The following is a 57,671-nucleotide window of genomic DNA, read 5'->3' as shown; positions in this document are numbered from 1 at the left end:
AAAGTAGATAAAATTATTGATGCAAAAGGACGGGTTGTTTTGCCAGCCTGGTGCGACAGCCACACCCACATTGTTTACGCAGGAAATCGGGAACAGGAATTTGTTGACCGGATTAACGGGTTTACTTATGAAGAAATCGCAAATCGGGGCGGCGGAATCCTGAACTCAGCAAAAATTTTAAACGAAACCTCAGAAGAAGAAATCTACGAGCAGTCAAAAGTCCGACTTGAAGAAGTAATGCATTTGGGAACCGGGGCAGTTGAAATAAAATCAGGTTATGGATTAACAATTGAAGGAGAACTGAAAATGCTTCGTGTCATTAAAAAACTTTCTCAGAATTATCCTGTTGCCATAAAAGCTACTTTTTTAGGCGCACACGCTTTCCCTTCATATTATAAAGAAAACAAAGCCGGATATATTGACGAAATCATTAACAAAATGCTTCCTGAAATCGCTGAAAATAAACTGGCTGAATATATTGATATCTTCTGCGAAAGTGGTTATTTCTCAGTGGCAGAAACCGAAAAAATTATGCAGGCAGGAATTGATTTTGGCTTAAAGCCGAAAATTCACGTAAACCAATTTAATTCTATTGGCGGAATTCAGGCTGGAGTTAAATTTAAAGCCCTTTCTGTAGATCATCTGGAAATTATGAATCCGGAAGACATTGAAGCTTTAAAAAACACTGAAACGATGCCGGTTGCATTGCCTTCATGCTCTTATTTTTTAAGCATTCCTTACGCTCCAGCCCGTGAAATAATAAATGCAGGTTTACCAATTACTTTGGCAACCGATTTTAACCCCGGATCAACTCCTTCCGGCAATATGAATTTTGTGGTAGCAACCGCCTGTATCAAAATGAAAATGACGCCCGAAGAAGCCATAAACGCAGCTACCATAAACGGAGCCTACGCCATGGGAGTTTCAGAAACACACGGTAGCATTACAAAAGGCAAAAAAGCTAATTTGATTATTACGAAACCTATTTCATCTTATTATCAGATTCCATACGCTTTTGGAAGTAACCTGATCGAAAGCGTACTTATTGAAGGTAAAACTTTGACATAAAAAAAAAGAGGAGCTTAAAAACTCCTCTTTTATCTTCTTATTCACTATTTGTTATCTTAAAGAAAAACTTGTTTTAGAAACCAGTTCATCATTATCAAATACATTGATAAAATAAGTTCCTTTGGCAAAATCTTTTCCTGGCAAGTCTTCAGAAACATTTACAGTTTTATTTTCGTATTGTACCGTTGTTTTAAAACTATATGTCAATGAATTATCACCAAAACTTTCTGTCTTTTTATCACCAAGCACATTGTTTTTGCTATCTATTACCTGTACATAATATGTTTTATCTCCGGATTTTGCAATTTGATTTTCGGCAATAGTAAAGCTAATTTTTAAAACATCAGCTCTGCTTGCTTTATCTGTTTCGATTTGTTTACCTGAACTTCTTAATTTGTAAGCCGCAGTTTTTGTGTTTAAAACAGATAATTTTGAACCTTTTTCAACTGTTTTAGACAAAGCCTCGTTTTGGCCTACTAAAACTTCATTGAATTTTTTAGACTCTCCCAATACAACAATAGTACTGTCTCTCTGAACTGTCAAAACACCATTTTGTTTTTTTAATTCATCATTTTCAGCAACCAAAGTTTTCATTTTAGTCTGCAATCCCTGAACCTGGGATTTAAATTTAGAAACATCTCCTTTTGATTTATTTAAATCATTCATTAAGGCAACAACTTTATCTCTTTCCTGAATTAATTCATCTGACATAGAAGTGTTTTCAGCAATGGCGGCATCGTAAGTTGCTTTAAGTTCCTGAAGATCTTTCATTACAGATTCTTTTTCTGTCAATGTTGACGTAAGTTCGGTTTTTACAACATCTGAATCAGAAGAAAGTTTAAAAATGTATACTAAACTACCAATTAGTAGGACTGCTAAAACAGCGATTACCGCCTTTAGACTTGAGTTGTTTTTGTTTGGGTTTTCCATATTTAATAATTTTCTTAAAACAAATTTAAATAATTAATATAAGGTAATAACGTAAGTTTCTACAATTATATTATTTTTGGATAATATTTTTTTTTATGGATAAACTAATCCCTTTTACTGTTAATGATTTAGCAAAAGTTACTAATCACCGTAGCGGTGAAATAAAATTTGGAGAAAAAATGATCACTATTCCGAAAGGAGTAGGCATACTTGATTTTCTAAAAGAAAGTGATGCTAAATATGTGCTTTTGGGTATTCCGGAAGACATCGGCGTAAGGGCTAATTATGGCAGGCCAGGAGCTGCTTCTGCATGGGAATGTGCAATAAAAAGTATTGCAAATGTTCAGCATAATCGTTTTTGCAAAGGAAGTCAGATCCTTGTTTTGGGACATATCAATGTATCAGAAGAAATGCGTGATGTTGAGAATCTTGATTTCAACGATATTGATGATCGCTCCAAACTGAGCCAGCTGGTTGAAAAAATCGACAAAGAAGTTTCGCATATTATTTTCAATATAGTCAAAGCAGGCAAAACCCCTATTATAATTGGTGGAGGTCATAACAATGCTTACGGAAATATAAAAGGTACGGCTTTAGCCAAAGGAAAATCAATAAACGCAATCAATTTTGATGCTCATTCTGATTTTAGAATTCTGGAAGGACGCCATAGCGGAAACGGCTTTTCTTATGCCTATGAAGAAGGTTTCCTGAAAAAATATTTTATTTTTGGCCTTCACGAAAATTATACTTCAAAAAGTGTTCTGGATATTATTAAAAAACTGGAAGACAGAGTGCGCTACAATACTTATGACAGTATAAACATACGGGAAGAAAAGGATTTTACCAACGAAATGATTTCCTCTCTTGAATTTATAAAAACAGATTCATTTGGAATAGAAATTGACCTCGATGCCATTCCGAATATAGCGAGCAGTGCCATGACAATAAGTGGTTTTTCGATTGAGCAGCTGAGACAGTTTGTTTCTTATTTCGGACAGCATAAAAATGCTTCTTATCTTCATATTTGCGAAGGTGCACCAGATTTAGACAATTCTCCTAACAATCATTTGATAGGCAAATTAATCGGTTATCTCGTTACCGATTTTATTAAAGCAAATCACGAAAAAATTTAATATCTGTCAATATTAACCATTTGCCATTATCCGTTTTGCCAAATAAACCTAAAATCAATTAAACGATTGCCCGAATAAAACTATCTTTGCACAGAAATTTAGTACTTAAAACTAAATTCTTAATACCTAAGATATGTTATTCGAAGATTTATCACTTTCAAAAAGTATACAAAAGGCCGTATTTGAAGAAGGCTACCTAAATCCCACTCCCATTCAGGAGCAATCTATTCCGATTGTTTTAGCCGGGAGGGATTTGATTGGCTGTGCGCAGACCGGTACAGGAAAAACTGCTGCATTTGCTATCCCGATTATCCATCAGCTACACCGAATTGTGGGCTCATCCAAAAAGGCCAAACAAATTCGTGCCCTTATAGTTACTCCAACCCGTGAATTAGCCGTACAAATTGGACAAAGTTTTGACACTTATGCCAAATACACCAATTTGACACAGTTGACTATTTTTGGCGGGGTTTCCCAAAATCCGCAGGTCGATATTTTAAAAAAGGGGGTTGATATTTTAGTAGCCACACCAGGAAGACTTTTAGACCTGCAAAAGCAAGGTTTTCTGGATTTAAACCATTTACATGTTTTAGTACTTGACGAAGCTGATCAAATGCTGGATATGGGTTTTATCAATGATGTTAAAAAAATCGTCAAACTGACCCCAAAAAACCGTCAGACGCTTTTATTTTCTGCTACAATGCCAATTGCAATTCGGGAATTAGCAGAAATGTTTTTGCAGGATCCTGCAAAAGTAGAAGTTTCTCCCGTTTCATCAACTGCCGAAAATGTAGAACAGCGCGTTTATTTTGTAGACAAAACTGAAAAGAGAAATTTACTCTATCATTTGATAAAAACAGATGGCTTATCAAACGTACTGGTTTTTGCAAGAACCAAACACGGAGCAGATAATGTTGTTAAAGCACTTCGAAAAAAAGACATTCCGGCAGAAGCAATTCATGGAGACAAATCTCAAAATGCAAGACAGCGCGTTTTAGATGCTTTTAAAAATAAAGAAGTAGGTGTATTAGTGGCAACTGATATTGCTGCAAGAGGAATTGATATTGATCAGCTGCCATTTGTAATTAATTTTGATTTACCTAATATCCCGGAAACCTACGTACACCGAATTGGAAGAACAGGACGTGCAGGAAATGGCGGAATCGCAATATCATTTTGCGGCAAGGACGAACATCCATACTGGAAAGACATTCAGAAATTAATAAAAGTGGATGTGAAAACAATTAGCGATCACCCCTACCAATGGCACGCCGGAAGTCCTGATGCAACTGAAAAACCTAAAAATTCAAACAGAAGCGGAGGTGCTCATAAATCAAGAAAATCAAATGCTTCTAAACAAAATAAGAAACGCTGGTATTAATGAACCAGCGTTTTTGTTTTTATTAAATCTTTGAAAAATCCAATTTAGTCATTTTCTGAAACTGATTCTAAATCTTTATTGTCCTCCCATTGCCCAACCACTGAAGTAGCCAAAGCATTTCCTAAAACATTTGTACCGCTTCTAAACATATCACAAAAATGATCAATAGGCAAAATCAATGCTATCCCTTCAACAGGAATATCAAACATTCCGCAGGTTGCTGCCACCACTACCAAACTTGCCCTTGGTACACCAGCAATACCTTTACTGGTTAACATCAGAACCAACAGCATTACCATCTGGGTTCCAATATCAAGATGCACTCCATATGCCTGAGCAATAAACATACTGGCAAATGTCATGTACATCATACTACCGTCAAGGTTAAAAGAATATCCTAAAGGGAGCATAAAGGAAACTATTCTGTCTTTTACCCCAAACTTTTCTAATTCTTCTGTTAATTTGGGAAAAACAGCTTCACTGCTTGTTGTACCAAATGCGATAACGACAGGACCTATAATTCGTTTTAACAATTCATTCATTCTGTTTTTTAAGAAAATGTATCCAACAATTATTAAAATAACCCACAAAGAGCATATTCCAATTAAAAAAGAACCGAAAAATTTAAAATAGGTAATCATTAATTCCTGAAAATCCCTTACGGCAAACACACCTGCAATAGCTCCAAAAACTCCAATTGGAGCAAAATTCATCACGTAATTTACCATTTTTAAAACGATATGAGATGTTTTGTCAAGAGCATTGATAACCGGTTTTACTGTATCACCAAAAGAAGCCGCAGCCAATCCGAAAAAGATAGAAAATATTACAATCTGTAAAATTTCGTTGGTTGCCAATGCTTCGAAAAGGCTTTTCGGTACAATATGCTCGACAAAATTTTCAAAAGAAATTGATTTTGTTTTTGCTGTTACCTCAGAAGCAGTTGCTATATCCATATGACCTAACTTTAAGCCAACTCCCGGTTCTAAAATATTCACGTAGAACAATCCAATCAGCAATGAGATAAACGAAGCTGTAAAAAACCATGCAAGGGCTTTTCCTCCAATTCTCCCCACAGCTTTTATATCACCCAATTTGGCTATTCCTACTACTAAAGTGGTAAAAACCAACGGTGAAATAATCATTTGAACCAGTCTAATAAAAATGGTTGCCAGCATTTTTATTTTATTGCTAAATGATTGTGCTGCCTCAGGCGAAATCGAATTATGCAATATAATTCCTAAAATAGCACCCAAAACCATAGCTATTAAAATCTGACCTGTAAGTCCGGAAAAAAAAGAGTTTTTCTGCTTTTGGATTGTATCCATTAGTATTTGAATTTATAATTAAAAAAGACCCTCACTGCCTGCTTTTAAATTAATACGTCTTGTTGATTAAATAAAAATCAGCCAAAACGATAGCTGCCATAGCTTCAACAATAGGCACAGCTCTTGGTACCACACAAGGATCATGGCGGCCTTTTCCTGTCATTGGTTTAATATTTCCTTTATTATCCAAAGAATCCTGAGTCTGCATGATAGTCGCAACAGGTTTAAAAGCTACCCTGAAATAAATATCCATACCGTTGCTTATTCCTCCCTGGATCCCACCGGAAAGATTTGTTTTGGTAGTTCCGTCCGGATTGTATAAATCGTTATGTTCGCTTCCCTTCATTTCTGAACCTGAAAAACCGCTTCCGTATTCGAATCCTTTTACAGCATTAATAGAAAGCATTGCTTTTCCTAATTCGGCATGCAATTTATCAAAAACCGGTTCTCCTAAACCAACCGGCACATTCTGAATCACACATGAAACGACCCCTCCAACAGTATCTCCCTGTTTACGTATATCACGAATGTATTCTTCCATAATTGCGGCTGATTTCTCGTCGGGACAACGTACCGGATTGCTTTCTGTTTTCGAAAAATCCAATTCCTGATAAGGCGTTTCTAAATGAATTGGCCCTACCGATGAAACGTAGGCATTAATTTTAATTTCAGGCAGCATTTGTTTCGCAATTGCCCCTGCTACTACTCTGCTGGCTGTTTCGCGTGCTGAACTTCTTCCGCCTCCGCGATAATCCCTGAAACCATATTTCTGATCATACACATAATCGGCATGACTTGGTCTGTAATTATCTTTTATATGAGAATAATCATCTGATTTTTGATTGGTATTCGGAATAATAAACCCAATTGGAGTTCCGGTTGTTTTACCTTCGAAAATACCGGATAAAAACTGAACCGCATCCGGTTCTTTTCTTTGTGTAACAATTGCTGATTGTCCTGGTTTTCTTCGAGCCATATCCAGCTCAATTGCTTCAAAATCAAGCTTAATTCCAGATGGACAACCGTCTATAATTCCGCCTAAAGCTTCCCCATGAGATTCACCAAATGTGGTAACTTTATATAGTGTGCCGTAGCTATTTCCTGCCATTATAATTAGTTTTGAGCAAATGTAAGTTTTATGGATTAAATTAAAAAATTTAAAATTAGTATTAACCCTGATTACCTCTTTTAAAAAATCATAATTTATTAAAACTGAGACAAAATTCATAACCTTATGATAAAACAAAACCTCTTTTTGTTTACTTAATTTGCTAAACTTCAAATCAATAAAAATTGAAAAAGAGAAATGTCGAATTAGTCATCATTTCCGATGTGCATCTGGGAACTTACGGCAGCCATGCCAAAGAGTTAAACAACTACTTATCAAGCATTAAACCTAAAACATTAGTTCTAAACGGTGATATTATTGATGCCTGGCAATTTAGAAAATCATATTTTCCTAAATCACATCTAAAAGTTATTCAGCGAATCATCGGAATGGCTTCAAAAGGCACAAAAGTGTATTATATCACAGGAAATCATGATGAAATCCTAAGGAAATTCAGTGATATGAAAATGGGGAATTTTTCTTTGGTCGATAAATTAGTTTTAGAGTTAGACGATAAAAAAGCGTGGATTTTTCATGGAGACGTTTTTGATGCTTCGGTACAGCACTCAAAATGGATAGCAAAACTAGGCGGTCTGGGCTATGATTATTTAATTTTATGCAATCGATTTGCAAATTGGTGCTTAGCAAAATTAGGAAGAGAACCTTATTCATTTTCCAAAAGAATAAAAGCCAGTGTAAAAAAAGCCGTCAAATTTATTTCTGATTTCGAAACCACTGCTACAGATCTGGCAATTGAAAAAAAATATGATTACGTTATCTGCGGACATATCCATGAGCCAAAAATTATTGAAAAAGAAAATAAATACGGCTCCACTTTATATTTGAATTCGGGAGACTGGATTGAAAATTTAACTGCGTTAGAATACCATAAAAAAAACTGGAAATTATTTTCTTATTCTAAGGCAAACTTCACAGAAACCGAAGAAAATCTTTTTGAAATGGAAGAAATTTTAACCTCACAGTTAATTGCTTCAATCATAACCCATAAGTAACTTTTTAAGAATAAACAACTTAACACACACTTAGCTAAAAACTAAATATCTTTTTATAAAAAAATGGAAATTACATAACAATTTCAAACAATTTTATACGTTTGAGATGATACAGTAATTATAATTTTGAGAAAAATTAATAACCATTTTTATGAAAAAAATCATTTTATCTGCCATTGCGCTATTAGGAATAGCGTTTACTGCACAATCACAAGAAATTTCAAAACACGCATTAGGATTACGTCTGGGAGACAATAACGGATTTGGTGGAGAAATATCATACCAATTAGGTTTAAACCAAAAAAACAGACTTGAATTTGACTTAGGATGGAGAGATGACAGACATGTGGATGCTATAAAGGGTGTAGCTCTCTATCAATGGGTTTGGAATATTGACGGAGGTTTCAACTGGTATGCCGGAGTTGGTGGTGGTCTTGCTGCCTGGGATTACGATTATGACGGACCTGGAGATGATTATGATGACAGCGGAACATATGTTTTTGCAGCCGGAGATATCGGTATAGAATACAGATTTAAAGAATTTCCTCTTACACTATCCTTAGATGCCAGACCAGAAATTGGATCAGGATATTATGATGATGATAACTTTGGTTTCGATGTAGGGCTTGGAGCAAGATTCAGATTCTAATTAAAAAACTTACTTTATAAAAAAACCTGTCGCTTTTTAAACGACAGGTTTTTTTTACTTAATAATAATTTCTTTTTTAGAATGTATTTTAACAACCGTATAAGGATAACTGATTACCTGCATCACCATACCGTCTTCAGCAGGAATATTTTCTTTAACAGTAATAATAATGTTCTTATCGGTTTCTTCTACCTTCTCAATCCCTATTGAGTAACCTCCTGTATTTTTTTCGCCCATGTTCAAAATCACATAATTCGAATTAGTAATATCGTCGTGTTTCATTTTATCCTTTAAAAGAGGATCATTCTGAAGCATTAAGATTTCGTTAGGCTCAGTCAGAATTTCAAAAAATCTGATATTTCCGCCTCCGCTGGATTGTTGTGTCAGAATTTCATACAATGGGCTGTTTGAATCAGATCTTTTCTTTGCTCCACAAGATAGTAAGAGAAAAACTGCTAAAACTGAAATTACTTTTTTCATTTAGAATTATTTTTACAGGTTACGTTCTATTCTTTATAGTCGTCTATTGCTTTTTGATATAACGCCTCATATTTAGGCAATATGTTTTTAATGTCGAATTTTTTGGCAACTTCTAAAGCATTATCTTTAAACTCTTTCAAAACTTTGTCATCTTTAAGGATTTTTATAGCATTCAGAGCCATTTCCTCAACATTGCCTACATCACTCAAATATCCTGAAACACCATCAAAGTTTACTTCAGGTAAACCTCCTGAATTACTTGAAATTACTGGCACTCCACACGCCATCGCTTCTAAAGCAGCCAAACCAAAGCTTTCTGTTTCAGATGGAAGTAAAAACAAATCGGTCAACAGTAAAATTTTATCAATCTCATGACTGTTTCCAAAGAAAATTACCTTATCCAGAATTCCTAATTCCTGACACAAAAGTTCTGCATTTTCTTTTTCGGGGCCATCTCCTACCATCATCAGTTTGGCTGGAATTTCTTTTTGAACATGATAGAAAATTTTAATAATGTCGGGTATTCTTTTTACTTTTCTAAAGTTACTGATATGGGTAATAATGCGTTCATTTTCCTTAGCCATAACACTTCTGTGACAAGGCGCCTGAGGATCTTTAACAACTTTATCCAATTCAATGAAATTCGGAATAACCTTAATTTTATTTTTTAACCTGAATAACTTCAGCGTATCATCTTTCAAACTCTGCGAAACCGAAGTCACATAATCTGATTTATTGATACTAAAAGTTACTGCCGGTTTATAAAAAGGATGATTTCCAACAAGCGTAATATCTGTTCCGTGAAGTGTCGTAATCATCGGAAGGTTGATACCTTCGTTCTTAAGCATTTGTTTTGCCATATAACCCGCATAAGCATGAGGAATTGCATAATGCACATGCAGCAGCTCAATTTTGTATAATTTCACCATATCAACCAATTTGCTCGACAAAGCCAATTCATAAGGCTGATAATGAAAAAGAGGATATTCAGGAACGTTTACTTCGTGATAATGAACATTTGGATTTAAAAGCGCCAATCTCACAGGCTGGCTATAAGTAATAAAATGGATTTCGTGTCCGCGTCTGGCTAATTCAAGACCTAACTCAGTGGCTACTACCCCGCTTCCACCAAACGTAGGATAACAAACTATTGCTATTTTCATGTATTAAATTTAATTCTACGAAAATACTCAAAAATGATGTTTAATCGGGCTTTTAAACTGTTAGATTTTTGACAAAATTAGATTAATTGTAGTTGATAAATATTTTTTGAAGCAGTACAATATCTGCATAAAAGACCAGTAATCCCGCTGTCCACTATATCTTTTCACTGCTAAAGAAGCAGCAAAAAGGATAACGCTCCCATCGGGGCTAAATTAGATCTTTTGTTTTCAGAAGAACATTTTATTTAATACTTTAATTTTAAACATCACAAGTAAAAATCAATTCATTAAAGTTTGGAATTTTATTTATGAGGTCATCGTTCCTGCTTGTAAAGACAAAATTTTCAACTTCCTTAAGATTACTCATTATAATATTTGTTTCTTTTATAAAAGCCAAAATACCGGTATAACCTAGAATTGTTGCATTTGTATCAATATATGATGTACAAAAACCGTTTATCCTAATAGTCCAGAAATCGGAACTATGTGAAAGCGCAAATTCAAGTCCATTTCTCAGCCCGGTTTTCAAAGTATTGAAACCTTCATGCCTGACATCCATCAAATCGCTAGAATATTTATAACCCGAATAATCTTCTATGATTTCATTTCTCTTTTCATTCTTTTGAATATGTAAGTTTACAATCGCAAAATGTAATAATCCATTTTTAACCTTCTGCCATCTAAAATTTTGATCAGAGTTTATCATTATTAATACTATTAGCTGTTTGTTTATAACTAGGTTTTATTAATGTGTAAATTGATATTTCTTTATTTCGCGAACTTTGTCAAAGTTTCATATTAGTTTATGATTCCACGGAACGAGAAATCTTCACAACTAATCCCGCAAAGCGAGTCGTCAATCTTTGTCGATTCTCCAGTGCGATTCCTCGTTCCTCGGAATGACAAATTTTGGCGAAACCTTAAACCTGAAATTTAAAACAATTAAAAACCAAAAAGGCACAAAACCTAAATTTCATGCCTCTCAAATATACTATAAATTTCTCTTAGAAAAATCTGCTATGCCAGCTATCAGCCGCAGGAACTTCCCAGGATTCATTAAATTCTTCGATATTGTTTACCAAATTATTGAAAACAATTGTATTCTCAGAAACTGATTTATCTTTTACCATTTTCTTAAAATCAATTAATGGTTTGTGTGCAATATGTTCACCAAGTTTGAAAGTCACATTCATTTTATCTAATAAATCGACATTATACTTTTTCTCTAAACCCTGAATAAATTCTACAGAACTATCAATCGAGCAACCTGTAGCCGCCTGAATTTCCTGATTAACAGCCAATATAATAAAACGGTTATATTTTAGCAAAAATGAAGCTTCAAGGCTTGTTCCGTGAGCTGCCCATCCTTCTACAAATGCTTTTAAATCAGTTTCGATTTCAGAAAATTCTTCCTCAGAAAATTTTCTGTTCGATTGATAAATCCAGACTCTGGATTCACCTGGCAAATTTTCAAAAGGTATATACATCTTTAAATTTTGTTTTTATTTGTTTTTTATTTCAGTTTCAGGTTTAATGTTTCAAGTTAAAAACTTTGAGCCTTTACTACTTAGTTACTTTAAGCCCTGGATTACAAATCCTGCGCATTTGCAATTAACTCTGCAACATCCATTACTTTTACCTGCCCTTCTTTTTCTTTGTTTTTGATGCCGTCAGTCAGCATGGTATTACAGAACGGACAACCAGCTGCAATAATATCCGGTTGGGTTTCAAGCGCATCTTCGGTTCTTTCGATATTCACTTCCTTATTTCCGGGCTCAGCATCTTTAAACATCTGCGCCCCACCCGCTCCACAACACAATCCGTTAGCTTTTGAACGCTTCATTTCAACTAATTCAACATCCAGTTTCTGAATCAAATCTCTAGGTGCTTCGTAAACTTTATTCGCTCTTCCTAAATAACACGGATCATGGAAAGTAATTTTTTTACCTTTAAACTGACCTCCTTCTACAGTAAGTCTTCCATCGTCAATTAATGATTTCAAAAATTCCGTATGGTGAATAACTTCGTAATTCCCTCCTAATTCGGGATACTCGTTTTTTAAAGTATTAAAACAATGCGGACAGGCAGTAACTATCTTTTTAGCTTCGTATGCATTTAAAATCTCGATATTCATCATAGCCTGCATCTGAAACAAAAACTCATTTCCGGCTCTTTTTGCAGGATCTCCGGTACAGCTTTCCTCAGTACCCAATACTGCAAAAGAAACGTTTGTACGATTTAAAATTCGCACAAACGCCTTTGTGATTTTTTTTGCCCTATCATCAAAACTTCCTGCACAACCAACCCAAAACAACACTTCAGGCTGTTTTCCTTCGGCCAGCATCTCTGCCATTGTTGGTACTACTAAACTTTCTGACATCTTATTTTGTTGATTTATTAATCGATATTTTAAATTCGGCTAATCCTAAAAATAACCTACTAACTATAATTCTAGCTCTCGTTTTTCCAGTTCAATCGGTCTTGCTGGCTATATTGCCAGGGTGCACCATTGTTTTCAATATTAGTCATCATTGCATTAAGTGACATTGGTGCAGCACTTTGCTCCATTACCAAATAACGGCGCATATCCATAATAATAGACAGCGGATTTATATTTACCGGACATTCTTCTACGCAGGCATTACAAGACGTGCAAGCCCACAACTCTTCTGGCGTAATATAATCATTCAATAATGTTTTATCATCAGGAACAAAAACCCCTTTGTTGGCATCAATATTCTTACCGACTTCCTGTAAGCGATCTCTGGTATCCATCATAATCTTACGGGGAGACAATTTCTTACCCGTTTGATTTGCCGGACATGCAGAGGTACAACGCCCACATTCTGTACAGGTATAAGCATTTAATAATTGAACCCAGTTTAAATCCTGTACATCGCTTGCACCAAATTTTGCAGGAACAGCATTTTCATCTACAGGAGCAGCAGCAAAAGGATCAGCATTTGGATCCATCATCAATTTCACTTCTTTAGTAACTGATGCCAGATTATCAAATTGCCCTTTTGGTTTCAAATCGGCAAAATAAGCATTTGGAAATGCTAAAATAATATGGAGGTGTTTTGAAAAGTATAAATAATTCATGAAACACAAAATCCCAACAATGTGCAGCCACCAGAAAACTTCAAATAAAACCACAACCCGTTCATTTGACATTCCGTTGAAAATCGGCGCTATAAACTGACTTACGGGAAAACTTCCTGCTTTATGAAAAACTCCTCCCGGAACATTTTGCAAATGCAGATCTGCAGCATTCATCAATAAAAACAAAATCATCAGAATGGTTTCAAAATACAAAATGTAATTTGCATCACTTTTAGGAAACCCGGTTAAATCCGAATGTATAAAACGTTTCAGCCTAATAAGATTTCTTCTAATCCAGAAAACCGTTACAGAAAAGATTACAAGTATCGCTAATATTTCAAAAGAAGCTATTAAAACATCATAAACTCCTCCTAGATAAGGTGCAAAAATTCTATGTGTTCCGAATAATCCATCAATAATAATTTCAAGTAATTCGATATTGATAATTATAAAACCTACATATACAAAAATATGAAGTACACCTGCAATAGGACGTTTAACCATTTTTGATTGCCCCAGAGCAATCAGAGCCATGTTTGCCCAACGAGCTTTAGGATTATCTTTTCTGTCTATGTCAACACCTAAATTGATATTTCGGATGATTTTTTTTACTCCTGAAGCAAAAAAACCAAAACCGGCTATTAGTATTATAGCAAATAAAATATTATCAAGATAGCTCATTGCTCTTATTTTTTAGTCGTCGGATTTTCCTCTTCTTTTGGAGCTACATACGGTTTGTTTTTCTTTCCAAAAACAGAAACATTTACGTAACGTGTTGGATTAAGACGCACATCCTGCAACAACAACTCTAACTCTTTTGAAGTTTTAGACAAATTATTATACAAGGCATCATCATTTAGCAATTTCCCGGCAGTTCCTTTACCTGAGTTTAAATTACTCATAATTCCATCCACTTTTGATAATGTCTGGTTTAAATTCCTGACCGTTTTGCCTAAATCGGCCTTGTTTAAAGAATCTGATATTTTATTAAAATTGGTTGACATTTTATTAAAATTTGTCACAATTCCATTAATCTGTGCTTTATTACTGTCTAAAATAGAATTCAGACTTCCGGAAGCTCTGTGAAACTGCTCCATAGTCTGGCTCAATTCTGATAATGATTTTTTTAGATCTTCCTGGCCCTTTTTATCCAAAACATTATTCAATCCGGAAACCAGCGTATTAATATTAGCAAGCATAAGGTCTAATTTTTGCTGAATAGGCTCAATTTTACCTCCTAAAGATTCTGTTAATCCTAACTCAACTGTCGATTCAAGAATCTGCCCATCTTCTGCAGGAGTTTTGTCAGCTAAATTTGGAATAATTTTAATTTGCTTCCCTCCTATCAAACTTGGCGAATACAATGAAGCTTTACTGGTTTTAGAGATTGGAAAATCAGTTTTCAACTGAAGTTCAACCATTAATTTACCAGTTGTTTCATTAATTGTAATTTTATTTACTTTACCAATCCCAAGTCCGTTTAGGGTTACGGGAGCTGACTGTGCCAAATCCTCAACATTATCATATTCTACATATAATGTTTTGTAATTTGTAAAAAGGTCTCTGCCTTTTAAAAAACTATAGCCCCAAATAAATAATAAAATTGACGCAATGACTAAAATAGCCGTTTTAATTTCTCTTGTTAGTTTCAAAATTGTAAGTGTTTGTACAAAATTAATATAAATATTCGAACTTACCAGTATTATTTGATAGCGTCCTGAATACTGATTTTTTCACCGTTTTTAGTTGCGACCAAAAAAGAAGCACCATATCCTTTACTTTTAGCTTCTTGCAAATATTTTTTTGCGGTTTCGTAATCTGAAGTTTCCTGATAAAAATATTTATAAATATTGTTTTCATAAACCATAGATATATTTTTTAAGCCTTTGAAATTTTTAGGTTCTAAAGGTGTTTTTTTTATGCTTGCAATAAGCTGAACCTTGAAGAAAGTTCCTTTAGGACTATCCTTCACTATTTTTGGAGCAGTTTCAACTGTTTTAGGTTTGGCAGGAACAGATGTATCTTTTGCAGGTTTCACATCATTCACTTCAGGGGCACCTGTCCCAAAATACTCTCTTTTATAACTTAGTATTGCCTGTGCGATTGCTTCAGCAATATCATTTTGTCCTGCTTCCGAATTTAAAATATCTCCTTCAGTTGGATTAGACACAAATCCTGTTTCAACCAAAACTCTTGGCATATAGGCTTTGTGAAGTACCATAAAAGGTGCTTGTTTTACACCACCCTGACGAAGTTTTTTTCCTAATTTCTCAAAATTATCTTCAATTTTGCTGGCTAATGAGATACTATTATCAAGATATTCTTCCTGCATTAAGGTCATTCCTATCATAGATTCCGGAGAATTAGGATCAAATCCTTCATATTTACGTTTATAATCTTTTTCTAAAGTAATAACCGAGTTCTCTTTTTTTGCTGCTTCCAGATTAGATGCTAATTTAGTCAAACCCATTACATAAGTTTCTGTACCATCTGCGGAGGTGTTTTTATTTGCATTACAGTGTATCGAAACAAAAATATTAGAATTCGCTCTGTTGGCAATATTAGCTCTTTCAACTAAATCAATGAAAACATCTGTTTTTCGGGTATAAATAACATGAACATTCGGACTGGCCTCCAATATTTTTCCAACTTTAAGCACAATAGCCAAAGCAATATTTTTTTCAATACGACCACTATAAACTGCACCAAAATCATGATCACCATGTCCTGCATCCAGGGTTACTTTGAAAACATTAGATTGCGGGTAAACACAGAAAGAAGTTATAGATAGAAAAAAAGTAAATATTAGTTTAGTTTTGTTAAAAATGTTCATAAATCTAAAAGTTAATTTTAATAAAATGCAAAGCTATAATTTTTACAATTGATTATTTTTGCCAAAAAATTATATGTAAGTTTGACATGTCAAAAAACAAGCCATACTTTTACAAAAATAGCATTTAAACCATTGCATACAAACTTATTTAATATCGTTTTATTATCATTTTTCCTGACTCTGGGATGCGGTAATTTATATTCACAGGAAATAAAACCTAAAAAAAAGACAGTACCTACTGAAAAACAAACTGATAAAACTAATAAAGCAATTGCAGACACCACGAAGACTATAACAGATACAATCAAGCTTGACACTGTCAAACCTAAAAAAGCTTTTTTAGACGGCATAGTTAAACGTACTGCCAAAGGTTACCAAAAAATTGACCAAAAGAATAAAACACTGACACTTTATGATGAAGCTGAATTATATTATAAAGATATAGAACTAAAGTCCGGCATTATAGTGCTTAATTACGACAAGGACGAAGTATATGCCGGGAGAATAAAAGATTCTGCCGGGGTTTTAACACAATATCCAAATTTCAAACAAGGATCTAATGAAGTCCAGCCGGATTCAATCCGCTTTAATTTTAAAACTAAAAAAGCCTTAATTTATAATTCAAGAACAGAACAGGGAGAATTTAAAATTAAGGCAGAAGTTACCAAAAAAGAAAATGACTCAGTTTACTATTTAAAAGGCGCTCGTTTTACTACTTCTACCGATGTTGACAATCCTGAATATTATTTCAAGACCAGTAAGGTAAAATTTGTTCCGGGAAAAAAAGTAATTACAGGTTTGACGCACATGGTGATTGCAGATGTACCTACACCTCTGGCATTACCTTATGCCTATTTCCCTATGAGCCAGGAAAAAAGCGTTTCTGGTATCATTATACCAAGTTATAACGATTCTAATACCAGAGGATTTTCATTACAAAATGGAGGTTATTATTTTGCTTTAAGCGATAATTACGACTTAACTGTTTTAGGGGATTATTACACAAATGGCAGCTACGCCATGCGTTTTGAATCTTCTTATGCCACAAGATACAAATATAGGGGTAATGTTAATTTTCGATATGAGAATTTGATTTCCAGCGAAAGAGGTTATCCTGATTATTCAAAACAAAAAATTTACAACATCCAATGGTCCCATTCCAAAGATTCAAAGTCTAATCCCAATTCCAGTTTTTCAGCCTCTGTGAATATGGGTAGCAGTAAGTATTTTAAACAATCTATTAATCAGGCTAATATTGGTTCAAGTTTAAACAATACACTTAGCTCGTCTATTTCCTGGAATAAAACTTTTAATACGATTCCACAAGCCCGGATAGCTTTAACGGCAACCCATTCTCAAAATACGCAAACAGAACAAATCAATATGACCCTGCCGTCTTTGCAAGGAAGCATTGATCGTATTTATCCTTTTGTTGGAAAAGATGGAGTGAAAAAAGGGTTGATCAAGAATATCAATTTACAATACAATGTCAGCGGTAAAAACAGTTTTGTGACCACGGATTCTTTGTTTTTTAAACCTCAAATGTTTGAAAATGCACAAATTGGAATGCAACACAGCATCCCTCTTAGTACCAATTTTAAAATATTTAAATATTTTAGTGCCAGTGCCTCTACCAATTACCAGGAAACCTGGGTTACAAAAACGATTAACAGATCTTATGATAACAGCTTAAATACAGTTGTGGACAAAACAGTTAATGGTTTTGATGCCTTTAGAACATATAATTTCAGTTCAAGCCTGGGAACCACGATCTATGGTACTTTTAAATTTGGTGATACCAAGAAAATACAAGCTATAAGGCACGTTATGCGCCCGTCTTTCTCCTATTCTTATACTCCAAGTTTTGAAAAATATTATGATACCTATGCTATAGATGCTACCGGCACAACTTACAAGGATTATACCCGATTTGAAAATGGAGTATATGGACAGCCCGGCAAATCCAATTCGAATATAATAGGTTTTGATTTGAGCAATACTTTTGAAGCAAAAGTAACTGATAAGGACAGCACTAAAACTGAACCTAAGAAGGTGATGCTTTTAAACAACCTGAACTTCAGCACCAGTTATAATTTTAATGCTGACGGAAAGACAACTTTTGCTCTTGAACCTGTACGCGTTAGTGGAGGAACACAATTATTTGATAATAAAATGAATGTGAATTTTGCCGCGACATTAAATCCGTATGCAATTGACAATTCGGGACAGCAAATCAATGTCTTCAATATAAATAATGGAGGAAGCTTGTTCAGAATGACAAGCGCCAATATGACTTTGAACTATTCGTTTTCCAACAAGAACGACAAAAAGGAAGAGAACAAACAAAGTGAGCGAAACGGAGGAAGAAGTGATGATTTATTTGGAACAAATACAGACTTAAATGACACGAGAAAAAGTCAATTTTCTGAAGAAGAATCTGAGAATGTAATTACCGAATTTTTTAATTCAAAACTTCCCTGGGATATGACCATGGCCTATTCATTAACATATTCCAATACAAACAGAGAAAATAAGATAACAGGGAACTCTATCATGGTTTCTGCAAATATGGACATCACCCCGAAATGGAAAGGCGGAATATCGAGCGGTTACGATTTTGTACAAAAAGGAGTTACTTTCACACAACTAAGATTTGAAAGAGATTTGTTGAGCTGGAGAATGTCTTTCAACTGGACACCACTTGGCACCTATGCTAACTGGAATTTCTTTATCGGAATAAAATCCGGAATGCTAAGCGATATTAAATGGGATAAAAGAAGCAATACAAACAGATAATTCCTTATTACAAATTTTTTAATATTTTAATATGAAAAAAATAATCTTTACCGACAAAGCACCAGCTCCTATCGGCCCTTATAATCAGGCTATATTATCGGGAAATACACTTTATGCATCCGGACAAATAGCGATAAACCCATCTACAGGAGAACTGGTTACAGCAAATATCAACGATGAAACACATCAGGTTATGCAAAATATTGCAGCTATTTTAGAAGCTGCTGATATGACGTTTGAGAATGTGGTAAAAGCTTCTATTTTCATAATGGACATGAATAATTTTGCTTCGATCAATACTGTTTACGGATCTTATTTTAATGAAAAAACCGCTCCAGCACGTGAAACGGTTCAGGTGGCTTGTTTGCCAAAAAATGTAAATGTTGAGATTTCTATAATTGCTGTGCAATAGCATCTAATAATAATTGTGCCGTTGCTTCATTAGTTGCCAGCGGCACATTATGTACATCACAAACCCTGATAAGCATATTAATATCTGCCTCATGTGGGTGACTTGACAAAGGATCCTTAAAAAAGAAAACCATATGTGTCAGCCCTTCTGCTACTCTGCCTGCTATTTGGGCATCACCTCCTAAAGGACCTGAGAGCATTCTCCTTGTCTTAAAACCTGCTGCTTCTGCTTTTCCACCGGTTGTACCAGTACCAATTAAACTTATATTCTCGTTTTGCAGAACCTCGGTATTTTTAATTAAAAAATTAATCAAATCTGCTTTTTTACCATCATGCGCAATAATTGCAATTTCCATTCTTAATTTTATTTATTTGCAACGTGATACGCAATAAGTCCGTCAATTGGACGTCTTAAAACGTTACCTAATTTAAGTTCGTATTTATCAAATATCTCCTGCAGCTCATCCTTAAGGTAAAAAGCTATAGAGCCAACAAAATGAACAGGTACTTCCTGACAGTTATCATATTGCCTGATATAGTTTTTTACAAAAGATTTCATCCCTTTAAAAATGATTTTTCTACAAAAATCGGAATCTTTATGCTGAATCAGAAATTTAGCAAAAGTTGCCAGATAAGCATTTGGGTTTGGCTCTTTATACAATTTGTTTTTGATGTAATCAGCATCTAAATTATATTCTTTTTCAAACTCAACAGCCAATTCTTTAGGCATCTTATTAAAATAATATTTTCTAATCAATTCTTTTCCAAACACATTTCCACTGCAGTCATCCATTGCAATATAACCTAATGATTGCACTTTTTGATGTAAAATTTTACCATCGTAATAACTACAATTAGAGCCAGTTCCTAAAATACTAACAATCGCTTCTTCTCCTTTTGGTGTAGTCGCATACACTGCAGCATAAGTGTCTTCCTGAACCTCAACAATAGCATTTTCAAAATACTCCTGAAATACCTGAGATAAGGATTTTTTCATTCGGTCAGTACCGCATCCTGCCCCATAAAAGAACAAATGAGTTGCTTCTTTTCTATTTTGTGAAATATCAAAACGATCATTTACTCTTTCTATAATTTCAGGTCCATCCAGTATTTCAGGGTTTAGCCCTAAAGTTTGTGTTGTGAACAGTACTTTTCCATTATCATCAATTGCAATCCAGTCAGCTTTGGTAGATCCACTATCAACTATTAATTTCATGTTAGTTTAGTTTTTAATTAGTTTTCTTTAATTAAAAGTGTGTTTTTTACATTAATTAAAGACATAACAAAATAAGAAATCCCGTTATTTAGAAATAACGGGATTTTCTCACTTAATAAAATATTATTTTAAACCTGCGATATGCACAGATAAATCAATTAATTTACTAGAATATCCGTACTCATTATCGTACCATGATACTAATTTAAAGAAAGTTGAATTTAAACCAATTCCGGCAGTTGCATCAACGATTGAAGTTCTTTTATCAGAAATAAAATCCTGAGAAACAACAGCATCTTCAGTATATCCAAGAATACCTTTTAATTCATTTTCAGAAGCTTTCTTTAAAACAGCCATAATTTCTTCATAAGAAGTTTCTTTAGCTAATTTTACAGTTAAATCTACCGTAGAAACGTCAGCAGTAGGAACACGGAAAGCCATACCTGTTAATTTTCCATTCAAAGAAGGGATAACTTTTCCAACTGCTTTTGCAGCACCAGTTGAAGAAGGGATAATGTTTATTGCAGCGGCACGTCCGCCTCTCCAGTCTTTTCTGGAAGGTCCGTCAGCAGTCATTTGAGTTGAAGTTGTAGCGTGAACAGTAGTCATTAAACCTTCAACGATTCCAAAATTATCATTAATAACTTTAGCCAGAGGAGCTAAACAGTTTGTAGTACAAGAAGCATTAGAAACAACTAAATCAGAAGCCTTAGCAGTTTCGTGGTTAACTCCCATTACAAACATTGGAGCATCTGCAGAAGGAGCAGAAATGATTACTTTTTTAGCACCACCTTTTAAGTGCTCACTTGCAGTTTCGATAGTTGTGAATATACCAGTACATTCAGCCACTACATCAACATCAACTTCATTCCATTTTAAGTCAGCTGGATTTCTTTCTGCAGTAATACGGATGTTTCTTCCGTTTACGTAAAGTTTTCCTTCTTTTACTTCAACAGTCCCGTCGAAACGACCGTGAACAGAATCATATTTCAACAAATAAGCTAAGTGATCTACATCTAATAAATCATTGATTGCAACAACCTCTACATTATCTCTATTGAAAGATTCTCTAAAAACGATTCTTCCAATACGTCCAAATCCGTTTATTCCTAATTTTACTTTTGACATTTTACTCGATTTTGTTTTTGTTCTTATTTTAACTAATTCAAAGTTTATTTTCTCACTATAAACTTCGTTTCTTTTTTTATGTTGACATGATATCCGATACTCGCAGTAACTCCATATCAATTTCTGATTTCCCTTTAATTGCCTGTTCTAACGGTGTCAGAGTCACTTTATCCTGTTGCAGACCAACCATATAATTTGATTTACCGGCTAATAGGGATTCTACTGCTTTTACTCCTAATCGGCTTGCTAAAACACGATCAAAACATGATGGAGAACCACCACGCTGCATGTGTCCAAGAACCGAAACACGTACATCATATTCAGGAAGATTGGCTTCAACATAATCTTTTAATTCGAATACGTTTTTACCAATTTTATCACCTTCTGCAATAACCACAATACTTGATGATTTTCCTGAAGCCTTGCTCTTTTGAAGAGAGTCTAAAAGTCTTTCAAGACCTAAATCTTCTTCAGGTATAAGAATTTCTTCAGCACCAGCACCGATACCTGCATTAAGTGCAATATGCCCTGCATCCCTGCCCATAACTTCTACAAAAAACAGTCGGTTATGTGAACTTGCGGTGTCTCTGATTTTATCAATACAATCTACAACTGTATTTAGAGCTGTGTCGTACCCTAATGTGAAACTAGTTCCAAAAATATCATTATCAATTGTACCCGGAATACCCATTACAGGAAAACCATATTCAGAATTAAAAATCAATCCTCCGGTGAAGCTTCCGTCTCCTCCGATAACTACAAGAGCATCAACTCCCGCTTTTACCAGATTATCGTAAGCTTTTTTTCTGCCTTCGGGTGTTCTGAATTCAGTTGAGCGAGCCGATTTTAAAATCGTCCCTCCTTTGTTTACAATGTTATTTACACTTCGGGGTCCCATTTCTTTGAAGTCACCTTCAATCATTCCCTGATACCCTCTATAAATTCCCAAACATTCTATATTATGATAAGCGCATGTACGAACAACTGATCGAATAGCGGCATTCATTCCTGGTGAATCTCCTCCTGAAGTAAGAACACCTACTTTTTTTATTGTTTTTGGCATTATTTAAGTATTAAAGTGTAAAATTAGCAAACATTCATCACTTTTCCGTTGATGATTATAATAAATTAGCAAATATATCAAATTCAAACGTTTTCGGTTAATAAGTTTTTATACACCTAAAAATTCATTTAAGACAATAAAAGTAACCTTTTTTAATTAATAATGTAAAATTAACATTCAACAAATGAAGTGTTATAAAATTTCATAATTATAATAACTTTTTCGGGATATTGAATCAAGATTTCAAAACCTTTCGGTTCAGTTGTTTAGAAATCATTATCAGGAATAAGCCCCTCATTATTATTATTTTGTTTTTCCTGTTTTTCTTCTTTTTTCTCAGAGTTGTCTTTGTCTTTTTGTGCTTCTTTTTTAGCGTTTGTAAAATTTATATAATCAGGGTTTAAATTAGAGTCCTGTATGTCATTTGAGCTTTTATTGATTTTTCCTAATTTATTCTTCTTAAAGATTTTATTAACTAACTCGCTAAAAGTATCAAAATCAACTTCATAGCTAATACCTACTCCCTGAGTATATCCAATACCCTGACCAACATAACTAAGGTCATTTTCCTTATTGAACAATCTCAAATTAGCAGTTCCGTCTTCATTAATACGATATTGTACCTCAATATCTCCTACAATTGCCGATTCATTTATACCTCCTACAGGTACGCCTACTTTTCCATTAATGGTAATGCGTTCATTAATTTGCGACGAAACAGTTGCAACAACCTGTCCGTCAGCCTCCTGACCTATACGCCTGTCAGCAGAAATATAATTAAAACCCACATTAATTTTATCATTATCAGATTTAATTATATCTCCTAATAAACTAGAAGCCGTTTCAGCAAATGTTCCGGATAAATCTCCCTGGCTAAACCCATCCGTACTCATAAAAGAACCTGTCGATAACAAATATAAAGCCTGGGTCTGACGAATATCCTTATCATCGAGTTTATATTGTATTTCTGATTTCAAAACACTACTTACAGAAGGAAACTGAATATCAAAATTAGGCTCAGGACTAGCTAAATCCCCTCTTAAACCAATGACCACCTCAACAGGAACTTTTTTATTGAATGAAGAATTTTCCAATAAAACTGCGGGGTTAGCAATTGTTCTGTAAACAGCTTCTAAATTTAATTGTGCTCTCATAGGGTTTCCTTCCCAAATAATTGAACCTCCTTTTTTAACAGCAAATTTTTTATCTATTAACCCGCCGTATTTAAAATTATAAGTTCCTTCATAAGCCTGAAAATCTCCCCACATATTAAATTTGCCAAGCGTATTAATTTTAAATAATAAGGAACCGTATCCTTTACCTTTCATGCCATGTCCCGAATCCCTGTCTAAAATAACTTCAATTTCCGCATCAGGAGTAATGTCAAAATCGAATTCCAGTTCCAGTCCGTTATAATCTCTTGTTGTTTCTACAATTCCTTTAGACTGATTAAATTTTTCTTTTGGTGTAATAAAATGAATAAAGCTCTTATCTCCGGCACTTTGTACATTACTAATTGGTATTTTTATTTGCGTTCCTTTCTCAGATTTCGCATCTACTTTAATAAATAACGCTTCTGTTGGTCCTGTTATACTTGCTGTACCATTGATAAAAGCCGTACCAAAATATGCAGCGTCTTCACTGTCTTTTGTATCTAATGCCAACAATTTTTTTGAAGTTATCGTTAAATCCAATTTCCAGTCTCCAAAATTTGTATGTTCTATGCTACCATTGAGCAATCCTTTAGTCCCAAACCGGGTATCTGTTAGCTGATTATTTCTAAATAGGAACTTTTCGTCAGTTAAATCTATAACTGTCCGATTATTTAATTCGTAGTCAGTATTGAGATAGGTTACGGTCATACCTGCTTTTTCAACATATAACCTGCCGTTTATTTCCGGTTTTTTAAGATTGCCCGCTATTGCTGCATTTCCGGACACAGTTCCTCGTATATTAGACAGAACGTTACCCCCAATGGTGCTTAAAGCTGCCAGATTAAAGCCATCAAGCTTTAATTTCAAATCCAGCATTGTCTCCTTATTCTGAACTGCAAAACTCCCTTCTGCCCTGAAAGATTCTGCAAAATTATTTTCTATAGACGAATTTATAGTAAACTTTTTAAAGGTTTGATCTCCTGAAATATCAAACTTCAAAGTTCCTAAATCAATCTTATTCAGATTTAAATGGTCAATTTCAATAGATGCAGTTGGCTGATAGATGTTTTTGTTTTGCTTGTAATTTATGCTTCCGTTCAGATTACCATTAAAAACAAATTTATTATTTAAGGGTGTTATTTTATTGATATCTACATTTTCAAAATTCAGGACTACATCTTTATAATCAGTCCCTTTTATTACCCCATTCAGATCCATTTTTTGGTCTTCATGGGATAGTATAATATTATCGATGGTAAAGTTTTTAAAATTTTTATCAAAAACTACCTGATTATCATCTTCTTCATCTTCATTCAAATACCATAAATAGTCTTTAAATTTCATTTCTGATTTATGAATTCCAAGTATATTGTTTTTATTTTTATCTATGGTGTGATATAAATTCAGATTAAAATAATCCTCCCCTTTATTTCCGCCTTTAAATTCAGAACGGACAAACATTGTGTCTTTTGATGTTACATTAATCAAATTAAAATCACGAATCTTGTAGTACGGCGTTTTGATGCTGTCTAGCTCGACAAAAGCATTATATAGCGGGTTTTTATTATCAATATTAATTCGGATATTATCAAAAGTATTTTTTGAAGCAGTGATTTTTTGCGATTTAAATCTGAACTTAAAATCTTTCTTATCAGAATCAATCCTTCCGCGCATCACTGTACTCGAATCAATTTCAATATCCGGATATAGCATTTCAACGACTTTATTATAGACATGGAAATTAAACCGCAAAAACTGCCCTTTTTTAACTTTATGAGGCTTGTAATTTGTATAAAGACTTCCAACAGAATTCATTACTAATTCATCCAGCTGGTCAAATTGAAATTTACCTACAATTTTTCCATTTACAACGTCAGTTGAATTAACAGTTATAGTTCGCAATTTATCAGAATCAAAACTTGAATTTACTGTTATTTCATCAAAAACATAGGTTGATTTCGGATTTTGGTAAACAGCATCTTTTATATAAATATTTCCCTGTAAACTTTGCAGCGAATTTCCGCTAACCTGAACAATTGCGTCTCCTGTAAAATTTGAAATCGAATCATTCACGAATTTTAATTTTCGCAAATCAGAATTTTCAATGTTAATATGAAAGTCATATTTATTTTCACGTTTGCTTAAATCGACTAAACCATCAAAACTCAGGTTTAGGTTTGGATCATTAACAGAAACTTTTCCTTTGTAATAAGGCAATTTAAAGTTCCCATTTACAATAATATTATTATAAGTGTATTTATTATAATCCAGTTTTGCTATATCCCCTTTTATAATTGTATTTAAATATTTTTTAGTAAAACCAATTCCTTCAACATCTAAATTCAGAGTAGTTTTGCCTATATCTTTCCTTTGCAATAAAGTGCCGATATCAAAATTATTCAGAACAATATTTCCGGAATAGGAAGCTTTATCTATAAAATCAATATTATTCATGTGCAGGTCAACCGCTCCATTTCCGAGATCGGTAGCCATTTTGAATTTTGATTCTAAATCTGTTGTTGACACTTTTACAGTTCCAACAATATTAACTTTACCAATTCTTTTGAGTTCTTTAGGAAGTTTTTTTCCTAAAACATTTGGAAGCAAAACAGCTAAATTATCATAACTAGCAATTAGTTTATCAAATTTTCCATCCATCGAAAACTTTTGGGTTTTGTTTCCTAAAAGATTTTTAAAATTGATATTTCCAATAATCCTTGTTCCGTTTGTGTCACTTAATCTTAACTTTTTCAGGTTAAGGTTATTCAGAGGCCCCTCTATTTTAGTTTTAACTCTAAAATGCTGGTTTTTGCCTAAGCCATCATAAAAATAACGTATGTCATTTGATGCCAGAGAAGCCGAATCTAATGCAACATCAAATTTTACTTTATCGGTAAATTCCAGAAAGTCTTTAACGTTATAATTTAAAATTGCTTTGCCGTAAATATTGGATCTTTTGGTTGATATTGCTAAACTTTCAAGTTTAATTTGTTTTTTGGTGTACGTGAATTTAGAGCTTAAATTTGACACGTATAATCCTCTGTGATCTAAAAAAGAAAATCTATGGATATTAGTATTTATCTCAGATCCGTATAATTTGAAATCGCTGATATAAGTGTTCAGTTTTTTAAAATCGATAATCTTCGGAGTTTTCTTATTTTCATCAATTGCAGAAAATGCCCCTTGAGTTATGTAGGCATTCTTGGCAGTTAACAAGAAATGCTTTTTTGATTTGGTTGGTTTTCCGGATTCAAATAACCGTATAAAAACATTGATATTATTTTCATCTTCATTTTTATAAGTCTTCAGATTAAAAATCAAACCTGTCAGTCGAACATCACCAAAAATCAAATCTCCATCAATTAGCCTGGTGACACTCAATATATCAGTGGTAATAATATCAGAATAAATTAAAATCTTTTTGTGATGATCCAGGATCAATACTTTTTTAAGTTTGACACCTCCAAAAGCATTTACCGCCACCTTATCAATACTAATATTGGTTTTGAAATCAGTATTGAGTCTTTCAGCAATGTAATGTGCAATTTGGGTTTGCACCACAGGCAAAGATAAGGTAATAGCAAATACCAGTACAAGTAAAATCAACCCCATTAGGGTCCTTGATATTATTTTCTTGATTTTTTTGATAGTTGCTTTTATTTTAGTTTTGTTTTAATTTATTTTGAACAGACAAAGAACTGCTGTTTTTGATAAAAATTCTTTAATTTTGGCTCCTCCTTTACAATCAAAGAAAGTTAAAATTTGATTTGTCAAATATAATTCAAAATTTGTGCCTTTATATGCAAAATTCAGAGGTTTTTATTCTTGCCATCGAAAGTTCCTGCGATGATACTGCCGCCGCGGTTTTACATAACGACAAAGTACTCTCAAATGTTGTAGCAAATCAGTTAATTCATAATCAATATGGGGGTGTTGTTCCTGAACTGGCTTCGAGGGCACACCAACAGAATATTGTACCAGTAATTGACGCAGCATTACGCAAAGCTAATATACAAAAAGAGCAATTAACAGCTATTGCTTTTACACAAGGTCCAGGTTTAATGGGTTCATTACTGGTTGGCAGTTCATTTAGCAAATCATTATCACTGGCTTTAAATATTCCGCTGATTGCCGTAAACCACATGCATGCTCATATTTTGGCTCACTTTATTGATGAAGAAGGATTCGACAAACCGGAGTTTCCTTTTATAGCTCTAACTATTAGTGGTGGACATACCCAAATAGTAAAAGTGAACGGCTTTTTTGATATGGAAATTATAGGCGAGACTACAGACGACGCTGTTGGAGAGGCATTTGATAAAAGTGCCAAAATACTTGGACTTCCCTATCCTGGAGGTCCCCTTATTGATAAATATGCCAAAGAAGGTAATCCGAAAGCTTTCTTGTTTACAAAACCAAAAGTTCCCGGATTAGATTTTAGCTTCTCCGGTTTAAAAACAGCCATTTTATATTTTATACAGAAGAATAAAGAGAAAAATCCAAATTTCATCGAAGAAAACTTAAATGATATTTGTGCTTCTGTACAACATACCATTATCGAGATTTTGATGGATAAATTAAAATTAGCGGTAAAAGAAACCGGAATTAAACAAATTGCTATTGGCGGAGGCGTTTCAGCAAATTCAGGAATCAGAAACCGACTGAAAGAAAGTGAAGGAAAATATGGATGGAAAACTTTTATTCCGAAATTTGAATACACTACAGACAATGCCGCAATGATAGGAATTGTTGGTTATCAGAAATACTTATCAGAACGTTTTGAAGATTCTTCGGTAGTATCTAAAGCGAGAATACAATTTTAAATTATGCAGTTATTTTACAATCCGGATATAGACGAAACTACTGAAACTTTTTCTTTTGATAAAGAAGAAAGTCGTCATATAATAAAAGTTTTACGAAAAAAAGACTCGGATATCCTGCACGTAACAAATGGCTTGGGATTATTATTTGAAACCGAAATTACGCTTGCTTCAGATAACAAATGCATTGTAGAAGTTCGTTCGATAGAAAAATCACCTAAACCAAAATTCCATTTACATTTGGCAGTTGCGCCAACCAAAATGAACGACCGTTTTGAATGGTTTTTAGAAAAAGCAACCGAAATTGGCATTCATGAGATTACACCCATCATTTGTGACAGGTCTGAAAGAAAAGTAATAAATAAGGATCGATTCGAAAAAATAATCCTTTCGGCTATGAAACAATCTAATGAAATGTTTTTGCCAAAATTAAACGACGCAGTTTCATTTAAAGAATTTATCAAATACAAAAACGATGGATTACAGTTCATTGCACATTGTGAAGAAACAGATAAAAAATCATTAAAAGAAACCTTAAAACCAAACGAAAATGTAACACTTTTAATTGGTCCCGAAGGCGATTTTTCTAAAAAAGAAATTGCATTGGCCATCGAAAATAAATTTCAGCCCGTTACACTTGGAAACACCCGTTTACGCACTGAAACCGCTGCAGTTGTCGCCTGTCATAGCGTTGTGTTTTTTAATGAAATATCAAATTAACCGAATCTAAATGGTATGAAAAAAATATTGTATCTTTTTCTATTAATTTCTATCCCTTCTTTTGCACAAGAAATCGCTTTACTAAAATACAGTGGCGGCGGTGACTGGTACGCAAATCCTACTTCTTTGCCAAATTTAATTCGTTTTTGTAATTCAAACATTCAGACCCAGATAAAAGCAAAGCCTTCAACAGTTGAACCGGGAAATCCGGATTTGTTGTCTTATCCTTTTGTACACATGACCGGACATGGTAATGTTGTGTTTAGCGATTCTGATATAAATAACCTCAGAAATTATCTAAACGGAGGCGGTTTTCTTCATATTGATGACAATTATGGAATGGATCAGTATATCCGAAAAGAAATCAAAAAAATATTTCCAAATAACAATCTGGTCGAAATTCCGGCTAATCATCCTATTTTTCAAAAACCTTTTCCTTTTCCAAACGGGCTGCCAAAAATTCACGAACACGATGCAAAAAGACCACAGGCGTTTGGAGTTTTTGTAGAAAACAAGCTGGTTTTACTTTACACATACGAATGCGATCTTGGTGATGGCTGGGAAGATCCCGAAGTAAATAATGATCCTGCAGCAGTTCGCCAAAAGGCATTAAAAATGGGAGCCAACATCATTAATTATATTTTCACCAATTAATCTCCAGAAAGTGCAGCTTACCCACGAAGAAAATCAATTTGAAAGAAAAGCATTTCCAATAACTCTTATTTGCGATCATATCTGCTTTCAGCAAAATATTGGTTCCCTTTTTAGAATTAGTGAAGCTTTCGGTGTAGAAAATATCATTTTTTTAGGAAAAAACATTCCTTTAAATCCCAGAAAAATAAATAAAACATCAAGAAGTACCCATCTTCATGTTCCTCATTTTGTCATCGAAGAAAACTCTCAATTGATTGATTATCTGCTTGAAAATCAATTCGAAATTATTGCTTTAGAAATTACCAGTAACAGCAAGCCCTTAAAAGAAATTATTATTCCTGAAAATAAAAAAGTAGCACTTTTGACAGGAAGTGAGACTGATGGAATATCTGATGAGCTTTTAAAAATTTCAAATCAAATTGTTCATATCAACATGTTTGGTAAAAACAGCAGTATGAATGTTGTACAGGCAGTTAGTATAACTTTGTACGAATTAACTTCTAAATTTATTTTTTAACATTTTCGTAAGAACCAGACTACATAAGGGTTTGTAAAATTCTGATAAACAAATTGTTAAAAAAATTTTGCTGAATATGTTTTTTGTTATAAAATTGTACAAATATTTAACCTAAAAACAATTTTATAACAAAAACCCCTTTTATCATGAAAAAAATTTTTTTTTTCCGCAATCACTGCTTTAATGCTATTTTCCTGTCAAAATGATCAGACAGAATCTTCAGAAGCACCTTCAAATGTAGTATCACGTCGTGGCTGTGCTTCACAACAAGTTTTCGAAGAACAATTAAAAGCTAATCCGGGACTGGCTCTTAAAATGAGTGAAATTGAGGCTTTTACAGCTAAACACTCTCTAAACAACTTTACCGGCCGTTTAGTGAATGGCAAAATCGAAATTCCCGTTGTAGTAAATGTTTTATACAGAACTACTGCACAGAACATTTCTAACGCTCAGATTCAATCACAAATTGATATTCTGAACAAAGATTTTAATGCCCTGAATTCAGATTACAACAATGTTCCAGCACTCTTTTCAGGTGTTAAGGCTAATATTGGAATTACTTTTGTTTTGGATCAGGTAATTAGAAAATCTACTACCAAAACGTCGTGGGGTACAAATGATGCCATGAAAAAAACGGCTCAGGGTGGAATTGCCCCTACTTCTCCTACCACTAAATTAAATATCTGGACCTGTAATATCGGAGGTGGAATTTTAGGATACGCGCAATTTCCCGGTGGATCTTCTTCTACTGATGGAGTTGTTATTGATCCAAGATACTTTGGATTATCAGGGGCTGCTAATGCACCTTTTAACTTAGGAAGAACAGCAACTCATGAAGTAGGACACTGGATGAATTTACGCCATATCTGGGGCGATGCAACCTGTGGAAACGATTTAGTGGCAGATACACCTAAACACAATGAAGAAAATTACGGGGTTCCGGCATATCCTCATTACAGCACTTGTTCCGGCTCACCAGTAGAAATGACAATGAACTACATGGATTATGTTGATGATGTAGCTATGTATATGTTTACAAACGGACAGAAGAACAGAATATCAGCCATATTTACAGCAGGTGGTGCAAGAGCTTCATTTGCTCAATAACTGTCAACAAACAAAAATACTTAAAGCGGGATGTCATTCATCCCGCTTTTTGTTTAAGCCTTAATTTTTTTAAAATGCTTTTTCCTATATTTATAGTCTAAACTTTAAACATGATAACGTCTAAAACTATTTCGAACGGAATTTTAAGAGCATTAGCTACAATCTTAATAATTGGTATTGTTTTATATTTTTTATACGAAATACAAACCGTAATTGTGTACCTATGTATCTCACTCATATTATGCCTGATTGCTAATCCGTTAGTATTGCTCCTGAAAAATAAGTTAAAATTTAGTAATTCATTGGCAGCAACTACAGCTGTTGTACTTTTCATACTTTTACTTGTTGGTTTTATCTTCTTGTTTGTGCCATTAATTATTTCGCAGGCCAATAACTTAGCACTTTTAGATACTGATCAGCTGCAGACACAGTTTATAGAAACCGAAAGAAATATTGAAGCTTATTTTAATGTCCAGCATGTGGATTTAAATAAAGTTCTGAATGATTCAAAAATAACTTCTGCAATTGATTTTAACTATTTTACCCGTTTCATTAATTCTATTATGAATTTTATGGCTGATATGGGAATGGGCCTTGTATCTGTTTTTTTTATTACATTTTTCTTCATTAAAGACCAGCAAGACTTTAAAACCGGTGTGAGAAGAATACTTCCGGATTCAAATGAGGATAAAATCATAAATTCAATTATCAAAATCAATCATTTACTTACCCGTTATTTTATAGGATTATTGTTGCAGTTAACCGTTGTATTTATATTATATCTAATTGTTTTACTGATTTTCGGAAATAAAAATGCACTTGTTATCGCTTTTTTATGTGCTATTTTAAATATCATACCTTATATCGGTCCCATTATTGGTACAGTCTTAGCGGCAATTCTGACTATGATAAGTTTAATAGGCAATGATTTCCGGTCAGAGATTTTGCCCACCACAATATATGTGGTAATTGGATTTTTGCTGGTTCAGGCCATAGATAATAATATCAGTCAGCCTATCATTTCATCAAAAAGTGTAAATTCGCATCCGCTGGAAATTTTTCTTATTACGATAATAAGCGGAATTACTTTTGGAATTGTTGGGATGATTATCGCCATTCCGGTTTATACGATGCTAAAAGTAATCCTTAAAGAATTTTTTCCTGACAACAAAATTGTTTCCGTCATAACAGAAAAAATTTAGCATTGAACAATTCAGTTTTAAACAAAAACATACAAGATTTCATATCTCAAAATACAGGTGCTTCCATTGCAAAATTAGCACTTCAGAAAAATCCTTTTCCTGATGTTGACTGGATTTCAATTTTAAATCAGATTGAAGCCAAATCAAAGGCAAAAGAGAAATTGCCTACCTGGTTTTCTACTGAAAAAATCATTTACCCTTCCAAAGTTTCAGTAGAACAAACTTCTTCTGAGAAAACAGCTGCTTACAAAGCTTCCTTAATTTCAGGAAAAACCCTGATAGATTTGACCGGAGGCTTTGGAGTCGATGATTATTATTTTTCAAAAAAATTCAAGGTCGTCGCACATTGCGAAATAAACGCAGATTTATCAGCAATTGTAAAACATAACTTCGAACAGCTAGGTGTAAAAAATTGTTTTTGTTATGCGGATGATTCTGCAAATATATTAAATGAGTCAGAATCAGGTTTCAAATGGGACTGGATTTATATTGATCCATCCCGCAGAAATGATGCAAAAGGCAAGGTTTTCATGCTGAAAGACTGTTTGCCGAATGTTCCCGAATCATTGGATTTTTACTTTAAAAAAACGGATTCAATTTTAATTAAAACGGCGCCATTATTAGATATATCGGCTGGTTTATCTGAATTGAAATTTGTAAAAAACATTCATATCATAGCTTTGGAAAACGAAGTAAAAGAACTGCTTTTTGAAATCCACAATCATTATTCTGGTGAAACAACTATAAAAACGGCTAATATTTTAAGGGGCAAAACCGAAACTTTTGAATTTGTTTTAGGCAAAACTGAATATGCATCGTATCATTTACCACAAAAATTCTTGTACGAGCCCAATTCTGCCATTATGAAATCAGGTGGTTTTGATGAAGTCAGCAGTTCATTTAAAATAAATAAACTTCATAAACATTCCCATTTATATACTTCAGGCGAGTTAATTGATTTTCCGGGAAGAGTTTTTGAAATTGAAAAAGTAATTTCATATAGCAAAAATGATATGAAAACGGAGCTTTTAAATCAACAGGCAAATGTTACAACCAGAAACTTTCCGGATACAGTAGAAAACATTCGAAAAAAATGGAAGATAAAAAACGGAGGAAATTTATATTGTTTTTTTACAACTGATAAAAATGACAACAAAATAGTTTTAATTTGCAGAAAAATAAATTAAAAATGAAATACTTAATAACACTGAGTTTTTTTCTCTTAACTTTTAGCTCATTTGCCCAAAAACCATGCGAATACAGTGCAAATGTTACGGATTCAATTGGTACTTATAAAGTTACAAATGAGTATTTAATCAGTGAAAGGAACTTTGGCAATACTTCCAACTATGTCTTTTTTTCATTGGCACAAACTGATGGCCTGCCAACATTAAATCTGCAGCTAATCCAAAAGAGCAAGGATTTTATTAAAGCCAATTGTTTTGATAAAAATTCAAAAGTTTTTTTACAATTACAGAATGGCAAAGTGGTTACTTTAATGCATATCAATCAGGAAAATTGCGGAACGCTTCTTCATGATAAAGATTTTAACAACCGAATCAATACCGGAATTTTTATGTTTGTGAAAGATAATTATGAAGAACTGAAAAAATCACCTGTGACTATCATGCGAATTAAATATTTAACTGCAACAGAAGATTATATCATAAGAGGCGAAATTACATCAGAAATGAATGGAAAAACATACCAGCCTGCCACTTACTTCATGGAAAATATGAGATGTGTTGAATAATAATCATTCGCAATCCCATTTTTGATTGGAAACCTTATCATTTAAACCCGTTTTTAAATTATAATGCCACCACTCTGAATCAAATGAGTTAAATCCATTTTTAGCCATTATTTTTTTAAGAAATTTTCTGTTTGAGAGTACTTCTTTTGAAAGTTTATTGTAATTATGACTGGCCTGAATCCCAAAGAAATCAAATGGTGTTCCCATATCAGCTTCAATACCTTTGGCATCAACTATCGAAATATCAACGGCTCCTCCCCTGTTATGGATGGAGCCTTTTTTTGGGTCTGCCACGTACTCGGGGTTCGAAACTATCTCCCACATTTTTTTCTGGATGAATAACGGTCTGTAACAGTCATATAATTTTATTTTATACCCTTTCTTCATAAAGTCCTTGTTGGCTTCAACAAGAGCTTTGACGGTTTTTAAACGCAAAAAACATTCGGCACAATCATAGACTTTAGCTTTTAAAAAATTATCGTCAGTAGCATATTTCATATCGTAGATAAAATCTTTACTGTAGTCTTTTAAATTTACAAAAGTTGTATCAGCAACGATAACTTCAGAGGTATAAACCTTATTTTGGGCATGTGAAAAAACAATCCAAAAAAGAGAAAACTGAAAAAACAAAAATTTGATAATTTTCGACATAAATAATATTTTAAGCTGACTTGACATTCCCAAAAAAAATAAATATATGAAATATAAAAAGTGAAACTTTAGCAATTTAAAACAAAAAGCCGGAACAAAAACTTTCCGGCTATAAATATTAATAATTATCTGCTCCATTAAATTTCTCCTGTTGTTAAAATATTATCGTGAACCCCCTTTTCTTTTAACATTCGAAAATGAGAGCGTATTGCATGGTAAAATGGATAAGAAGTGTAAGGAAGATCATACTCTTCTGCATAACGCTTTATTATAGGTGTAATGTAAGGATAGTAAGTATGCCCTACTGATGGGAAAAGATGATGCGCTACATGATGTGTAAAACCTCCATATAAAAAATTAGCCAGTTTGCTATTGGTACTAAAATCCTTTGTTACAATCATTTGGTGCATTGCCCAGGTAGCAGAAAGATTTCCATCTTCATCTGCTGTCGGAAAATGTGCATCTTCATCTACATGGGTAGAAACGAGTGCCACAACACCAAGTGCACTTCCGCACATGTGCATTGTAATCCATGCAAATAAAACCATATACCAGGGTTGATTTAACAGAAGCATTGGAATAAAAAGTAAATAAAAAAGATTTATTGCTTTTGCAGCAAATAGTCTGTAAACTTCTATTGGCGGAATTTTTTCGACAACTTTTTTTACGTAATTATCTTTTTTACCAAAAAAATCTTTAAAATCCCTGATGTAAATCCAATTGAGACTATATAATGGATAGATGAACCACATATATATATGCTGATATTTATGATAATCAAAAAGTGGGCTATTAGGAAAAATTCTGATGATATCGCTTTGTTTTATATCAACATCCCAATCGGGAACATTTGGATAAGCATGATGAAGATTAATATGACGTCGTGTCCAAAGCCAGTGATTGCTGCCGAAAAGTTCTAAAACATACATAAACCACTGATTGTGCTTTGGTTTTTTAAACAATGCTCCGTGTGCAGCATCATGAAAAGCATTGATAAAAAGTACAATCATTGTTATTCCGCACAAAATGTAAAATAAAAATAATAAAGGAGTACTGTTTCCAAACCAAAGAATACAGGCATAAAATAAAAAGAAGAAAAGAACAAGTCCTATAGACTTTATGATATTAAACCGGTATAATGATGAATTTTGTAAAACAGTTTCATTAACTTCTTTGCGAATCTTTTTAAAAAAATCATCAGTATCTGGTTTTAGATAAACCGGGCGTTTTAACTTTTCCATAATGATTATCGATATAAATTCTTACATCAAATTTAATAAAAAAAGTTAAAACACACCCAAACAATACTTTATATTACATTGTTTAATACAAAAATAAATCGTTCTAAAGTCTTTAATCCCCTTTAAAATTTTACCTGAATAATTTTGAAGCAAATTGATATAAGCATCTTCGCCATGTAAGCCACTCATGAGCTGTCCCGGGCGATTCATAATATTCATATTTAATTTTCTGCTGATCTAACATCGCCCTAAAAGCACCAATTGATTTAGGAAAAGGATCAGGTTCTTTAGTGCCTAACCCCAGCCAAAAAAGTTTAATTTTTTTATTAAGCGCATCCCCATCTTTATATTTTCCGTCTAAAAATGTAGCAACATCAATCACATCTTTATCAGGATAATTTGATGTACCGCTGAATCCGCCGTACTGAGAAAAAATATCCAGATGGTTCATCATAATTCTCATAGTTTGATTAGCTCCCATTGAAAGACCTGCTATAGCCCTGTAGTCCCGATTAGCTATTGTTCGAAACTTATTGTCAATCATGGGAATAATTTCGGTGATTAAAACCTCTTCAAAAACAGATACCAATTGTTCTTTTTGGTCCCCCTGATTATTTTGTGGTTTATAAGCATATCCATTATCCATTACGATAATCATGGGATTTGCTTGTTTTGCAGCTATCAGATTATCTAAAATCAGATTTGCTTTTCCCTGCGAAGACCAGCCTGTTTCATCCTCGAAGCTGCCATGTTGTAAATAAAGTACAGGATAACGTGTTTTTGTGTTTTTATGATAATCAGGTGGCGTATAAACAAAACAGCGTCTAAAGCAATTTGTTTGCTTTGAGAAGTAAATATTTTCACTCACAAGACCATGAGGTACGTCTTTTAATTGAAAAAAAATCTGATCTTTCGCAGGAATTTCTATTCCGCTACCTAATCGGCCGGCACCATAGAAATATAAAGTTCCCGGATCGGGTACAGAAGCACCATCTATATTTAACTGATAATAATGAAATCCTTCATCCTGCGGATCAGAATCACCTGTCCATATACCATTAGCATCTTTTACCATATCATACTTAACACCGCCAAGGTCAAGCTGAACTTTATTTGCTTTTGGTGCAAAAATACTGGCACGCACCCTACCCTGAGAATTAACCTGAGGAAATTTTCTTTCGGGCTGATTAACTGTTGAAGGTCTAAAATCTTCTACTATTTTTGCTTCCTGCCCCATAACTAATTGAAAACACATGCAGAGGATTATAATAATTATAACAAATAATTGTTTCATTTTTAGTTTTTTAAAGTTTAAATTATTTTTTTTCAGCCAAATCATTTACTGCATTTGCAAGGAATACATACCAGGCACCTCCATCAATAATACATTCATTTTCTCCCCAAAAAAAAGGCCAGTCATCTTTATTCTCTAAAAAGTCCGGCTTCAGAAAAATAAGTCCCGGAACCACTCCTCCTGCAATTGTTGTAAAGTCAGCTCTATTGCCTCCGTAAGCTACTTTTTTAGATCTGTTCCCTACTGCATTTACAAAAGATAAATTAGAATAAGGATGACAGCCAAAAATATAATTCAATCCCTGATAAACATATTCCTTATCTAAAATGTCAGGATAATTTTTATGGATATAATAATTCGTACTTGCCCAATTAATAACCTGAGAAGTGCCTCCCCAGCCTCTTTTTACCAAAGGAACACCATAAGGATTATCAGCATTTTCATTGTCTATACTTTCTTTATATTTAAGTACATAAGCTCGCAATTTTAATTTATAATTATCATCCATAGCCGGTAAAGCCAGGAGAGCAGAATTGATATTAAACTCTAAATTTTCTTCCAGTGATTTCCAGATTTTATCTAAAAAAGCTGTTTTGTACTGATTTTCTTTTGTAGTTAAATAAAGCTGTAATATTGCAATCATATCGCTCCCTTTGCCCCATCTTGACATTGGGCTTTCATCAGGCTTTGCTTTTTTATCCAATTCTGCCGCCTCTTTGGTTAGCTTTATTGCAATAGCCAGACATTTAGCAGAAAGTTCGTCATTATATCCTTTGAGGGCCCTGCTTGCTGAAGCCAAAGCTCCTGCAGTTCTATAATCAAGAAATGAAGTCCGGTTTGTAAATGCCCATCTGTCATCTGGTGTTCCGCTGGAGACTCCATTCGATTCATACGGTTTAAGAGACGGATTATAAGGAAGATTATCTGTTTCGGTAGAAGCATCCCCTAAATGATGATACTGATGGAGATTGGGTACAATTATTCCTCTTACCGGATGACCAATATTTTCAACCTGCGCAACAAGATTTAATACCCCATGTTCAATTTGCTGTAATATATCCGGCTGGCCGTCAGGACGGTGAATATCTACAAATTGTGTTTTTTGATCGATATAAGTTTCGTCCCTGGTCACTTTGAATGCCTCCCAGGATTCTACAAAACTGTTGATAACGCTAACATGTGAAAAAGTTTGAATATCAAAGTCACCGGCATCGAACCAGCCTCCCACAGACATTCCCGGAATACGCTCTAATGGTTTGTATTTAGTATCCGTAGCAGGTCCCTGTTTATATCCATCAAAATGTTCATGATTTAATGGTGCCTGAAGACAATCATCTAAAAATGGTTTTCCATGCCAAACCCGATATGCCTCGTTCACTTCCATGTGATCCATTTGTACAGGAAACCACACATCCATGGTAGGATGCCAAACTTTTGCATATACATCATCTTCAATCTGAAAAGTATTTGTTTTTTCATCCCCATATTGAATATAATAAATCCCTTTTTCTTTAATTGTACTGAAATCAATCTGGACATAATTATACCTTAGATAATTTCCCCAAACTTTGACATCTGCTTTCAGTTTCTCAACAAATTTTCCATCCTCATTAAGTTTAAAAATTGAAGCAGAACTCAATACTTTATCGCTTTTGTCAAGTTCGACAACAGCTACCTTCTTTTGTTGCGGCATATACCCTACCTGTGAAAATCCTATGACAGGTTTTCTTAACCAGTTTGGTATCACATTGGGTTCTACGTACCAGGTCAATACTTTCCCTTTTTTATTTGCAGGAAGAATGCTTCGCGCTATGAACCAGCCATTCTGCCCTAAGTTTCTTCCGTCAAAAAGCATTACATCCTGATTTTGAGAGTGAATCTTCACAGTACGCTCAGGATTTTCTGGTGCAAAAATTAAGGTTTTACCGGATTCTAAAGGCAGTGTAGCGATGAATTCATTTTTTCCACGATCGTCAAATGTGGTATGATTGGAAAATTGTGGAATTTTTTGAGATAAAGGCTTAATTTCTGTATTACCTGAAGGATATCTTGGAAAAGTCCCGGCTTTTCCATCGATTAAATAATTGCTTTCAAAATAAGAAGTTGGAATGAACTCTAAATTAAATCCCGCTCTCCCTTCCAGCTCTTTGGGTATTGGTTTGTCTAATATGACATCCATAACAAAGCCTTTATCTTTTGGTGTAACGATAATTTTTGAGTCAAAATTAAATTGCTCATATCTCAGTGTAACTTCAATCGCATTGTTTGACTTGTCAACTTTTCTGCCAATCATTTTTGGAATTAAATCCCATTGTTCGGGGGTGTTTTGAAGCCTTATTGCGCCTCCGGTTACCGTTCTGACACCATGATGGATAAATTCAATTCCGGCCGTTTTTTCGTCAAGAAACATTCCGTTGTATTCATTATTAAAAACCCAGACATTAAGCCCGGGAGTTTCAAAATATTCCTTTTCATTTAAAGTTAATTTCTGAGAAAAAGAAATACCTGACAGTCCGAAAAAACAAAAAGAAAGTATTGCTTGTTTCCCTAAAATTCTCTTTGATTTAAAAAATATTGTTGAAACGTTATTAAGTTTATACATAGTTTTAGATTATAATTTATTAATCCAGTTAAGCAGGTTCTTGCTGATGAATATTATTCTTGGCTCATTTAAAAAAAAAAACTGTCAGACGCAATTCTACTTGTTTAGATCAATGGATTGCTACTATTGAAAATCTATTGTTTAAATAAAAGTGGAGCTAATTCTTTGAAGCTTCGGCGCCAGGTTTGAAATTCATGTCCGGTATTATCAGAAACGTAAGAGACAGCATTTATACCAGCATTTTTAAGGGTCGATACAGCATTTTTAACACCATCAGGACGCTCTTTGCTTCCACAACTTAAAAAGATAAGTTTTACTTTTGATTTATCCTTAATATCCTCTGGTTTATAAGTTCCGCCACTAAGGAGTCCGTAGTGAGAGAAAACTTCTGGTTTGTTAAGTGTTATACTTTTTGTTTCCATACCTCCCATAGATAAGCCTGCCATTGCACGATTACCATGATTGGCAACTGTACGAAAATTTGAATCAACATACGGAATTAATTCATCCACAAGAACGGTTTGAAAAGGCTCTATTTTGAAACTTGACAAACCACCAAACTTAACTTCATTTGTCATTCCGTAAGTCATTACAATAATAAAGGGTTTGATTTTTCCTTCTGCAATCAAATTATCCATGATTAAATTTACACGTCCCTGATTGCTCCATGCGGTTTCATCTTCTCCCCAGCCATGCTGCAAATACAAAACCGGATATTGTTTAGATTTCTCTTTATGGTAACCGGGCGGAGTGTAAACAAAAGCTCTTCGTGAAGTATTGGTGCTTTTTGACGGAAAAAGAATTTGCTGTACATTTCCGTGAGGAACATCCTTTAGGGCATAAAAATCCTGATCGTGTGCCGGAATTTCGATACCGCTCTCCCAACGTACAGAGCCATAAAAATGAAGTGCGCCCGGATCGTTAAAAACGCCTCCATCGATGGTCACATGGTAATAATGAAAACCTTCATCCATGGTATTAGCAGTAGTACCTCTCCAATAGCCATCTTCGCTTTTGGTGAGAGCAGTACCACCCTTTGCTCCTCCTAAACCAAGACTTACAACCACTGACTTGGCTTCAGGAGCCAAAATTTGAAAGCGCGCATAACCCTGAGAATTCACCTGCGGATATTCCTGACCGGGCTGATTAACTGACGAGGGTTTGAAATCCTCCACAATGGAAACCTGACTTGCTTGTGAAAAACCTGCAAAACCTGAGAAAATAAATGCGTATAGCATTACAACTGCATACTGTTTCATATTTTTATTTTTTGATTAAAATTTTATTTTACTGCCGGATGTATAATTTTGTAATTCCCACTAAGGTGCATAAGGCTAAAGAGATACATTAGCCCATCATAATACGGATCAAAGTAACCATCTTCATAAGGTTCTAGCTTAGCATTCCAAAGCGCATGAACAAAATCAATACTCTTTTTATCCGGATTGACCAGTGATGCTGTAGCTGAAGTTGCTACTAATCCTATCGAGTGTCTGAGTTTTTTGACTGGTCCTGCCTGTAGAATAAAATCTGGTGTGGAACCATCAAGATTGTATTGATCTACAAACGTTTCTATACCTTTAGACCTGAGGAAGTTTTGAAATTTCACAGCATATTCTTCCTGCCACTTTTTATCTTTTCCGTACCAGGTATAATCCATTGCAATATTCATTGGAACGCGCCATGAATCGTAACGAAATCCGGGAGGCATCCATGGTGTGGGATGCGGTTCTCCGTTAAACTCAGTATAATCTGAATTTAAGCCTGTAACGGGATGACATGCCTTATGCAGAAAATTACGCGAAACTTCAGCACATTCTTTATAAAACTGTTCATGGCCGTCTTTGGCATACAAAGCCCATATTTCATAGAATGCAGGAACATGATAGGACGGATCTGTCCAGTTATACCCGCCTCCTTCCGGTACGAAAGATATTTGCTTATGCGCTGTATTTATGATATTATAAATATTACCTGTGCCATCTTTTTTCCACATGGCATCTAATATTTTTCTTGCTTCATTATAATAATGAATTCCTGTATCATTACCCCATTTGTTCGACGCAAAAAGCAGGCTGGTTATGTAATACAATTCCCCATCAGATGCAGATCCAGCCGAATTTTGTTTTTTAGTTTCAGGATTTACACTCCACGCAAAATAACCTTGCCTTGGTCCATCCTGATGCTGCATATATTTTACAGACCATCGCCAGATACGGTCAAAAACTTCTTTTTTATTGAGCTGAACGGCAACCATCATTCCATATGACATTCCTTCGGTACGGGCATCTTTATTTTTCACATCAGAAACATATCCTAAAGTATCTCCTTCTTCAAAATATACTTTATTTGGTCCTTCAAATACATCATAATAGGCCTGTGCTACTTTATTGTCTATTTCAGTCTGGCTGTAGCCAGCTTCTTTAAACAGATTGCGGTAATGAAGCGTTTTAAATGCTGATTTTTCTGCTTTCTTTTTATGCTGACAGATAACTAAAGCAGGAATTATTAATCCGAATATAAGTATTAAAATTCGGAGACTGAACAGATATTCACTTTTAGCATTTTTATTTGTTGCCATATTTTTTTTGCTTTTTTTTAATTTTTAATTCTAAACCAATCAAAATCAACGAATCCGCCTGTTCCTTTTGTGGCATAATTAAACAACCCGAAACGATAGCCCATAAAATGCGGAATGGTGTACTTCATTTTCAAAGTTTCGCCTATCGGGTTCCAAATCTTTCCATCTAAACTATAGAAGAAATTAGCTTCGTCTTTTTTATTCGTAAAATCGCAATCAATCCTGAAATAAATCTGATCCTGATGCAAAGGAATACGCTGTATTTCTGCAGAAATATCATTGTTAGCACTTACCATTACAATTGCCTTTTTACTTCCTTCAGCTTTCACGCCTACTAATCCATACTCTTTTTGCAAAACACTTAATCCTGCAAAATCTCCGTCTTTCATTTTGGAAACATCCAATGAAACTGAACCTGTACAGGCAGGACCAATGGTGCGTTGTGTAAGTGTGTTTCTTGCTAAAAGGAAATCAGTGTCAATTCTTCCCGTCCTAAGGCGCAGATAACCTTTTCTTTCTGTTACTGACCAGAGTTTATCATCCGGATTATGGTTCCATTGCCACACTAACGGAAGCCCTTTTTCGCCTCTCTTGCGACTGAATTCGTCAGTATTAACAAGTCCGGGAATTAATCCTTTGCTAACAGGCAGCTCTATTGTTTCGGGCACTTTCCCATTTTTCCCTAATATTGGCCAGCCGTTCTCCCATTTCACAGGAACCAGATAAGGAATTCTTCCTACCGCACCAAAATCGCGAAAAAGATACGAGAACCAGCGTCCGTCTGGTGTATCAATAAGTCCTCCCTGTGCAACGCCTAAATCCTGTAAGCCTATTTTTCCTTCCCATGGACCATTAATATTGTCAGCTCTGTGTATGACAACCGTACGCATTCCTCCTTTTGGCCAGCAAATGTTAAACAGATAATATTTTCCATTAACTTTAAACAATTGAGAGCCTTCAGAGCCCAGCATAATATTATCTCCTGCAGGCTTACTGGCATTCTCAATAATAACTTTTTCGGAAGAACCATCTTTTATTCCTGTGAGTTCTTCATTTAATTCAACCAGTTTTATTTTTTCGGATCCATAAATTAAATAAGATCTGCCATCATCAAAAAACAAAGAATGGTCATGATAGGACGGTTTAAAAGATACCCTTTGCCAGTTTCCTTTTTCTATATCTTTGGTTTTAAAAATATAAGTTTCTCCGGTTGTTCCCGAAAAAGTGGTTACATAATATATTCCTTTGTGAAAACGCAAACTACTTGCCCAGGAGCCTCTTCCATAAGTACTTTTACCGTTAGTTAAATTCAATTCCGGTATATCGCCTAATGTATCGTAAGCATAATTAATAAGTTTCCAGTTAACAAGATCCTTAGACTTCATAATAGGTACACCAGGATTCATGTGCATTGTAGTACTGCTCATATAATAGTCTGATCCTACCCTGATTATGGCCAGATCCGGAACATCGGCAAATATGATTGGGTTTTGAGCAAATTCCTCCTGAGAGATTGCAGTTTGAAAAATTAAATTAAAGCATATAAAAATGAAACTGATTTTATTTTTCATTAGATACCAAGATAATGTATTACTATATTTTACTTACTCCTTTGGTAGTTTGTATTACTTTTTGAATAGTCCCATCCGTGTTGTAATACATATAATCTACACAAACAGAACGTCTGTAACTCCCCCCCGTAGGCAAGGCTCCATTATGGTAAAAAAAGTATGATTTTCCTTTATAATCTATAATTCCCGGATGTGTTGTAAAACTATTATTTACATTCTCCTGGATAATTCCCTGATAGGTCCATGGTCCGGTTGGACTCTTAGCAGTACAGTATTCTATCATTTCAGGTTTTGTACCTGCACTTGCATATACTAAATAATAAAGATCTTTTCTTTTATATACCCAGGGTCCTTCAATATAGTTTTTGGGTTTGAAAGTAGTAATCCCGCCCTCCATCTCTGTCATATTTTCTTTGAGCTTAACCCATTTACAGCTTCCATTTCCCCAAAACAGATAAGCTTGCCCATCATCATCTACAAATACAGAAGGATCGATATCATCCCATGCATATTTCATGTCAGTAGTCATTTCATTAATTACAAGCGCTTTACCTATTGCATCTTTAAAAGGTCCGGCTGGTCTGTCTGAAACTGCAACACCTATAGCTGCTCCTCCTTCACTAACCTCACTTTTTTTATGAAATGTGGAAACAAACCAATAAAATTTACCGTTTCTTTCAATACACTGAGCTGCATAAGCATCTCCTGTTGCCCATGAAAAGGTTTCTGGTGAGAGCGGCGCACCATGATCTTTCCATGTAGCCATATCTGTGGTAGAAAACACGTGCCAGTCTGACATTTTATAATTGGTGTCTGCTTCTGTCGCTACATCATGCCCAGTATATAAAAACAAAGTGTCTTTATGGACAATAGGCGAAGGATCAGCGGTAAAAATATGTTTAATAATGGGGTTTTGTGCTGTTATTTCAATGGTTGTAATACAACAAAACAGCAATAGCATCGTGATATTAAATTTCATGTTATAGTTTTTTGGGTTTATAATCAATTATGTGGTTTTCTCATTTGTAGTTATCTTTTACCCGGCCTGTTTGTCGTACTCTTCAATACTGTAAACTTGCCTGGTGATGTGCAGCTTTATTTTCTTCATTGAAAAATTGCAAAACTGTTTTAGCAAGTAATATCACCATAAGCCTAAATATAATGTCTTATTGTGCCAACAGTAAAGTGGTACAATAACAATCCCTCTTTGATGTGATTTTGTAATAAAAAAGCCGAAAGGGATTTTTAACTTCCGGCTTTAATTTAAAAACTAACACTAACTAACATTAGCTACAAACTACGTACAGGCAGCATATAACCAATTATTACCTTTTTAAATTCTGCCTAAAAAATTATTTCTTAACTTAATTTTTGGCATAATATCACATATTAAGAATATCAAAAATTCAAATTATATAATACACTATAATTAATAAGTGTATTTATTACAAATATAAAAAAATATTTTAATACACAATCGGTTGTTTGATATTTTTTTTAATGATTTTAAATAAAAATGCCTAATTAAAAATATTTTATTTATTTATAGATAAAATATTTTGCACTATAATCAGTTAGCGTTGAAGTTTATTATAAAATCTAAAGTCAAAACACAGAAATAAACCTTATCTAAGAAGTAATAATAAAAAGAAGTATGTAGCCGAAAAACAATACTCTGTTATCATCGGTATTTATTAATTTCTGAAAAAAACAACTGGTTGCTTAATGACTTTTAAGCAAAACATCTTTACTGCATAGCTGTTTTGAAAATCTTATACAGATTAAAAATCAAATAAGGAATTATAACGAAAAAAATCGGTAGAATCTACAAGCTATTTTTTATTTTAGAAACAGCTATCCCAACCTCCTTTTCAGGCTTTTTGCAGGCATTGTTTACGCAAACATAAATATAGGTTTCATTGTCTATAAAACGATTTTGTAAAATTGGAATGGTGCTTTCTTTTGTCGATCCTGCAATAAGAATATTTGGCAGATAATACGTTTGCAGCTGCATCATCTTGCTTATAGCGCCTTTTCCCGAAAGAGCAACTTCAAAATATTCATCCGTATAATTCAGCATTAAATTAAGCCAGTTATAATATTCAGCCGGAGATTGCAATGCATCTGCTTTTACATTATTTAACATTTTTAGAGCTGTTTTAGCATATAGATCATTAGAGTAATAATGCCCTAACAGAAATAAATTGTGAGCCAGAATAGAATTGGAACCGGGAATTACATTGTCTGCAATTTCCATTTTTCGGGCAATCAAATTTGCTGAAGTATCAGATGTAAAATAAAACATATTTGATTTTTTATCCCAAAAATGCCGGAGCATGTAATCCGTTAATTGTTTTGCCTCGTTTAGCCATTTTTCGTCAAATGTAATTTCATAAAGTGCAATAAAAGCATCTGCAACTATGGCATAATCTTCTGAAAAACCATTGATACTGCTTTTACCATCTTTGTAGCTGTGAAATAAACTCCCGTCTTTTTTAAGCTGATTAGCCACAATAAAATCAGCATTTTTTAAAGCAATTTCTTTATGATGAGGAGTGCGGAATGTTTTATAAGCGCTAATATAACCCTTTAGCATTAAAGCGTTCCATGAAGTAAGTGTCTTATTGTCTAAATGAGGTCGCGTCCGTTCGTTTCTGGCTGCCAATAATATCTGCTTCCAGCTTTTTACTTTTGCACTTAATTCCTTTAGGGTCAGCTTATTTCTTATTGCAAAATCTTTATTAGACTGGCTTTTAAATAAAACATACGACTGATTTTCCCATAAACCGTTCTCATTAATATTATAATATTTTTGAAAAAGACTGTAATCAGACTTTAATATGGACTTTAACTCTTGTTGCGTCCAGACATAATAAGCACCTTCTTCCAGTTTGTTTTCTTTATTTTTGCTGTCTGCATCTAAGGAAGAATAAAATGCCCCATTAGAAGCCATAAGCTCCCTCTCTACAAAATCCAGTGTTTCAAGAACCGTTTTTTTGTATAACTCATCTTTGGTTACAAGATATGCATCAGAATATAAGCTTACTAATTGTGCATTATCATACAGCATTTTCTCAAAATGAGGGATATGCCATTTAGCATCTACTGAATACCTTGCAAAACCACCACCAACGGCATCGTAAATTCCGCCATCAGCCATTTTCACAAGCGTGGTCTGCACATATTTTTGAATCGATTTGTCATTATTCTGGATACCGTAGCGAAGCAGAAAACTTAAAGTGCCCGGCATTGGAAATTTCGTTTCGCCAACTAAGCCTCCCTGCTTATAATCTAAGTCCTTTTGCCATGACTTTACGGCGGTAAAAATCTCTAAATTTTCAAAACTTACTTCATCATTATTGACTGCAATTAACTGTGAGTCCTGGATTCCTTTTACTAATTTATCAGCATATTCAGTTGCTTTTTCAGGATTGTTTTTATACAAATCATAAAGTTCAGTTAATGCTTTTGTCCACTCCTCTTTAGTAAAGTAAGTTCCGCCAAAAATAGGACGACCGTCCGGAAGAGCAATACAATTTAACGGCCATCCGCCTTTGCCTGTCATCAATTGTACCGCATTCATGTATATTTGATCAATATCAGGACGTTCTTCCCTGTCCACTTTTATACTAATAAAATGATCATTCATTAGTTTCGCTATGGCTTCGTTTTCAAAACTCTCCTCTTCCATCACATGACACCAGTGACAGGCAGAATAACCTACGGAAATAATAATAAGCTTATTCTCTGCCTTTGCTTTGTCTAAAGCTTCTTTATTCCATGCTTTCCAGTCAACAGGATTATGTGCATGCTGCAAAAGATACGGACTCGTTTCTTTGATTAAATCATTGGTATATTTATGATTTTCACTATTGTCCTGCTTTCTGTTGCAGCTTATAAAAAGAAAAGGTATAATAAATAAAAGGTATAAAACACGCATATAAACAAAATGAAAAGTGAAATAATTAACGTTACCTGAGTAGTTTTTTTTTACTAAAAAGCTAAAATAGTATTTTATTTTTAATGGATTCACTGTAATAAAATTATGCTTCAAAAGTGATATTAAACGCTTCAAAAGTGACAATCTTATTTAAGCTTTCCAACTATTTTTACGTTTGTTTTATTATTAAAACGAATAAAAATATCAGTTCATTTCCTGATAATAATCTATCTAAAATTTTAATCAGCATAATGACTGATGGAAGAAAAAAAACAACCGTTCTCCGTATGAATAACACATCACAAAAGCTTTCAGTATTAGAAAAAACAGGATATGGTTTAGGCGATTTTGCAGCGAATTTAATCTTTCAGACTTTACTCACCTTTTTGGCTTTCTTTTACACAGATGTTTATAAAATTCCTGCGGGAACTGCAAGTATCATTATTTTTATTGGGGGTTTTACAGGCGCTTTTTTTAACATTATCATGGGCGTTATTGCTGACCGTACCAGAACCCGATGGGGAAAATTCAGACCCTGGATATTATGGACCGCATTACCTTTTGGATTAGCTTCAGTCTTAACTTTTTTAACTCCTGATTTTGGATTAAGAGGTAAAATCATCTACACATTACTGACTTACTTTTTTTTAGTATTAATTTATGCAGCAAATAATTTGCCGTATGTTGCTTTGAGCGGTGTACTAACGGGTGATATGAAAGAAAGAAACAGCCTTTCCTGCTATCGCTTTGTCGCTGTGATGGTAGCACAATTTATAATTCAGTCACTTTTATTGCCTTTAGTTTTAATTTTAGGTCATGGTGACAAAGCTGAAGGATTTAAAAACACAATGTTATTATTTGCTTTTATTGGAGTAATTTGTCTGTTGATTACTTTTTTTACCACCAGGGAAAGGATCATTCCTACAGAAAATCAGCAATCTTCAGTTAAACAGGATTTTAGAGATTTATCCAAAAATGGTCCCTGGCTTGTTATGTTATTAGTTACGATTTTGGTATTTATAACCTTATCCTTAAAAGGTGGTATGTATGTTTTTTATTTTAAATATTATTTAGATCCTGCAGCACAAGAAGTTTTTTTAAAAGATACTGGGTTTTCCGGATTTATTGAATCCCTCAATAATTCCCTGATTGGAATGGGACTAACGGATCTTCAGTGGCCAAAAGATGTTCCAACCTCTGCATTTAGCCTGTTTAATGCTGGCGGAATTCTGTTTATGATTATTGGAATTCTGTTTTCAAAGTCATTTGCAGATGCCTTTGGCAAAAGAAACATCTACATCACATTCATATTTTTATCAGCTATAAGCTTATTGCTTTTTAATTTTTACAGCAAAACAGCCATTTCCCTGGTTTTTCTTACCCAAATGATACATGGATTCCTTTATGGTATAACCATTCCTTTATTATGGGCCATGATTGCTGACGTTGCGGATTACAGCGAATGGAAAAACGATCGAAGAGCCACTGCTACTGTCTTTTCAGCAATGATTTTCGGGATAAAATTAGGGATAAGTATAGGCGGCGCCCTAGGTGCCGGTTTTTTATCCAAATATGGATATGTTGCTGAAGAAGTTCGTCAGGTTGCAACAGTTGCTGAAGGGATAAAACTATCTATAAGCATTTATCCGTGCTTTATATTTATTATTAGTGCTGTTTTATTGTGTTTTTATAGAATAGATAAGAATATGGAAATTGAAATTGAAAATGATTTAAGAGAAAGAAGAATAAACTAACCCATATTTTTAAGTAGGTATTTTATCACAACACAAAAACAAATAACTGATTTTCAATTAAAAATATATATATTTAACCCGTTGGTTGAAATGAGCTTTTGCTTTAATTTTCATCAGTTCGGATGAACCTGGATAGAAAATTGTACGGAGAACAGGAAACTTAGAATTAAAACCATTCTCAATACGGTTTTTTATTTGCATTTCACTACTCAAAAAAAAACCGAATTGGCGTTCTTTATCATTTCACCCAACTGGTATATATTTAATTTAAACTTTACTAACCGCAATCATAATGTCCCCAAAAAAATGCTTAAAAATCGTTTTACTCTTTTTGCTTTCCATAAATTGTTTGTTTTCCCAAAACAAGTTTGAGAACTATCAATTCAGGCTTGTAAATAAAGAAACTTCCAAAAGCGGAATTTATACCATTACACAGGATCAGTCCGGTGCTATGTGGATAGGAACAAATGGTGCAGGTTTATACAAATTTGATGGGACAAATTATATTGCTTACGAACAAAATTCCAATGTAAACAATTCTATCAATAGTAATTTGATTTATAGCACTTATGTAGACACACACAACCGATTGTGGATAGGCACAGACGAAGGATTATGTCTCTATAACAGAGATTTGAATACTTTCGGGAATATTGATCTCAAAAAGAAAACAGGAAATGAAACGGTGATTTCGGTTAAAAGCATTATTGAGGACAAAAATGGAAATCTGTATCTGGGAACATTTAACGGAGGCTTATTAAAACTGAATCCGGAGACCCGAAAAATAACTACGATAAAGCTTGATATTCCCAACACCGCAAACTGTCTTATCAATTGTTTGGCAAAAGATAAAAATGGTATCATTTATTTAGGCACTAATTATGGATTAAGAGTCGTTGATCCTTTAAAAAATCAGGCTCATAAGATAAAGACAGAACATGACAATCAGCTACTCGCAGGTAATATAGTATCGATGTTTATTGACAGCAGGCAAAATTTATGGATTGGTAATGGCTATAAAGGACTTGTAAAATTAGATCTGAATCCAAAAGAAAAAAAGCCTGTATCTTACTCTATTACAGGAAAAAGAATTATGTCCATACTCAGTACAGATCCTAAAACGATTCTTTGTGCTACCGAAAATGACGGACTAATTATTGTAAACGATCAGGGAGAGATTCAAAAAAAATATGTAAACAGTAAATTCAATAACCGCAGTTTAAGCTCAAACTCTGTCTGGTCTTTATTTTTGGACAGAGAGAAAAGAATCTGGCTGGGATATTACAATAAAGGTTTGGGTGTCTTTGATAAAATAAACAGCAGGGTAAATATTCTGGAAAGCCTGCCTGGAAATCCTCAATCGTTGCAAACCAGTTGTGTTACCGGTATTGCCAAAGATAATCAGGGCCAGTTATGGATTGCTATGGAAGGTGGAGGAGTTGATGTCTATAATACTAAAACAAAAAAATTTAAGCATATTACCCGATCTGATAATAGCTTTTATTCCGGATTAACCAATGATAACATCACCAACGTATTTATTGACCGAAATGAGAATATTTGGCTATCAAGCTGGAATGAAGGGATTTTTGTTTTAAAAAAAGGAAGCAGAAACTTTATTAATTACAATACCGGGAATACTTCTGGTCTTACTTCAGACAATATTATGAGTATTGCTGAGGACTCCAGAGGTGTAATCTGGATAGGGACTTTTGCAAAAGGCCTGCACTATTATACTCCATCAGATGGGCGGTTTCACCATTGCAATTCTAAACCATTTTACACAAACGGATTGGTAAATCTGGACATCAGAAAAGTAATAGCGGACTCCGATGACACCATTTGGGTTGGTTCAACTACGGGATTATACAAGGTTAACACAACAGATTTTGTTACGTTTTCAGTTAGTTCCTTAAGGTATAAAATGTCTGAAAAGTTCAAAAATCACAAAAGCACGCATACCATTAATACGCTATATCAGGCCCATAATAAAGAAATCTGGATTGGTACTGATGGTGCAGGTTTATTTAGCTATAATAAAAAAACAGATTCCCTGAAATGGTATATCAATTTTAAAGGACTTCATGAAAAATCAATTTCTTCGATTGCTGAATCAAATGATGGCAATATCTGGCTAAGTGGAAAGAAAGGAATTACCAAACTGGATCTAAAAAACAAAACTTCAGTAAATTACTCTATACATGATGGCCTGTTAGGAAACGACTTTAATAACAATTCTGTTTTGAAAGATAAAAACGGATTGCTGTATTTTGGAAGCTACGAAGGCTTAAATTACTTCAATCCTGCGAATTTGGTTAAAAGCAAAAAACAACTTCCTGTTTACTTAACTGATTTTAAACTTTTTAACAAATCTATTGGTCCGCTTGAAAAAAATTCACCTCTGATTAAAGTAATATCAGAGACCAAAAAAATAATCCTGAAACACGATCAATCGGTATTTACAATAGATTTTATCGCAATTAATTATTCTTTTCCCGCCAGAAATGAATTTGCCTATTATTTAAAAGGATTTGAAGATTCGTGGAATTATGTTGGCAATAAACACTCTGCAACTTACACGAACTTAGCACCCGGCAATTATGTCTTTAAAGTTAAAGCGTCAGAAAAAAATGGAGTCTGGAGCCAAAAACCATTAGAATTAAAAATTGAGGTCTTACCGCCCTGGTGGAAAACATCTTTTGCTTACCTGTTTTATTCTTTATTACTATTTGCTGCAGTTTATTTTGCCAATCAATACTATCAAAATCGTTTTAAACAAAAGCAAATGATAGAATTCGAACAAAAAAAGGCAGTCCAAATTGAAAAACTAAATAATAAAAAGTTACAGTTCTTTACCAATATATCACATGAATTCAGGACTCCCCTTACTTTAATTTTAAATCCATTAGGAGATATAATCAAAAATCATGGTTCGGAATTGCCGAAAAGCGTACTCAGTAAATTGAAAACCATTCAAAAAAGTTCAGACCGGCTTTCCAGGCTGATCAATGAGTTAATGGATTTTAATCAGTTGCAGTTTAACAAAATGACCATTAAACTACAGCTGATTGACGTGATAAGTTTTACAAAAGAAATTGTCAGTTATTTTGATGAAGAAGCATTAAGCCGTGGTATCCATCTGCAATTTGAGTCTAATAAAACATCTTTAAAAGACTGGATTGACCCGAAAATGTTCGAGAAAATTATCTTTAATGTAATATCAAATGCTTTCAAGGTTACTCCCGATAATGGCATAATAAAAGTAAAGATTGCGGTGAATGATGAACACACCAATTTTCCTCTGATCAGTTCTACAAATACATACCCGTCATTTGAAATAATTGTAGAAGATACCGGTGCGGGACTCGATAAAAAAGACATTAAGAGAATCTTTGACCGTTTCTATCAGGTAAACAACTTAAATAAAGCCTATTATGGAAGTACCGGAATAGGATTAGAAGTTGTTCGAGGATTTGTAGAATTGCATAAAGGCATAATCAAGGTAGAGAGCGAATTGGGAGCTGGTACGACTTTTAAACTATTATTTCCTGTTGGAAAAGATTTTTTCAATGAAAACGAAATATCACTTGAAGAATTTAAAAAGGATAAAAAAGTAAGCTATACACCAGCAATTGAAAAAACAGAGGAGCAATCACAAGATGATCAGGAAAAACAGGATAGAATTTATACCATTTTGATTGTGGAAGACAATGTAGAACTGCGAAACTATCTAAAGAATGAACTCAAAAAAGAATATAAAGTTTTAGTCGCAGAGAATGGTCAGGTTGGTCTGGAATTAGCCTTACAAAAATTACCTGATTTGATTTTGACAGATGTAATTATGCCTGTTATGAGCGGTTTAGAGCTATGCAAAAATATTAAAGCCAATTTAAAAACGAGTCATATTCCGTTAATGATGTTATCTGCAAAGGCTTTAGTTAAAGATAAATTAGAAGGAATTGATTCCGGTGCAGATATGTATCTGAGTAAGCCTTTTGATATGGACATTTTAAAATCCAGTCTGGTACAATTAATTAACAGCAGGCAGATAATGTTTAATAAATTCTACAACGGAATTACGCCAAAGGCAAAAGAAAAAACGACCACTTTAGATAACGAATTCATAAAAAACACCCTTAATTATATTCATGAAAACATTAGTGAAACTGAGTTAAGTGTTGAAGTTTTGGCATCTAAGGTTTTTTTGAGCAGAAGTCAGTTGTATCGCAAAATTAAAACACTAACCGGCGTATCAGTAAATGAATTTATACGTAATGTTCGTTTAGAAAAAGCAAAAGAACTGATAGAACTGGGAAATGATAATATAACCGAGATTAGTTACAAAGTTGGCTTTAGCTCTCCATCCTATTTTACAAAATGTTATAAAGAAAAATTCGGATATCTGCCAACACATAATCATAAACAATAATTTAAAACATACGAATAGAAGGACAGTTGCATACTGTCTTTTTTTTATATCCGAAAGTGTCAGTCAATTGTGTTCTTTTTCTTATTTATTTGAAAACATCATAAATGCAAACCAAATCTGAACAGAGAATATTTCTTCATTTTTCTCTTACATTTCGACTTTCGAATATTATCAAATACAAAAAAATAGTTTGTTATTTTTTTTAATAACAAAATTATAGAGGACAATTATTAACTTTTTCCAATCTGAATTCTAATCAATATTACTCCTAAAACACTGAAATCAATAGGATTGCATGTGTTATGCTACAAAATTGATAGTTTTTGCATCATTTGTGATATGTGAAATTTATGTTAACGTAATATTTTTGGATTGAACATATCAAATAAACTAAAAAACAATTACTAACAATTTAAAAACAATTTTATCAATGAAATAAAAACCAAATCATTTATTGAATGCCATTTTTAAATCAAAATCAAACATAAAAATGATATGAAACATAATTGAAAAACATATTGTTTACTATTTCTAAACTTTTAAAGAACAGAAAATCAAATTCAATAAAATAACAAATTTTACAACCAGACAATTATTTAACTAAACAAAAACCAATTAACTATGATGTTAAAATTGAAATTTGCAATAATCGCATTGCTTATAGTTAGCACTCAGGATGTGATGGCACAATCAAAAACCATAAAGGGTGTAGTTACTGATCCGGCAGGGGTTCCATTACCGGGTGCCAGTATTAATGTACAAGGATCTAAAAATAGTGCATCAACAGACTTTGATGGTAACTACGCATTACAAGGAGTTAGTGCGACAGACAAAATAACATTTTCTTACGTAGGGTTAACTTCACAAACGATCACTGTGGGGGACCAGACTGTTATCAATATTAAATTAGCTGAATCAGCACAAACCTTAAATGAAGTTGTTGTAGCTTACGGTACTCAAAAGAGAGCTAAGGTTACCGGAGCAATTTCAACAGTAAGCTCAAAAGACATTGTAGCCGTACCTATTACTAATGCCGAGTCTGCTTTGCAAGGTAGAGCAGCTGGTGTTACTGTTGTAAATGGTGCGCCGGGTACAAGTCCTGTAGTTAAGATTCGTGGATTGGCTACAATGAATAACAGTGATCCATTATATGTTGTCGATGGAGTTTTGGTAGGTAACTTATCAGGGCTGAATCCAAGTGATATTGAATCTATGTCTGTATTGAAAGATGCTTCTACAACAGCTCTGTATGGAGCAAAGGCTTTTAATGGTGTAATTATGGTTACTACCAAAAAAGGAAAAAAAGGTCCTGGCCAATTGACTTTCAGTTCGTATGTAGGTGCACAAACTGTTACTAAGAGATATGATGTCTTAAATACACAACAATATCTACAATATGCCCAAGATGCATTTAACCAGGATTTAATAGCCAGGGCTGCTGAATTTGGCAATATAAATACAAATTGGCAGGATGAAATTTTCCAGACCGGTTTAATGCAGGATTACAATTTGAGTTTTTCAAATGGTTCTGAAAACTCAACAAGCCGTTACTCTGCGGGATATTTAAAACAAATAGGTTCAGTTATCGGAACAGGCTTCGAGCGTTATTCATTCAGATCTAATAATACTCAAAACATAGGTAAATTGACTGTAGGCAGTAGTATCGGAGTATCCTTCAACAAAACAAATCCAGAACGTAATTCAGGAGGCAGAACATTATTAGAGCATGCAATCAAAATGGCACCTTATATTCCTGTTTATAATGCTGAAAATTTAGGTGGATATGGAGGAGTAATAAAAGACATTGATGGTACAAATGATGCAGAAAACCCTGTTCGTGTAGCAAAAAACGGATATCAGGAAATCATTGGAACTTCTATAATAGGAAATATATTTGCAGAATTAGAACTTTACAAAGGACTGAAATTCAGATCACAAGTTTCTTTAGATTATTATCAAAACAGAGATCATACTTTTGTACCTGGCTTTTATGAAGGTACAAACTTTCAAAATTATTCTTCAACTGCTGAAATTAACTCTCAAGGACAAACCATTGTATTTGATAATAGTTTAACATACAAAACTACTATTGGAGAAAAACATAATATTGAAGTTTTAGGTGTTATTAGTAAAATTGAAAATAAAAGTCGTAATGTTACTGCAGGTAGCCGTAATCATATTTCAAATGATATAGATCAGTTAAGTATTACAGATCCAACTTTAACTTCGGCTAATTTTGAGACCAACAATTTAGGATATGTAGTTCGTCTTAATTATGACTATGCTGATAAATATTTACTTGCTGTTTCAGGACGTAGAGATGGTTCTTCCCGTTTTGGATCTAACAATCGTTATGGTAATTTCTACTCCCTGGCATTAGGCTGGAATATTGCCAAAGAAAGTTTTATGAATGGTTCTGTTTTCAGTACATTAAAACTTAGAGGAACTATTGGTACAACGGGAAATGACAAAATTGATGATTATAGATATAGTTCTAATCTAAACAATAATTACACATATCCATTTAATGGTCAGGCCGGTTTAGGGACTACTTCTGGCAGTGTAGCAAATCCAGATTTAAAGTGGGAATCTAAAAAAGATAGAAATATAGGTTTAGATTTCGGTTTATTTGATGAAAAATTTACAGGATCTATCGAATATTTTAATAATAAGAGTAGTGATATTCTTTTTGCTGTACCGCTTGCTGCCTCAACTGGAGCTCCTGGAGGTACACAATTCCAAAATATTGCCGATGTACAAGTAAGGGGTTTTGAAATTTCATTGGGTTATAATGACAGGCAAGGAGATTTTACCTGGTCAGCTATAGCTAACTTAGGGACTAGTAAAAATGAAGTCTTGTTTTTAGCGCCAACCGTAAG

The 57,671-nt window shown here is 33.9% G+C and carries 43 protein-coding genes (2 of these 43 cut by a window edge); 18 read left to right on the top strand and 25 right to left on the bottom strand.

What is annotated here, in order from left to right; genetic code table 11:
* Nucleotides 1-1,068 carry the 3' portion of an imidazolonepropionase gene (gene hutI, locus GXM17_RS13295; RefSeq protein WP_163399814.1) on the top strand. It extends 171 nt beyond the left edge of the window, so the window shows 1,068 of its 1,239 coding nt (coding positions 172-1,239); the start codon falls outside the window, past its left edge; its stop codon occupies nt 1,066-1,068.
* 51 nt (nt 1,069-1,119) lie between these two features.
* On the opposite strand, the gene GXM17_RS13290 is transcribed toward hutI, so the two are convergent.
* The gene (locus GXM17_RS13290) at nt 1,120-1,998 is read right to left on the bottom strand and encodes a hypothetical protein (protein WP_163399813.1); all 879 of its coding nucleotides are present in this window, start codon (nt 1,996-1,998) and stop codon (nt 1,120-1,122) included.
* Nucleotides 1,999-2,093: 95 nt separating this feature from the next.
* Between GXM17_RS13290 and GXM17_RS13285 the strand changes: the two genes are divergently transcribed.
* Nucleotides 2,094-3,131: a formimidoylglutamase gene (locus tag GXM17_RS13285; protein ID WP_163399812.1), complete on the top strand. Its 1,038-nt coding sequence runs from the start codon at nt 2,094-2,096 to the stop codon at nt 3,129-3,131.
* 133 nt (nt 3,132-3,264) lie between these two features.
* Complete coding sequence (locus GXM17_RS13280) at nt 3,265-4,512, top strand: DEAD/DEAH box helicase (RefSeq protein ID WP_163399811.1); 1,248 nt, start codon at nt 3,265-3,267, stop codon at nt 4,510-4,512.
* Nucleotides 4,513-4,556: 44 nt separating this feature from the next.
* Here GXM17_RS13280 and GXM17_RS13275 read toward each other — a convergent pair whose 3' ends face one another.
* The gene (locus tag GXM17_RS13275; protein WP_163399810.1) at nt 4,557-5,840 is read right to left on the bottom strand and encodes a dicarboxylate/amino acid:cation symporter; all 1,284 of its coding nucleotides are present in this window, start codon (nt 5,838-5,840) and stop codon (nt 4,557-4,559) included.
* A gap of 49 nt (nt 5,841-5,889) precedes the next feature.
* The gene (gene aroC, locus GXM17_RS13270; protein ID WP_163399809.1) at nt 5,890-6,948 is read right to left on the bottom strand and encodes a chorismate synthase; all 1,059 of its coding nucleotides are present in this window, start codon (nt 6,946-6,948) and stop codon (nt 5,890-5,892) included.
* Nucleotides 6,949-7,133: 185 nt separating this feature from the next.
* On the opposite strand from aroC, the gene GXM17_RS13265 reads away from it, so the two are divergent.
* Nucleotides 7,134-7,961, top strand: a complete 828-nt coding sequence (locus GXM17_RS13265) for a UDP-2,3-diacylglucosamine diphosphatase (RefSeq protein WP_163399808.1) — start codon at nt 7,134-7,136, stop codon at nt 7,959-7,961.
* 151 nt (nt 7,962-8,112) lie between these two features.
* Complete coding sequence (locus GXM17_RS13260) at nt 8,113-8,610, top strand: hypothetical protein (protein WP_163399807.1); 498 nt, start codon at nt 8,113-8,115, stop codon at nt 8,608-8,610.
* Nucleotides 8,611-8,664: 54 nt separating this feature from the next.
* Here GXM17_RS13260 and GXM17_RS13255 read toward each other — a convergent pair whose 3' ends face one another.
* The 8 genes from GXM17_RS13255 to GXM17_RS13220 form a co-directional block, all read right to left on the bottom strand.
* Complete coding sequence (locus GXM17_RS13255; RefSeq protein WP_163399806.1) at nt 8,665-9,090, bottom strand: protease complex subunit PrcB family protein; 426 nt, start codon at nt 9,088-9,090, stop codon at nt 8,665-8,667.
* A gap of 26 nt (nt 9,091-9,116) precedes the next feature.
* Nucleotides 9,117-10,253: an N-acetyl-alpha-D-glucosaminyl L-malate synthase BshA gene (bshA, locus tag GXM17_RS13250; protein WP_163399805.1), complete on the bottom strand. Its 1,137-nt coding sequence runs from the start codon at nt 10,251-10,253 to the stop codon at nt 9,117-9,119.
* Between the two features lie 259 nt (nt 10,254-10,512).
* The gene (locus GXM17_RS13245; protein WP_163399804.1) at nt 10,513-10,959 is read right to left on the bottom strand and encodes a hypothetical protein; all 447 of its coding nucleotides are present in this window, start codon (nt 10,957-10,959) and stop codon (nt 10,513-10,515) included.
* A 298-nt stretch (nt 10,960-11,257) separates the two neighbouring features.
* Nucleotides 11,258-11,740, bottom strand: coding sequence for an ABC transporter ATPase (locus GXM17_RS13240; RefSeq protein ID WP_163399803.1), 483 nt, complete (start codon nt 11,738-11,740; stop codon nt 11,258-11,260).
* Nucleotides 11,741-11,841: 101 nt separating this feature from the next.
* A complete protein-coding gene (locus tag GXM17_RS13235) occupies nt 11,842-12,633 on the bottom strand; it encodes a (Fe-S)-binding protein (RefSeq protein WP_163399802.1) in 792 nt (263 codons plus the stop codon).
* Nucleotides 12,634-12,704: 71 nt separating this feature from the next.
* The gene (locus tag GXM17_RS13230) at nt 12,705-14,036 is read right to left on the bottom strand and encodes a 4Fe-4S dicluster domain-containing protein (RefSeq protein ID WP_163399801.1); all 1,332 of its coding nucleotides are present in this window, start codon (nt 14,034-14,036) and stop codon (nt 12,705-12,707) included.
* Between the two features lie 5 nt (nt 14,037-14,041).
* Nucleotides 14,042-15,007 (bottom strand): MlaD family protein, encoded by a 966-nt coding sequence (locus tag GXM17_RS13225; RefSeq protein ID WP_163399800.1) that lies wholly within the window; start codon nt 15,005-15,007, stop codon nt 14,042-14,044.
* A 50-nt stretch (nt 15,008-15,057) separates the two neighbouring features.
* A complete protein-coding gene (locus GXM17_RS13220; protein ID WP_163399799.1) occupies nt 15,058-16,188 on the bottom strand; it encodes an N-acetylmuramoyl-L-alanine amidase family protein in 1,131 nt (376 codons plus the stop codon).
* Between the two features lie 81 nt (nt 16,189-16,269).
* Here GXM17_RS13220 and GXM17_RS13215 point away from each other — a divergent pair, with 81 nt between their 5' ends.
* On the top strand, nt 16,270-18,984 hold the full coding sequence (locus GXM17_RS13215) for a putative LPS assembly protein LptD (protein ID WP_167522122.1): 2,715 nt from the start codon (nt 16,270-16,272) through the stop codon (nt 18,982-18,984).
* Between the two features lie 31 nt (nt 18,985-19,015).
* Nucleotides 19,016-19,396, top strand: a complete 381-nt coding sequence (locus GXM17_RS13210; protein WP_163399797.1) for a RidA family protein — start codon at nt 19,016-19,018, stop codon at nt 19,394-19,396.
* On the opposite strand, the gene GXM17_RS13205 is transcribed toward GXM17_RS13210, so the two are convergent.
* The 5 genes from GXM17_RS13205 to GXM17_RS13185 all read right to left on the bottom strand — a co-directional run bounded on the left by GXM17_RS13205 (nt 19,377) and on the right by GXM17_RS13185 (nt 27,568).
* A complete protein-coding gene (locus tag GXM17_RS13205; RefSeq protein WP_163399796.1) occupies nt 19,377-19,751 on the bottom strand; it encodes a methylglyoxal synthase in 375 nt (124 codons plus the stop codon). The genes GXM17_RS13210 and GXM17_RS13205 overlap by 20 nt on opposite strands.
* Before the next feature lie 8 nt (nt 19,752-19,759).
* Complete coding sequence (locus GXM17_RS13200; RefSeq protein ID WP_163399795.1) at nt 19,760-20,611, bottom strand: N-acetylglucosamine kinase; 852 nt, start codon at nt 20,609-20,611, stop codon at nt 19,760-19,762.
* Nucleotides 20,612-20,734: 123 nt separating this feature from the next.
* Nucleotides 20,735-21,739 (bottom strand): type I glyceraldehyde-3-phosphate dehydrogenase, encoded by a 1,005-nt coding sequence (gap, locus tag GXM17_RS13195; RefSeq protein WP_163396584.1) that lies wholly within the window; start codon nt 21,737-21,739, stop codon nt 20,735-20,737.
* Between the two features lie 76 nt (nt 21,740-21,815).
* Nucleotides 21,816-22,802 carry a 6-phosphofructokinase gene (gene pfkA, locus GXM17_RS13190; RefSeq protein WP_163399794.1) on the bottom strand — a complete coding sequence of 329 codons (987 nt, stop codon included), beginning with the start codon at nt 22,800-22,802 and terminating at the stop codon, nt 21,816-21,818.
* Between the two features lie 266 nt (nt 22,803-23,068).
* Entirely contained in the window at nt 23,069-27,568 is a 4,500-nt protein-coding gene (locus tag GXM17_RS13185; protein WP_163399793.1) for a translocation/assembly module TamB domain-containing protein, read from the bottom strand.
* 188 nt (nt 27,569-27,756) lie between these two features.
* Between GXM17_RS13185 and tsaD the strand changes: the two genes are divergently transcribed.
* From tsaD to GXM17_RS13145, 8 genes are all read left to right on the top strand, one after another.
* Nucleotides 27,757-28,779, top strand: coding sequence for a tRNA (adenosine(37)-N6)-threonylcarbamoyltransferase complex transferase subunit TsaD (gene tsaD / locus GXM17_RS13180; protein WP_163399792.1), 1,023 nt, complete (start codon nt 27,757-27,759; stop codon nt 28,777-28,779).
* A 3-nt stretch (nt 28,780-28,782) separates the two neighbouring features.
* The gene (locus tag GXM17_RS13175; protein WP_163399791.1) at nt 28,783-29,496 is read left to right on the top strand and encodes a 16S rRNA (uracil(1498)-N(3))-methyltransferase; all 714 of its coding nucleotides are present in this window, start codon (nt 28,783-28,785) and stop codon (nt 29,494-29,496) included.
* A gap of 15 nt (nt 29,497-29,511) precedes the next feature.
* On the top strand, nt 29,512-30,150 hold the full coding sequence (locus GXM17_RS13170) for a DUF4159 domain-containing protein (protein WP_163399790.1): 639 nt from the start codon (nt 29,512-29,514) through the stop codon (nt 30,148-30,150).
* A 10-nt stretch (nt 30,151-30,160) separates the two neighbouring features.
* Nucleotides 30,161-30,667 carry a TrmH family RNA methyltransferase gene (locus GXM17_RS13165; RefSeq protein WP_163399789.1) on the top strand — a complete coding sequence of 169 codons (507 nt, stop codon included), beginning with the start codon at nt 30,161-30,163 and terminating at the stop codon, nt 30,665-30,667.
* A gap of 183 nt (nt 30,668-30,850) precedes the next feature.
* Nucleotides 30,851-31,774 (top strand): zinc metalloprotease, encoded by a 924-nt coding sequence (locus GXM17_RS13160; RefSeq protein WP_163399788.1) that lies wholly within the window; start codon nt 30,851-30,853, stop codon nt 31,772-31,774.
* A 110-nt stretch (nt 31,775-31,884) separates the two neighbouring features.
* Complete coding sequence (locus GXM17_RS13155; RefSeq protein WP_163399787.1) at nt 31,885-32,976, top strand: AI-2E family transporter; 1,092 nt, start codon at nt 31,885-31,887, stop codon at nt 32,974-32,976.
* 2 nt (nt 32,977-32,978) lie between these two features.
* Complete coding sequence (locus GXM17_RS13150) at nt 32,979-34,163, top strand: THUMP-like domain-containing protein (RefSeq protein WP_163399786.1); 1,185 nt, start codon at nt 32,979-32,981, stop codon at nt 34,161-34,163.
* Between the two features lie 2 nt (nt 34,164-34,165).
* The gene (locus tag GXM17_RS13145) at nt 34,166-34,729 is read left to right on the top strand and encodes a hypothetical protein (RefSeq protein ID WP_163399785.1); all 564 of its coding nucleotides are present in this window, start codon (nt 34,166-34,168) and stop codon (nt 34,727-34,729) included.
* 3 nt (nt 34,730-34,732) lie between these two features.
* Here the strand turns inward: GXM17_RS13145 and GXM17_RS13140 are convergent, their stop codons facing one another.
* The 9 genes from GXM17_RS13140 to GXM17_RS13100 all read right to left on the bottom strand — a co-directional run bounded on the left by GXM17_RS13140 (nt 34,733) and on the right by GXM17_RS13100 (nt 48,609).
* Entirely contained in the window at nt 34,733-35,380 is a 648-nt protein-coding gene (locus tag GXM17_RS13140) for a M15 family metallopeptidase (protein WP_163399784.1), read from the bottom strand.
* Between the two features lie 137 nt (nt 35,381-35,517).
* The gene (locus GXM17_RS13135) at nt 35,518-36,621 is read right to left on the bottom strand and encodes a fatty acid desaturase family protein (protein WP_163399783.1); all 1,104 of its coding nucleotides are present in this window, start codon (nt 36,619-36,621) and stop codon (nt 35,518-35,520) included.
* A 130-nt stretch (nt 36,622-36,751) separates the two neighbouring features.
* Nucleotides 36,752-37,915: an alpha/beta hydrolase-fold protein gene (locus GXM17_RS13130; protein WP_163399782.1), complete on the bottom strand. Its 1,164-nt coding sequence runs from the start codon at nt 37,913-37,915 to the stop codon at nt 36,752-36,754.
* Between the two features lie 22 nt (nt 37,916-37,937).
* On the bottom strand, nt 37,938-40,517 hold the full coding sequence (locus GXM17_RS13125; RefSeq protein WP_163399781.1) for a glycoside hydrolase family 9 protein: 2,580 nt from the start codon (nt 40,515-40,517) through the stop codon (nt 37,938-37,940).
* A gap of 134 nt (nt 40,518-40,651) precedes the next feature.
* Nucleotides 40,652-41,776, bottom strand: coding sequence for an alpha/beta hydrolase-fold protein (locus GXM17_RS13120; RefSeq protein ID WP_163399780.1), 1,125 nt, complete (start codon nt 41,774-41,776; stop codon nt 40,652-40,654).
* Nucleotides 41,777-41,799: 23 nt separating this feature from the next.
* Entirely contained in the window at nt 41,800-43,098 is a 1,299-nt protein-coding gene (locus tag GXM17_RS13115; RefSeq protein ID WP_163399779.1) for a family 8 glycosyl hydrolase, read from the bottom strand.
* A gap of 17 nt (nt 43,099-43,115) precedes the next feature.
* Nucleotides 43,116-44,669 (bottom strand): glycoside hydrolase family 43 protein, encoded by a 1,554-nt coding sequence (locus GXM17_RS13110; RefSeq protein ID WP_163399778.1) that lies wholly within the window; start codon nt 44,667-44,669, stop codon nt 43,116-43,118.
* A gap of 22 nt (nt 44,670-44,691) precedes the next feature.
* A complete protein-coding gene (locus GXM17_RS13105; protein WP_163399777.1) occupies nt 44,692-45,648 on the bottom strand; it encodes a glycoside hydrolase family 43 protein in 957 nt (318 codons plus the stop codon).
* A gap of 846 nt (nt 45,649-46,494) precedes the next feature.
* Complete coding sequence (locus tag GXM17_RS13100; protein ID WP_163399776.1) at nt 46,495-48,609, bottom strand: thioredoxin domain-containing protein; 2,115 nt, start codon at nt 48,607-48,609, stop codon at nt 46,495-46,497.
* A 287-nt stretch (nt 48,610-48,896) separates the two neighbouring features.
* Between GXM17_RS13100 and GXM17_RS13095 the strand changes: the two genes are divergently transcribed.
* The 3 genes from GXM17_RS13095 to GXM17_RS13085 form a co-directional block, all read left to right on the top strand.
* The gene (locus GXM17_RS13095) at nt 48,897-50,363 is read left to right on the top strand and encodes an MFS transporter (protein WP_163399775.1); all 1,467 of its coding nucleotides are present in this window, start codon (nt 48,897-48,899) and stop codon (nt 50,361-50,363) included.
* 292 nt (nt 50,364-50,655) lie between these two features.
* Nucleotides 50,656-54,792 carry a hybrid sensor histidine kinase/response regulator transcription factor gene (locus tag GXM17_RS13090; RefSeq protein ID WP_163399774.1) on the top strand — a complete coding sequence of 1,379 codons (4,137 nt, stop codon included), beginning with the start codon at nt 50,656-50,658 and terminating at the stop codon, nt 54,790-54,792.
* A gap of 624 nt (nt 54,793-55,416) precedes the next feature.
* On the top strand, nt 55,417-57,671 hold the 5' portion of the coding sequence (locus GXM17_RS13085) for a SusC/RagA family TonB-linked outer membrane protein (RefSeq protein ID WP_244307399.1). The gene runs 757 nt beyond the window's last position; 2,255 of the gene's 3,012 nt are visible here — the first part of the coding sequence; it begins with the start codon at nt 55,417-55,419; the stop codon falls past the right edge of the window.

It is taken from the genome of Flavobacterium fluviatile, from assembly GCF_010645065.1.
GTDB lineage: Bacteria > Bacteroidota > Bacteroidia > Flavobacteriales > Flavobacteriaceae > Flavobacterium > Flavobacterium fluviatile.
Note: the sequence above shows the minus strand (reverse complement) of the source record. Positions and strands in the feature narration are given on the sequence as shown.

Bases quoted from the DNA above. Each gene is read 5' to 3' on its own strand.
- GXM17_RS13290 (WP_163399813.1), bottom strand. From the start codon at position 1,998: ATGGAAAACCCAAACAAAAACAACTCAAGTCTAAAGGCGGTAATCGCT.
- GXM17_RS13285 (WP_163399812.1), top strand. From the start codon at position 2,094: ATGGATAAACTAATCCCTTTTACTGTTAATGATTTAGCAAAAGTTACT.
- GXM17_RS13280 (WP_163399811.1), top strand. From the start codon at position 3,265: ATGTTATTCGAAGATTTATCACTTTCAAAAAGTATACAAAAGGCCGTA.
- GXM17_RS13275 (WP_163399810.1), bottom strand. From the start codon at position 5,840: ATGGATACAATCCAAAAGCAGAAAAACTCTTTTTTTTCCGGACTTACA.
- aroC (WP_163399809.1), bottom strand. From the start codon at position 6,948: ATGGCAGGAAATAGCTACGGCACACTATATAAAGTTACCACATTTGGT.
- GXM17_RS13260 (WP_163399807.1), top strand. From the start codon at position 8,113: ATGAAAAAAATCATTTTATCTGCCATTGCGCTATTAGGAATAGCGTTT.
- GXM17_RS13255 (WP_163399806.1), bottom strand. From the start codon at position 9,090: ATGAAAAAAGTAATTTCAGTTTTAGCAGTTTTTCTCTTACTATCTTGT.
- bshA (WP_163399805.1), bottom strand. From the start codon at position 10,253: ATGAAAATAGCAATAGTTTGTTATCCTACGTTTGGTGGAAGCGGGGTA.
- GXM17_RS13245 (WP_163399804.1), bottom strand. From the start codon at position 10,959: ATGATAAACTCTGATCAAAATTTTAGATGGCAGAAGGTTAAAAATGGA.
- GXM17_RS13240 (WP_163399803.1), bottom strand. From the start codon at position 11,740: ATGTATATACCTTTTGAAAATTTGCCAGGTGAATCCAGAGTCTGGATT.
- GXM17_RS13235 (WP_163399802.1), bottom strand. From the start codon at position 12,633: ATGTCAGAAAGTTTAGTAGTACCAACAATGGCAGAGATGCTGGCCGAA.
- GXM17_RS13230 (WP_163399801.1), bottom strand. From the start codon at position 14,036: ATGAGCTATCTTGATAATATTTTATTTGCTATAATACTAATAGCCGGT.
- GXM17_RS13220 (WP_163399799.1), bottom strand. From the start codon at position 16,188: ATGAACATTTTTAACAAAACTAAACTAATATTTACTTTTTTTCTATCT.
- GXM17_RS13210 (WP_163399797.1), top strand. From the start codon at position 19,016: ATGAAAAAAATAATCTTTACCGACAAAGCACCAGCTCCTATCGGCCCT.
- GXM17_RS13205 (WP_163399796.1), bottom strand. From the start codon at position 19,751: ATGGAAATTGCAATTATTGCGCATGATGGTAAAAAAGCAGATTTGATT.
- GXM17_RS13200 (WP_163399795.1), bottom strand. From the start codon at position 20,611: ATGAAATTAATAGTTGATAGTGGATCTACCAAAGCTGACTGGATTGCA.
- gap (WP_163396584.1), bottom strand. From the start codon at position 21,739: ATGTCAAAAGTAAAATTAGGAATAAACGGATTTGGACGTATTGGAAGA.
- pfkA (WP_163399794.1), bottom strand. From the start codon at position 22,802: ATGCCAAAAACAATAAAAAAAGTAGGTGTTCTTACTTCAGGAGGAGAT.
- GXM17_RS13185 (WP_163399793.1), bottom strand. From the start codon at position 27,568: ATGGGGTTGATTTTACTTGTACTGGTATTTGCTATTACCTTATCTTTG.
- tsaD (WP_163399792.1), top strand. From the start codon at position 27,757: ATGCAAAATTCAGAGGTTTTTATTCTTGCCATCGAAAGTTCCTGCGAT.
- GXM17_RS13175 (WP_163399791.1), top strand. From the start codon at position 28,783: ATGCAGTTATTTTACAATCCGGATATAGACGAAACTACTGAAACTTTT.
- GXM17_RS13170 (WP_163399790.1), top strand. From the start codon at position 29,512: ATGAAAAAAATATTGTATCTTTTTCTATTAATTTCTATCCCTTCTTTT.
- GXM17_RS13160 (WP_163399788.1), top strand. From the start codon at position 30,851: ATGCTATTTTCCTGTCAAAATGATCAGACAGAATCTTCAGAAGCACCT.
- GXM17_RS13155 (WP_163399787.1), top strand. From the start codon at position 31,885: ATGATAACGTCTAAAACTATTTCGAACGGAATTTTAAGAGCATTAGCT.
- GXM17_RS13145 (WP_163399785.1), top strand. From the start codon at position 34,166: ATGAAATACTTAATAACACTGAGTTTTTTTCTCTTAACTTTTAGCTCA.
- GXM17_RS13140 (WP_163399784.1), bottom strand. From the start codon at position 35,380: ATGTCGAAAATTATCAAATTTTTGTTTTTTCAGTTTTCTCTTTTTTGG.
- GXM17_RS13135 (WP_163399783.1), bottom strand. From the start codon at position 36,621: ATGGAAAAGTTAAAACGCCCGGTTTATCTAAAACCAGATACTGATGAT.
- GXM17_RS13130 (WP_163399782.1), bottom strand. From the start codon at position 37,915: ATGAAACAATTATTTGTTATAATTATTATAATCCTCTGCATGTGTTTT.
- GXM17_RS13125 (WP_163399781.1), bottom strand. From the start codon at position 40,517: ATGTATAAACTTAATAACGTTTCAACAATATTTTTTAAATCAAAGAGA.
- GXM17_RS13120 (WP_163399780.1), bottom strand. From the start codon at position 41,776: ATGAAACAGTATGCAGTTGTAATGCTATACGCATTTATTTTCTCAGGT.
- GXM17_RS13115 (WP_163399779.1), bottom strand. From the start codon at position 43,098: ATGGCAACAAATAAAAATGCTAAAAGTGAATATCTGTTCAGTCTCCGA.
- GXM17_RS13110 (WP_163399778.1), bottom strand. From the start codon at position 44,669: ATGAAAAATAAAATCAGTTTCATTTTTATATGCTTTAATTTAATTTTT.
- GXM17_RS13105 (WP_163399777.1), bottom strand. From the start codon at position 45,648: ATGAAATTTAATATCACGATGCTATTGCTGTTTTGTTGTATTACAACC.
- GXM17_RS13100 (WP_163399776.1), bottom strand. From the start codon at position 48,609: ATGCGTGTTTTATACCTTTTATTTATTATACCTTTTCTTTTTATAAGC.
- GXM17_RS13095 (WP_163399775.1), top strand. From the start codon at position 48,897: ATGAATAACACATCACAAAAGCTTTCAGTATTAGAAAAAACAGGATAT.
- GXM17_RS13090 (WP_163399774.1), top strand. From the start codon at position 50,656: ATGTCCCCAAAAAAATGCTTAAAAATCGTTTTACTCTTTTTGCTTTCC.